The organism is Sphingomonas sp., assembly GCF_019635455.1.
In the GTDB taxonomy this organism is placed as follows: domain Bacteria; phylum Pseudomonadota; class Alphaproteobacteria; order Sphingomonadales; family Sphingomonadaceae; genus Sphingomonas.
The window spans coordinates 1-57,116 of sequence record NZ_JAHBZJ010000012.1 but is presented as its reverse complement, the minus strand read 5'-3'; the positions used below and the strand labels follow the sequence as shown (position 1 = coordinate 57,116).

Annotated in this window: 52 protein-coding genes; 24 read left to right on the top strand and 28 right to left on the bottom strand. The window is 67.8% G+C overall.

The features are described from left to right. Positions 1–11: 11 nt before the first annotated feature. The 3 genes from KF783_RS14145 to KF783_RS14135 all read right to left on the bottom strand — a co-directional run bounded on the left by KF783_RS14145 (position 12) and on the right by KF783_RS14135 (position 3,586). Positions 12–179: a hypothetical protein gene (locus tag KF783_RS14145; RefSeq protein WP_294080440.1), complete on the bottom strand. Its 168-nt coding sequence runs from the start codon at positions 177–179 to the stop codon at positions 12–14. A 65-nt stretch (positions 180–244) separates the two neighbouring features. Further along, positions 245–1,240, bottom strand: a complete 996-nt coding sequence (locus KF783_RS14140) for an LLM class flavin-dependent oxidoreductase (RefSeq protein ID WP_294080439.1) — start codon at positions 1,238–1,240, stop codon at positions 245–247. 24 nt (positions 1,241–1,264) lie between these two features. After that, positions 1,265–3,586, bottom strand: a complete 2,322-nt coding sequence (locus tag KF783_RS14135) for a S8 family peptidase (RefSeq protein ID WP_294080438.1) — start codon at positions 3,584–3,586, stop codon at positions 1,265–1,267. Between the two features lie 117 nt (positions 3,587–3,703). On the opposite strand from KF783_RS14135, the gene KF783_RS14130 reads away from it, so the two are divergent. Continuing rightward, entirely contained in the window at positions 3,704–4,369 is a 666-nt protein-coding gene (locus KF783_RS14130; RefSeq protein WP_294080434.1) for a pyrimidine 5'-nucleotidase, read from the top strand. Next, a complete protein-coding gene (gene dapD, locus KF783_RS14125; protein WP_294080432.1) occupies positions 4,366–5,169 on the top strand; it encodes a 2,3,4,5-tetrahydropyridine-2,6-dicarboxylate N-succinyltransferase in 804 nt (267 codons plus the stop codon). Before KF783_RS14130 ends, dapD begins: the two co-directional genes overlap by 4 nt. A 26-nt stretch (positions 5,170–5,195) precedes the next feature. Here the strand turns inward: dapD and KF783_RS14120 are convergent, their stop codons facing one another. Both KF783_RS14120 and KF783_RS14115 read right to left on the bottom strand, forming a co-directional pair. Beyond that, a complete protein-coding gene (locus KF783_RS14120; RefSeq protein WP_294080431.1) occupies positions 5,196–6,995 on the bottom strand; it encodes an SLC13 family permease in 1,800 nt (599 codons plus the stop codon). A gap of 87 nt (positions 6,996–7,082) precedes the next feature. Further along, positions 7,083–7,889, bottom strand: a complete 807-nt coding sequence (locus KF783_RS14115; protein WP_294080430.1) for a hypothetical protein — start codon at positions 7,887–7,889, stop codon at positions 7,083–7,085. Between the two features lie 147 nt (positions 7,890–8,036). On the opposite strand from KF783_RS14115, the gene KF783_RS14110 reads away from it, so the two are divergent. After that, positions 8,037–8,801, top strand: coding sequence for a tryptophan 2,3-dioxygenase (locus tag KF783_RS14110; RefSeq protein ID WP_294080428.1), 765 nt, complete (start codon positions 8,037–8,039; stop codon positions 8,799–8,801). Positions 8,802–8,889: 88 nt separating this feature from the next. Further along, complete coding sequence (locus KF783_RS14105) at positions 8,890–10,041, top strand: aminotransferase class V-fold PLP-dependent enzyme (RefSeq protein ID WP_294080425.1); 1,152 nt, start codon at positions 8,890–8,892, stop codon at positions 10,039–10,041. Here the strand turns inward: KF783_RS14105 and KF783_RS14100 are convergent. After that, positions 10,006–10,446: a CoA-binding protein gene (locus KF783_RS14100; RefSeq protein WP_294080423.1), complete on the bottom strand. Its 441-nt coding sequence runs from the start codon at positions 10,444–10,446 to the stop codon at positions 10,006–10,008. The two genes, KF783_RS14105 and KF783_RS14100, sit on opposite strands and share 36 nt — an antisense overlap. A gap of 4 nt (positions 10,447–10,450) precedes the next feature. Next, complete coding sequence (locus tag KF783_RS14095; RefSeq protein WP_294080420.1) at positions 10,451–11,416, bottom strand: Mrp/NBP35 family ATP-binding protein; 966 nt, start codon at positions 11,414–11,416, stop codon at positions 10,451–10,453. A 71-nt stretch (positions 11,417–11,487) separates the two neighbouring features. Between KF783_RS14095 and hflK the strand changes: the two genes are divergently transcribed. From hflK to KF783_RS14075, 4 genes are all read left to right on the top strand, one after another. Beyond that, positions 11,488–12,621, top strand: coding sequence for an FtsH protease activity modulator HflK (hflK, locus tag KF783_RS14090; RefSeq protein ID WP_294080418.1), 1,134 nt, complete (start codon positions 11,488–11,490; stop codon positions 12,619–12,621). Further along, positions 12,618–13,481, top strand: coding sequence for a protease modulator HflC (locus tag KF783_RS14085; protein WP_294080416.1), 864 nt, complete (start codon positions 12,618–12,620; stop codon positions 13,479–13,481). Before hflK ends, KF783_RS14085 begins: the two co-directional genes overlap by 4 nt. Before the next feature lie 129 nt (positions 13,482–13,610). Continuing rightward, complete coding sequence (locus tag KF783_RS14080; protein ID WP_294080414.1) at positions 13,611–15,131, top strand: Do family serine endopeptidase; 1,521 nt, start codon at positions 13,611–13,613, stop codon at positions 15,129–15,131. Between the two features lie 90 nt (positions 15,132–15,221). Beyond that, positions 15,222–16,883, top strand: a complete 1,662-nt coding sequence (locus tag KF783_RS14075; protein ID WP_294080412.1) for a helicase HerA-like domain-containing protein — start codon at positions 15,222–15,224, stop codon at positions 16,881–16,883. A gap of 39 nt (positions 16,884–16,922) precedes the next feature. Here KF783_RS14075 and KF783_RS14070 read toward each other — a convergent pair whose 3' ends face one another. From KF783_RS14070 to queF, 4 genes are all read right to left on the bottom strand, one after another. Next, positions 16,923–18,020: a serine hydrolase domain-containing protein gene (locus KF783_RS14070; RefSeq protein ID WP_294080410.1), complete on the bottom strand. Its 1,098-nt coding sequence runs from the start codon at positions 18,018–18,020 to the stop codon at positions 16,923–16,925. A 164-nt stretch (positions 18,021–18,184) separates the two neighbouring features. Beyond that, on the bottom strand, positions 18,185–19,465 hold the full coding sequence (locus tag KF783_RS14065; protein ID WP_294080408.1) for a glycoside hydrolase family 130 protein: 1,281 nt from the start codon (positions 19,463–19,465) through the stop codon (positions 18,185–18,187). Positions 19,466–19,513: 48 nt separating this feature from the next. Further along, the gene (locus tag KF783_RS14060) at positions 19,514–21,790 is read right to left on the bottom strand and encodes a glycosyltransferase (protein WP_294080406.1); all 2,277 of its coding nucleotides are present in this window, start codon (positions 21,788–21,790) and stop codon (positions 19,514–19,516) included. A 472-nt stretch (positions 21,791–22,262) separates the two neighbouring features. Then, entirely contained in the window at positions 22,263–22,709 is a 447-nt protein-coding gene (queF, locus tag KF783_RS14055) for a preQ(1) synthase (RefSeq protein ID WP_294080404.1), read from the bottom strand. Between the two features lie 72 nt (positions 22,710–22,781). Here queF and KF783_RS14050 point away from each other — a divergent pair, with 72 nt between their 5' ends. The 4 genes from KF783_RS14050 (at position 22,782) to KF783_RS14035 (ending at position 27,362) form a co-directional block, all read left to right on the top strand. Then, positions 22,782–23,618, top strand: a complete 837-nt coding sequence (locus KF783_RS14050) for a sulfurtransferase (protein WP_294080402.1) — start codon at positions 22,782–22,784, stop codon at positions 23,616–23,618. Next, positions 23,615–24,808 (top strand): cystathionine beta-lyase, encoded by a 1,194-nt coding sequence (metC, locus tag KF783_RS14045; protein WP_294080400.1) that lies wholly within the window; start codon positions 23,615–23,617, stop codon positions 24,806–24,808. The genes KF783_RS14050 and metC overlap by 4 nt, the downstream gene beginning before the upstream one ends. Continuing rightward, entirely contained in the window at positions 24,805–26,145 is a 1,341-nt protein-coding gene (locus KF783_RS14040; protein WP_294080398.1) for a mechanosensitive ion channel domain-containing protein, read from the top strand. The genes metC and KF783_RS14040 overlap by 4 nt, the downstream gene beginning before the upstream one ends. Before the next feature lie 80 nt (positions 26,146–26,225). Beyond that, positions 26,226–27,362, top strand: coding sequence for a GNAT family N-acetyltransferase (locus KF783_RS14035; RefSeq protein ID WP_294080396.1), 1,137 nt, complete (start codon positions 26,226–26,228; stop codon positions 27,360–27,362). A 37-nt stretch (positions 27,363–27,399) separates the two neighbouring features. Here the strand turns inward: KF783_RS14035 and KF783_RS14030 are convergent, their stop codons facing one another. From KF783_RS14030 to KF783_RS14020, 3 genes are all read right to left on the bottom strand, one after another. Further along, the gene (locus KF783_RS14030; RefSeq protein WP_294080394.1) at positions 27,400–29,106 is read right to left on the bottom strand and encodes a hypothetical protein; all 1,707 of its coding nucleotides are present in this window, start codon (positions 29,104–29,106) and stop codon (positions 27,400–27,402) included. A gap of 68 nt (positions 29,107–29,174) precedes the next feature. Beyond that, positions 29,175–30,947 (bottom strand): hypothetical protein, encoded by a 1,773-nt coding sequence (locus KF783_RS14025; RefSeq protein ID WP_294080392.1) that lies wholly within the window; start codon positions 30,945–30,947, stop codon positions 29,175–29,177. Between the two features lie 2 nt (positions 30,948–30,949). Then, positions 30,950–31,546, bottom strand: a complete 597-nt coding sequence (locus KF783_RS14020) for a methyltransferase domain-containing protein (RefSeq protein ID WP_294080390.1) — start codon at positions 31,544–31,546, stop codon at positions 30,950–30,952. Positions 31,547–31,717: 171 nt separating this feature from the next. Between KF783_RS14020 and KF783_RS14015 the strand changes: the two genes are divergently transcribed. Continuing rightward, positions 31,718–32,929 (top strand): glycosyltransferase family 2 protein, encoded by a 1,212-nt coding sequence (locus tag KF783_RS14015; RefSeq protein WP_294080388.1) that lies wholly within the window; start codon positions 31,718–31,720, stop codon positions 32,927–32,929. A gap of 26 nt (positions 32,930–32,955) precedes the next feature. Here KF783_RS14015 and KF783_RS14010 read toward each other — a convergent pair whose 3' ends face one another. The 4 genes from KF783_RS14010 to KF783_RS13995 are packed head-to-tail and all read right to left on the bottom strand — an operon-like array spanning position 32,956 to position 37,223. After that, positions 32,956–33,621 (bottom strand): hypothetical protein, encoded by a 666-nt coding sequence (locus KF783_RS14010; protein ID WP_294080386.1) that lies wholly within the window; start codon positions 33,619–33,621, stop codon positions 32,956–32,958. A 36-nt stretch (positions 33,622–33,657) separates the two neighbouring features. Continuing rightward, a complete protein-coding gene (locus tag KF783_RS14005) occupies positions 33,658–34,647 on the bottom strand; it encodes a DUF4268 domain-containing protein (protein WP_294080384.1) in 990 nt (329 codons plus the stop codon). After that, positions 34,644–35,861, bottom strand: coding sequence for an argininosuccinate synthase (locus KF783_RS14000; RefSeq protein WP_294080382.1), 1,218 nt, complete (start codon positions 35,859–35,861; stop codon positions 34,644–34,646). The genes KF783_RS14005 and KF783_RS14000 overlap by 4 nt, the downstream gene beginning before the upstream one ends. A 33-nt stretch (positions 35,862–35,894) precedes the next feature. Further along, positions 35,895–37,223 carry an MATE family efflux transporter gene (locus tag KF783_RS13995; RefSeq protein WP_294080380.1) on the bottom strand — a complete coding sequence of 443 codons (1,329 nt, stop codon included), beginning with the start codon at positions 37,221–37,223 and terminating at the stop codon, positions 35,895–35,897. 46 nt (positions 37,224–37,269) lie between these two features. Here KF783_RS13995 and KF783_RS13990 point away from each other — a divergent pair, with 46 nt between their 5' ends. Further along, positions 37,270–37,692, top strand: coding sequence for a DUF1801 domain-containing protein (locus KF783_RS13990; RefSeq protein ID WP_294080378.1), 423 nt, complete (start codon positions 37,270–37,272; stop codon positions 37,690–37,692). Positions 37,693–37,735: 43 nt separating this feature from the next. Continuing rightward, a complete protein-coding gene (locus tag KF783_RS13985) occupies positions 37,736–38,113 on the top strand; it encodes an EF-hand domain-containing protein (RefSeq protein ID WP_294080376.1) in 378 nt (125 codons plus the stop codon). A gap of 3 nt (positions 38,114–38,116) precedes the next feature. On the opposite strand, the gene KF783_RS13980 is transcribed toward KF783_RS13985, so the two are convergent. The 4 genes from KF783_RS13980 to KF783_RS13965 form a co-directional block, all read right to left on the bottom strand. Continuing rightward, positions 38,117–39,343, bottom strand: coding sequence for a cyclopropane-fatty-acyl-phospholipid synthase family protein (locus tag KF783_RS13980; RefSeq protein ID WP_294080375.1), 1,227 nt, complete (start codon positions 39,341–39,343; stop codon positions 38,117–38,119). A 52-nt stretch (positions 39,344–39,395) separates the two neighbouring features. Continuing rightward, positions 39,396–40,145: a molybdopterin-binding protein gene (locus KF783_RS13975; RefSeq protein WP_294080373.1), complete on the bottom strand. Its 750-nt coding sequence runs from the start codon at positions 40,143–40,145 to the stop codon at positions 39,396–39,398. Further along, on the bottom strand, positions 40,142–40,882 hold the full coding sequence (locus tag KF783_RS13970; protein ID WP_294080371.1) for a cytochrome b/b6 domain-containing protein: 741 nt from the start codon (positions 40,880–40,882) through the stop codon (positions 40,142–40,144). The genes KF783_RS13975 and KF783_RS13970 overlap by 4 nt, the downstream gene beginning before the upstream one ends. A 64-nt stretch (positions 40,883–40,946) precedes the next feature. Next, positions 40,947–41,732: a sulfite exporter TauE/SafE family protein gene (locus KF783_RS13965; RefSeq protein WP_294080370.1), complete on the bottom strand. Its 786-nt coding sequence runs from the start codon at positions 41,730–41,732 to the stop codon at positions 40,947–40,949. A gap of 35 nt (positions 41,733–41,767) precedes the next feature. On the opposite strand from KF783_RS13965, the gene KF783_RS13960 reads away from it, so the two are divergent. Continuing rightward, positions 41,768–42,604, top strand: coding sequence for a PhzF family phenazine biosynthesis protein (locus tag KF783_RS13960; protein ID WP_294080368.1), 837 nt, complete (start codon positions 41,768–41,770; stop codon positions 42,602–42,604). 21 nt (positions 42,605–42,625) lie between these two features. Here KF783_RS13960 and KF783_RS13955 read toward each other — a convergent pair whose 3' ends face one another. Continuing rightward, complete coding sequence (locus KF783_RS13955; RefSeq protein WP_294080365.1) at positions 42,626–43,516, bottom strand: alpha/beta fold hydrolase; 891 nt, start codon at positions 43,514–43,516, stop codon at positions 42,626–42,628. 35 nt (positions 43,517–43,551) lie between these two features. Beyond that, entirely contained in the window at positions 43,552–44,736 is a 1,185-nt protein-coding gene (gene rlmN / locus KF783_RS13950; protein WP_366511751.1) for a 23S rRNA (adenine(2503)-C(2))-methyltransferase RlmN, read from the bottom strand. A 188-nt stretch (positions 44,737–44,924) separates the two neighbouring features. Between rlmN and KF783_RS13945 the strand changes: the two genes are divergently transcribed. Then, on the top strand, positions 44,925–45,395 hold the full coding sequence (locus KF783_RS13945) for a DUF4168 domain-containing protein (protein WP_294080359.1): 471 nt from the start codon (positions 44,925–44,927) through the stop codon (positions 45,393–45,395). Between the two features lie 15 nt (positions 45,396–45,410). On the opposite strand, the gene KF783_RS13940 is transcribed toward KF783_RS13945, so the two are convergent. Both KF783_RS13940 and KF783_RS13935 read right to left on the bottom strand, forming a co-directional pair. After that, the gene (locus KF783_RS13940) at positions 45,411–45,881 is read right to left on the bottom strand and encodes a hypothetical protein (RefSeq protein ID WP_294080357.1); all 471 of its coding nucleotides are present in this window, start codon (positions 45,879–45,881) and stop codon (positions 45,411–45,413) included. Continuing rightward, on the bottom strand, positions 45,878–46,507 hold the full coding sequence (locus tag KF783_RS13935; protein ID WP_294080355.1) for a histidine phosphatase family protein: 630 nt from the start codon (positions 46,505–46,507) through the stop codon (positions 45,878–45,880). Before KF783_RS13935 ends, KF783_RS13940 begins: the two co-directional genes overlap by 4 nt. 134 nt (positions 46,508–46,641) lie before the next feature. On the opposite strand from KF783_RS13935, the gene KF783_RS13930 reads away from it, so the two are divergent. The 6 genes from KF783_RS13930 (at position 46,642) to gyrB (ending at position 54,741) form a co-directional block, all read left to right on the top strand. Then, on the top strand, positions 46,642–47,241 hold the full coding sequence (locus KF783_RS13930) for an outer membrane beta-barrel protein (RefSeq protein WP_294080353.1): 600 nt from the start codon (positions 46,642–46,644) through the stop codon (positions 47,239–47,241). Between the two features lie 145 nt (positions 47,242–47,386). Then, positions 47,387–48,490 (top strand): DNA polymerase III subunit beta, encoded by a 1,104-nt coding sequence (dnaN, locus tag KF783_RS13925; RefSeq protein ID WP_294080351.1) that lies wholly within the window; start codon positions 47,387–47,389, stop codon positions 48,488–48,490. A 68-nt stretch (positions 48,491–48,558) separates the two neighbouring features. Beyond that, positions 48,559–49,308: a Coq4 family protein gene (locus tag KF783_RS13920; protein WP_294080349.1), complete on the top strand. Its 750-nt coding sequence runs from the start codon at positions 48,559–48,561 to the stop codon at positions 49,306–49,308. Between the two features lie 47 nt (positions 49,309–49,355). Further along, positions 49,356–50,423 carry a DNA replication/repair protein RecF gene (gene recF, locus KF783_RS13915; RefSeq protein ID WP_294080347.1) on the top strand — a complete coding sequence of 356 codons (1,068 nt, stop codon included), beginning with the start codon at positions 49,356–49,358 and terminating at the stop codon, positions 50,421–50,423. A gap of 123 nt (positions 50,424–50,546) precedes the next feature. Continuing rightward, complete coding sequence (locus KF783_RS13910; protein WP_294080345.1) at positions 50,547–52,154, top strand: bifunctional GNAT family N-acetyltransferase/carbon-nitrogen hydrolase family protein; 1,608 nt, start codon at positions 50,547–50,549, stop codon at positions 52,152–52,154. 61 nt (positions 52,155–52,215) lie between these two features. After that, the gene (gyrB, locus tag KF783_RS13905; RefSeq protein WP_294080344.1) at positions 52,216–54,741 is read left to right on the top strand and encodes a DNA topoisomerase (ATP-hydrolyzing) subunit B; all 2,526 of its coding nucleotides are present in this window, start codon (positions 52,216–52,218) and stop codon (positions 54,739–54,741) included. Between the two features lie 312 nt (positions 54,742–55,053). Here the strand turns inward: gyrB and KF783_RS13900 are convergent, their stop codons facing one another. Beyond that, positions 55,054–55,500 carry a hypothetical protein gene (locus tag KF783_RS13900; protein ID WP_294080342.1) on the bottom strand — a complete coding sequence of 149 codons (447 nt, stop codon included), beginning with the start codon at positions 55,498–55,500 and terminating at the stop codon, positions 55,054–55,056. Positions 55,501–55,997: 497 nt separating this feature from the next. Continuing rightward, on the bottom strand, positions 55,998–56,123 hold the full coding sequence (locus KF783_RS13895; protein WP_294080340.1) for a hypothetical protein: 126 nt from the start codon (positions 56,121–56,123) through the stop codon (positions 55,998–56,000). Positions 56,124–56,355: 232 nt separating this feature from the next. On the opposite strand from KF783_RS13895, the gene KF783_RS13890 reads away from it, so the two are divergent. Continuing rightward, a partial coding sequence (locus tag KF783_RS13890) for a DUF262 domain-containing protein (protein WP_294080338.1) occupies positions 56,356–57,116 on the top strand: 761 nt, incomplete at its 3' end.

Sequence of the window (57,116 nt, the reverse complement as noted above, 5' to 3'; positions counted from 1 at the left end):
CAGACGCGCGATCAGCCCATGACGCCGGAGAAGCGCCATCGGCCGGTCACGCCGCTGTGGATCAGGTCGCATCCGCAATCGCGGCAGACTTCCCGGCGTTCGCCGGGCTTGAGCCGGTCGCGCCGGCGGGGGCGGTGAATGCCCTCGTGGCAGCGCGCGGCAGGGTTTGGCGGTGGCATCGCCGTCTCCTTTCGCTTCGGTCCCCTGCTGCGACGGCAATGTTGCGCGCGGATTTCGGCAGGTTTCAGGCAGCGAGACGGCGCATTGCGGCGGCGGCGATCGACAGGCTCTCGCGGCGCGCCTGATGGTCGAAGATCGAGCTGGTCAGCATCACCTCGTCCACCCCGGTGCGCGCGATGAATGCGCGCAACCCCGCCTCGACCGTGGCCGGGCCGCCGATCGCCGTGCATTCGAGGACATGGTCCAGCATCGCCCGCGCCTGGGGCGGCAGCGTTTCGAGATAGCCGGGCAAGGGCGGCGGCATACGGATGCCGGTGCCGGTCGTGCGCAGCGCGACGAACGTCTGCTGCATCGACGTCGCCAGGACCGCCGCCTGCGCATCGTCCGCCGCCGCAAAGACGTTGAAGCCCGCCATCGCATAGGGGCGATCGAGGCTGGCCGACGGCCGGAACTGGCGGCGATACAGGTCCAGCGCCTCGTCCAGCGCCGCCGGCGCGAAATGCGAGGCAAAGGCATAAGGCAGGCCCAGCGCGGCGGCGAGCTGTGCGCCATAGAGGCTCGATCCCAGGATCCACAGCTCCGGCCGCGCGCCGCCGCCCGGAACGGCGCGGATGCCGGTCTGTCCGTCGTCGGCGAAATAGCTTTGCAGCTCGATCACGTCCTGGGGAAAGGCGTCGGCGCCGCCCTCAAGCGTGCGGCGCAGCGCGCGGGCGACCTTCATGTCGCTGCCCGGCGCGCGCCCCAGGCCCAGGTCGATGCGCCCGGGAAACAGCGCGTCGAGCGTGCCGAACTGTTCGGCGATCACCAGTGGCGCGTGGTTGGGCAGCATGATGCCCCCCGCCCCCACCCGGATGGTACGCGTCGCCGCGCCGGCATGGGCGATCACCACCGCCGTCGCCGCGCTGGCGATTCCCGCCATGCCATGATGTTCGGCCACCCAGTAGCGCGCGAACCCCTCCGCCTCGGCATGCGCAGCCAGATCGGCGGCGTTGGCGAGCGAACGGGCGACGGACCCGCCCTCCACGATGGGGACAAGGTCGAGCAGGCTGTAGGCGGTCATGCTCCGCCAGATGGGGTGCGCCGCCTAGAAACCAAGCGTGTAGCGCAGCGCGACGCCGACATCGTCGGGCAGCTGCGCATAATTGCCGGGGTCGCGACGCAGGAACAGGTTGGTACTGAAATCGCCGACCTTCAGGCGGCGGACATAGGCCAGTTCCATGTCCACTTCCCGCCCGGTCGGGGCGAGGTTCAGCCGCCGCATCGTCCATTCATCGACCCGCGCGCCATCATAGGTGTAGCTGGTCGGCAGCAGCAGATCGAGCCCGCCGCCACCAACGCGCAGCGGTTGGGAGACGCGCAATCCGAAGCGGTCGCGGCGATCGAATATTCCGGCCTTCGTCACGTCGAACGCAAGACCGCTGGTGCGGATCAGGCCACCGCCGTCGATGCCGCCGTGCAGCCGCGCCCGGGTCCAGCCCCGCCGCATCGACGCCGCCAGCTGCCAGCCATCGCCCAGTGCCAGCGTCCCGCCGCCATCGACGAACCAGGTCGCCGCATCCGCCGCACCCAGCGCGCCGCCAAAGCGCGCGCCGAGCACCGTGTTCTGTTCGGCAAGCCGCGTCACGGCGAGCTGCATGCCCAGCGGACCGAAGCGGCGATCGGCGGCGAGCGTCAGCCGGCCATAGCCGAACCGTTCGGTGCGCCCCTGCAACGCGGCGAAGCGCGCTTCGGGCAGGCGGGTCAGCACCGCGCCGCTTTCCGCCGCGACGGTGATGCCCCAGGCGCCAACCTGCCGCCGCAGCGCGACCGCGCCCTGCGCCTCGCTGTCGAATCCCGCCGACACGGTGGGGTCCGGTGCGACGAGGAAGGCCGTCGATGCGCGCGCCTGTCCCGCGATCCGCGCGGCGAGCGCGGTGCCGCTTTCCGACGCACCGATCGCGAAGCGCATCCGGCTGCCCAGGCTGCCCATCACATTGCCGGCGACCGCGCGGGCGCGTTCGGCCTCGCCGATCGGCAGGTACAACCGTTCGATCCGCGTCGCGTCGCGCCCCGGCACGATGGTGACCGCGACGGTCATGTCGCGCACCCCGGCGGCATAGCTGCGCTGGCGCGCCCGCAGCGCGCTGTCGAGCCGGCCTTGCGGCGCGGCAGTGCGAATGGTGCGCGCGAGATCGAGCGCATAGGCCCGGTCGAACCCGTCGAGCACGACCGCGCCCATCGTCGCGGTGGCGGCATCGCCCATCGGCGTCGAGAGCGATCCGTTCACCTGGGTCGAGGCGGGCGCGCGCGAGCCGGCGAGCGACAGGCTGCCGACCGGCTGGAACGCACGCGCGAGATCGAGCACACCGCGGCCATAGACATTGTCGATCCCCGCCGTGCCGGCATCGCGGGCGGTCTGATAGAGGAGGCTGACGATCTGACTGCCGGTCATATTGGGAAAGGCCGAGGCGATCAGCGCCACCGCGCCGGCGATCTGGGGCGCGGAAAACGAGGTGCCGGACCACAGATAGACGGTGCCGGTTTCGTCCGGCGCGCGCACGCGCTCGCCGACGGCGGTCAGATAATAGTTGGCACTGCTCCCCGCACGGTTGGAAAAGGTCGAGATGACGTCGGAGGTGTTGACCGAGCCGGCGATAATCACCAGCCCGCGCGCCACCGACGGATCGGTCGCGCCCGAGGCGAAGCCGTCGGGCTGGGCATTGCCGTCATTGCCGGCGCTGATGACGACGATCACCCCCGCCTGGGTCGCGCGGTTGATCGCCGCGAGCAGCGTGGAGCCGGGCGAACTGCCGCCCCCCAGCGAGATGTTGACCACCTTCGCGCCATTCTGGGTCGCCACGTCCAGCGCCGTCGCGATCGCGGTGTTGGAAAAGGCGCACTCGTCGGCGCTCGCACAGCTGCCGGGCGTATCGGTGCGCAGCACGATCAGCGTGGAATCGAACGCCACCCCCTGCGATCCGGTGCCGTTGCGCCGGCCGGCGATGGTGAAGGCGACGGCAGTGCCGTGTCCATCCTCGTCGTCATAGGTGCCGTTGCCGGCGGTCGAACGGGAGGCGGGATCGATCCGGCCGGTAAATTCCGGGCTGTCGATGTCGATGCCGCTGTCGATTACCCCGACCTTCACATTCTGGCCACGACCGCCCGCATTATAGGCGGTCAGCGCGTTCATCGACACCGCGCCGTCGGTCGCGCGATATTCGGCGGTGTCGTAATTGACCGACGGGGTCGGGGTCGGACTGGGCGTGGGAACCGGCGTCGGCGTCGGGCTGGGTGCCGGGCTGACGATCGGGGTCGGGGTTGAGATGCCGCCACCCCCGCCGCCGCCGCTGCACGCCGCGACGCTCATCGCCACCAGAACCGCACCCGACGGCGCGATCCGCCGCAACGCCGCTTTCGCCTTTGCCATCACGTCACCTCTGTTGCCCCGCTCGGAATAACTTTCGCTTGCTTTCCCGTATGTTAATCGCCGCCCACAATTGCCACGCTTGCAGCCGCGTCCGCCGGTGCCTAGAGCGCGCGGCGCATGCTTGCGCCACTCGCCCATATCCGCAACTGGATTTTCGATCTCGACAACACGCTGTATTCAGCGCGGATCGACCTGTTCACGCAGATCGATGCGCGGATCGGCGCCTATGTCGCGCGCCGCCTGGGCCTTGACCCGGCCGACGCGCATCGCGTGCAAAAAGGCTATTTCATCTCGCACGGCACGACGCTGGCGGGATTGATGGCCGAACATGACGTCGAGCCGCACGAATATCTGGCGGACGTCCACGATATCGAGATGGACGTGCTGGAGCATGACGCGCCACTTGCCGCCGCGATCGCGAAGCTGCCGGGGCGCAAGCTGGTCTTCACCAACGCCGACGCCCCCTATGCGAGCAAGGTGCTGGGCCGGCTGGGCCTGAGCGACCATTTCGAGGCGATCCACGACGTCCACGCCACCAGCTACGCGCCCAAGCCGCACCCGGACGCGTATCACAGCCTGTGCGAGGCGCATGGCATCGATCCGCGCGCGGCGCTGTTCATCGACGACATGGCGCGCAACCTCGCGCCGGCAAAGGCGATCGGCATGACCACCGTCTGGGTCGATAATGGATCCGAACAGGCGCCCGATGCCGATCGGAGCCATATCGATTACACCACCCACGACATCCGCCACTGGCTGGAAACCATATTGGAGCCCGCATGACCGACCTTGCCGCCACGATCGACGCCGCCTGGGAAGACCGCGCCGCTGTTTCGACCGCGACCACCGGCGCGGTGCGCGAGGCGGTTGCGGAGGCGCTGAACCTGCTCGACAGCGGCGCGGCGCGGGTCGCCGAACCGGTCGAAAGCGGCTGGCAGGTCAATCAATGGCTGAAAAAGGCGGTGCTGCTGTCCTTTCGCCTGAACGACAATGCGGTGATGACCGGCGGCTTTGACAAGGTGCCGCTCAAGACCGCGCAATGGGATGATGCCGCGTTCCGTGCCGCCGGGTTCCGCCAGGTGCCGGGCAGCGTCGTGCGCCACGGCGCGCATATCGGCCGCAACGTGGTGCTGATGCCCAGCTTCGTGAATATCGGCGCCTATGTGGGCGAGGGAACGATGGTCGATACCTGGGCGACCGTCGGCAGCTGTGCGCAGATCGGGCGCAACGTCCACCTGTCGGGCGGGGTCGGCATCGGCGGGGTGCTTGAGCCGTTGCAGGCCGACCCGGTCATCATCGGCGACGGCGCGTTCATCGGCGCGCGGGCCGAAGTGGCGGAGGGCGTGCGCGTGGGCGAAGGCGCAGTGCTGTCGATGGGCGTCTATCTGGGCGCGAGCACCAAGATCGTCGATCGCGCCACCGGCGAAGTGCATCGCGGCGTCGTGCCGCCCTATGCCGTGGTCGTCCCCGGAACGCTGCCCGGCAAGGATGGCGGCCCGGGCCTGTATTGCGCGGTGATCGTCAAGACGGTGGACGCGCAGACCCGCAGCAAGACCGGGATCAACGAACTGCTGCGCGACTGAACCGTCGCGCGGCGCGGATCGCGGGTTCAGAACATCAGGCTGATCGCGGCGCACACCGCGATGCCGACGACGATGTTCATCGGCAGGCCGATGCGCAGGAAATCGGCGAACCGGTAATTGGCGGCGCCATAGACCAGCGTGTTCGTCTGATACCCGATCGGCGTCGCGAAGCTGGCGCTGGCGCCGAACATCACCGCGACGATCAGCCCGCGCGGATCGGTTCCGATCGCCTGTCCCAGCGCGATGACGATCGGGGTCATGATGACCGCGACGGCATTGTTGGTCACGGTTTCGGTGAGGATGCTGGTAATCGCATAGATGCCGATCAGCAGCATCAGCGGCGATGCCACCGCCAGCCAGGGGCGGACCACACCGACGATCAGATCGACGGTTCCCGCATTTTGCAGCCCCAGGCCGAACGCCAGCATGCCAAAGATCAGCATCAGCGTATTGCCGTCGATCGCGCTCCACGCCTCTTCGGGTTCGATGCAGCGGGTGAGCAGCACCACCGCGACGCCACCGATCGCCAGCGCCTCGATCGGCAGGCCGAACAGCGCCGCGCCCAGAATGACGGCGGCCAGCGTCGCGACGACGATCGGCGCCTTTGCCCGCTTGAACGCACGCGTCGGCGCTTCGGTCACCTGAGCCAGGTTCAGGTTCGCCTCCAGCCCGGCGGCGGCGTCGCGGTCGGCCGCGATCAGCAGCCGGTCGCCGGCGCGCACGCGCACATTCGCCAGATCGGGTCCCGCCAGATGGCGCGGACGCATGAGGCCCAGCACGCGCAGGCGCAGGCGCGAAAGCAGCGGGATGTCCGCCAGCCGCCGACCGATCACGGGATGGGTCGCCGACACCACCGCCTCCAGCAGCCGCAGGTCGCGCGGGCGATCGGGACCCCGCATCGACAGGCCGCCGCCCAGACCGGTCAGGCCGACGCGAAAATCCGCGCCCTCCGCGATCGACGCCAGTTCGGCGGGGCTCGCCGCAGCGACGAGCTGATCCCCGGCCTCGAACGCCATGGCGTCCAGATCCTTGCGATGGACCTGCCGCCCGCGGCGCAGCGCGACGATGCGGACGCCCTGGCGCCGCCCGATCGCGCTCGACCCGATCCGCTGCCCGATCAGCTCGCTGTCGGGCGCGACGACGAGATGCGAGAGGTAGCGCTCGCTCTCGCCCCGCGTGCCGACGCCATGCTCGGGCCGGCGCGGCAGCAGCCACGGGCCGGAAAGGGCCAGGAAGGCGACGCCCGCCACCGCGGCGACCAGGCCGACGCCGGTGATCTCGAAAATGCCGAACGGCGCCTGGCCGCCCTCCTGCGCGACGCCATCGACCAGCAGGTTGGTCGATGTCCCGATCAGGGTGAGCGTGCCGCCCAGGATCGACAGATAGGATAGCGGGATCAGCAGGCGCGTCGCCGCCTGTCCCAGCTGCGCTGCCAGCCGCTTCATGATCGGGATCAGCACGATGACCACCGGCGTGTTGTTCATGAAGGCGGAGGCGAGCACCGTACCGGCACCGATTTCCGCCACCGCCAGCCGGGGACGCTGCTGCGTGCGGCGCATGACCCAGCCCGACACCTCTTCGAGCACGCCGGTGCGCAGCAACGCGCCGGACAGGATGAACATCGCGCCGATCGTGATCGGTGCCGGATTTCCGAACACGCCGAGCAGCGCGGCGGGCTTGATATATCCGAACGCCATCATCGCGACGCCGCCGGTGATCGCCAGCACCACCGGCGGCAGGCGCTCGGTCGCAAAGGCGATGAAGAGGGCGACCAGAAGGACGAGGCCGATCACATCACCATGGGCAGCAAGCAGTTCGAACGTCATCGCGATCCTGAACGGGGGAGCCAAAGGTCGTCCGCCCCTTATGGGTCGGCGCGTGGCCCGGCGCCACCCCGCGACGATCGATCCGCGCTATCCGCCCTTGCCGCGCCGGAACGAGGTGCGGTGGTCAAAGCCGGCCTTTTCGAGCTTCACCCGGTTGTCGGTGACGTCCACCGTTCCGGGCGCCGGCGCCGGCAGCACGCCGCCGACCCACATCGCGATTTCCTGATATGCGGTGAAGGGATCGACCGCCCTGGCGAAATCCATCGCGCCAAGGGTGGGCTGATCGACCGCCCAGGGCAATTGCGCATATTCCGGGCCGAGCGGAACTTTCGCGTCAGGATCGCGGCTGGCGATGGTGATGCCGGCGCGAACCACCGCCTCGCGCGCGCGGCCGGCCAGCGACAGGGGATCGAACCAGTCGCGCAGCGGCAGTTCGACGGTCGGATATTCCACCACCTGCCGGCGGACGTTGCTCGTCTCCCGCGCGGTGCCGGCATACGCTTCGCCCTCATGCAGCGCGAGGCCGTGCTGCCCGGCGAACGCCGCCAGGGCCGCGTGGGTCCAGAACCAGCGCGGCGCTCCCCCGCCCTCGCGCGCGAGCCGCAGGCCGCGATAGAGCGTCCCGCAGAACAGCACCTGCCCCGCCTTCTGGCCATAGGCGACGCCGTCGATCGCGAGATCGCGCAACGGACGATAGCGGCCGCTCGCCGGTCGCGCGCCATAGGCATCGCGCGCGACGAGCCCGCCGGCACAGCTTGTGCTGGGCAGGCCGATCTCGACGAACATGTCGATATCGGACAGCGCACGCGCGCCATTGCGCAGAAACACGATGCTCTCGTCCTGCCCCCAGGCCGCGCCCGCGTCGTAATAATCCCTGCCGCCGATCATTCGCATCGCGCGACAGTGACGTGCGCGCGGGAGAGGTCAACCGCCAAGTCCTGACGCTTTCCCTCATGCGCCGGCGGGCGTAGAGGCGATCGGCATCAGGCAGTCGCGGCCCGCGCCGGCGACGCCCCCACAGGACGGACCCAGGAAGCCCGTATGACCGAACCGATGACCTATGGCCGCTATCTGGCGCTGGACCAGCTGCTGTCGGCGCAGCATCCGATTTCGGACGAGCATGACGAACTGTTGTTCATCGTCATCCACCAGACCAAGGAATTGTGGTTGAAGCAGACGATCGCGGAGCTGGAGGCCGCATTGGCGCTGGTCCGCACCGATCAGCTGGTCGAGGCGTATAAGGGTCTGGCGCGGGTCAGCCGCATCCAGGCGGTAATGACGCTCAGCTGGGACATTCTGACGACGATGACGCCCAGCGACTATAGCCGGTTCCGTGACGTGCTCGGCTCCAGCAGCGGGTTCCAGTCGGACCAGTTCCGCGCGGTCGAGACGCTGCTGGGCCTGCGCGGCGGCGGCGTGCCGGGGCCGCTGACCGACGGCTATTCCGCCCGACCCAGCCTGTGGGACGAGGCAAATCTGGCGCTGGCCCGCGCGGGATTCGACCTGCCCGAGGCGGCGACGCAGCGCGACTGGGCCTCCCCCTATCGGCCCAGCGCGGAGGTCGAGGCGGCCTGGGCGCGCGTCTATCGCGACCCGCATCGCTGGTGGGAACTCTACCAGCTCGCGGAAAAGCTGGTTGATATCGACGACGCGCTCGCGACCTGGCGGCACAAGCATGTGCTGACGGTCAGCCGCGTCATCGGGATGAAGCCCGGCACCGGCGGCACGCCAGGCGTCCCCTATCTGGAAAAGACGCTGGCCAAGCGCGCCTTTCCCGAACTCTGGACGCTGCGGACGCTCCTTTGACCGGTTCCCGTCCCGGCCCGCTCGCCTGCCCGTCCGCCCATGAAGAGCGGCGCCGGGTGGCGGGTGCCGATCTTGCGAAAGCGACCCCATGACCAGCTACAAACATCTGTTCCAGCGATCGCTCGCCGCCGCACCGGACCGGCTGCACTTCGCCGCGCACAGCCACCATCTGTGGCCCGACGCATCGTGGATCGGCCACCAGGCGGCGTGGGACGATGCGGCACGCCTGGCGGACCGAAAATGGGACCGGGTGATGGGCGAGATCTGGCCCGCCGCGCAACGCCATGTCGCCGCCGAACTGCACCTGCCCGATCCGGCCAGCATCGTCTTCGCCGGCAACACCCATGACCTGATCGTCCGGCTCGTCTCGGCGCGCGCGGAGCGGCCGTTGCGCGTCCTGGCGAGCAGCGGCGAGTTCCACAGCTTTCGCCGGCAGGCGCAGCGGTGGATCGAATCGGGCCGCATCACGCTCGACGCGGTCCCGACCGGTCCCGATTTCGACGCACGGTTCATCGAAGCGGCGCGGCGCGGCGATCATGACCTGATCTTCGTCAGCCAGGTTATGTTCGAGACCGGGGCAGTCTTCACCGGCCTCGCCGAGCTGGCCGCGCTCGCGCGCCCGGACGGGCCATGGGTGGTGATCGATGGCTATCACGGGTTCATGGCGATCGAGAGCGACCTGTCGGCGGTCGCCGATCGCGTCTTCTACACCGCCGGCGGATATAAATATGCGATGGCGGGAGAGGGCGTCGCCTTCCTCCACTGCCCGCCCGGATTTGGCCCCCGTCCCGAATTCACCGGCTGGTACGCCGAGTTCGAGGGGCTGGAGGCGCCGCCGGGCCGGATCGGCTATGCCGATGACGCGCGGCGCTTCATGGGATCGACGTTCGACCCGTCGGGGCTGTACCGCTTCGTCGCGGTGCGCGACATGCTCGCCGATACGGGGCTGAGCACCGGCGCGATCAACGCCCATGTCGCGCCGCTGCGCGCGCGCCTGATCGCAGCGCTGGACGAAACCGAACTGGCCGGCGCGACCCTCCTCAATCCGGGCGGGGCGCCGCATGCGCGGTTTCTCGCGCTGCGTTCGCCCGACGCCCCGGCGTGGAAATCACGGCTGATGGCGCAGGATATCGTCACCGACGTGCGCGGCGACGTGCTGCGCATCGGCATCGGCCTCTATCACGATCCGCGCGATGTCGAGCGGCTACGCCTCGCCCTGGGGAATCGGGGCGACGCCTAGCCGGGGGATGTCGATCGCGGGGCAACGATCCATGACGACCTTCAGCCCCGCCGCCTCCGCACGCGCGGCCGCGGCCTCGTTGACCACGCCCAGCTGCATCCACACCGCCTTCGCCCCGGCGGCGATCGCCGCATCGACCGCCTCGCCCGCCGCCTGGGGCCGGCGAAAGATATCGACGATGTCGATCGGCTCGCCGATCTGCGCCAGTTCGCGAAACACATATTCGCCATGGACATGTTCGCCGGTGATCTGGGGATTGACCGGGATCACCCGATAACCGTGATCCTGAAGCCGCTTCATCACACCATAGCTGGGTCGATCGGGCCGGTCGGATGCGCCGATCATCGCGATGGTGCGCGCGCCCTCCAGCAGCGCCTTGATCTCGTCGTCGCGGGTCAGCGGCATCGCCTCAGCCTCCTTGCGTTCTGAGCCAGTTATCGACCAGTTCGGCCACCGGAGCAAACGCGGCGCCCTCCGGCCCGTTCCCGGCGGCCGGTGGCGCGCCGGCATCGGACGCGGTGCGGATCGCGATGTCGAGCGGGATGCGGCCGAGGAACGGGATGCCCAGCCGCGCCGCCGCCGCCTCTGCCCCGCCCTGGCCGAACGGGTCCGACACCTCGCCGCAATGGGGACAGGCATAGCCGGCCATGTTTTCGACCAGCCCGATGATCGGCACCCCCGCCTTGCGGAACAGGTCGATCGCGCGGGCGGCGTCGATCAGCGCCAGATCCTGCGGGGTCGAGACGATCACCGCGCCGTCGGGCCGGTGTTTTTGGATCATCGTCAGCTGAACATCGCCGGTTCCGGGGGGCAGGTCGAGCACCAGCGTGTCGGCCGCGCCCCAGTTCGCATCGACCAGCTGGGTCAGCGCGCCGGCGGCCATCGGGCCGCGCCAGGCAATCGCCTGGCCGTCCGCGACCAGCCCGCCCATCGACAGGAGCGGCACGCCATGGCGCGTCGCGAGCGGCACCAGCTTCTGGTCGTGCGCCTCGGGCTTGCGCCCCTCAATCCCCATCAGCCGCGGCTGGGACGGGCCGTAGATATCGGCATCGACCAGCCCCACCTTGCGCCCCGCACGGGCGAGCGCGATCGCCAGGTTGGCGGACAGGGTCGATTTCCCCACCCCGCCCTTGCCGCTCGCGACCGCGATCAGCCGGCGGGCGACCCGCTGGGCGGTGCGCGCAACGCGCACCTCGCCAATGCCGGCCACGCCCCGCGCGGCGGCGCGCACATCGGCCTCCAGCGCGTCCTGCGCAGCCGGCGGCAGGCCGGTCACGTCGAGGATGATGCTCGCCCGCTCCCCCTCCACGCGGGTCGTCGCACGACCGGCGGCGATCGGGGCAAGCAGGGCGTCGAGTTCGGCTTTGTCGGTCATGGACGCGCACATAGGCAGGGTTTCGCGCGCTGCCACTGTAAATCCGCGCAACCGTCCCTATAAAGACGTGCATGGTGAACCTGACCGGGTGGATCGCACGCGCTGGCGTGCTGTGGAATGAGAATAAGGGGCCGAAGAACCCATGGGGAGGCGGCGGCAACGACGGTGACGGCGGCGGCGGCGATGGCGGCGGCCCGCGCAACCCCTGGGCGTTCCCGCCCGAGGGCAGGCGCCCGGGCAAGGGCGGCGTCACCAGCCTCGACGATTTCCTGAAGCGCGCGCGCAAGGGCGGCGGCGGTGGCGGCGGCTTTCCGGGCGGCATGCCGTCGCGCACGCTGGTGCTGATCGGCGTCGGCGTGCTGGCACTGCTGTGGGTCGCGTTCACCAGCTTTCACGTCATCACGCCCGAACAGCGCGGCGTGGTCGCGTTCCTGGGCAAATACAGCCGGACGCTCGAACCCGGCATCGCGATGACGCTTCCCGCGCCGCTGGAAAGCGTGCGCAAGATCAACGTGCAACAGATCCGGAACGAGGATTTTCCGGCGGCATCGGGCGAGAATCTGATGCTGACCCAGGATCAGAACATCGTCGATCTGGCCTATTCGGTCCGCTGGGACATCTCCAATCCCGAGGATTATGTCTTCCAGATCGCCAAGCCCGAGGAAACGGTGCGCGCCACGGCGGAAAGCGCGATGCGCGCGGCGCTGGCGGGGGTGACGCTCAACGACGCGATCGGCCCGGGCCGCACGGTCATCGAGGCGCGGGTACAGCAGTCGATGCAGCAGATCCTGGACGAATATAATGCCGGCGTGCGCGTGCAGGGCGTATCGATCAAGAACGCCACCGCCCCCGCCGCGGTGGACGAGGCGTTCAAGCAGGTCACCGCCGCCCAGCAGGAGGCCGAGGCCGCCCGCAACCAGGCGCGCGCCTATGCCCAGCAGATCATCGCGCTGGCGCAGGGTGAGGCCGCGCAGTTCGACAAGATCTATGAGCAGTACAAGCTCGCCCCGGAGGTCACCCGCCGCCGCATCTATTATGAAACGATGGAGGCGGTGCTGGCCAAATCGAACAAGACGATCATCGAGGCGCCGGGCGTGACCCCCTATATCCCGCTGCCCGCCGCGCGCGGCACCACCGTCAACCCGTCGGTCCAGCAGGGACAGCAACAGGCCCAGCCGGCCCAGCAACAGGGAGGCGGCCAGTGAGCGGCGCTGTTTCCCGCCCCGTCATCCTGGTCGGGGTCGTGCTGGTGGCGCTGTTCGTGCTGCTGAGCACCGCGTTCATCGTGCCGGAAACCAAGCAGGCGGTGATCCTCCAGCTCGAAAAGCCGGTCCGCACGATCAACGCGTACAAGCCGGGCGAACAGTTCGGCCGCACCACCGATGCGGGGCTGAAGTTCAAGGTGCCGTTCCTCCAGCGTGTCGTGTGGGTGGACAAGCGCGTGCTCGACATCGACCTGGAAAACCAGCCGGTGCTCTCGACCGATCAGCTGCGGCTTGAGGTCGATGCCTTCGCCCGCTTCCGCGTCGTCGATCCGTTGAAGATGGTGGTGACCGCGGGCAGCGAGGCGCGGGTCGCGTCGCAGCTTGGCCCGCTGTTCGGATCCGCGCTGCGTGCCGAACTGGGCAAACGGCCGTTCGCCGCGCTGCTCAGTCCGGAACGGACCCAGGTGATGGACAATATCCAGGCCGGGCTTCAGCGCTATGCCAGCCAATATGGCGTGCAGATCGTCGATGTGCGGATCAAGCATGCCGACCTGCCGAGCGGCAGCCCGCTCGAATCGGCGCTGAACCGCATGGCCACCGCGCGGCAGCAGGAGGCGACGACGATCCGCGCCAACGGCCAGAAGGATGCGCAGATCATCCGCGCCGATGCCGATGCGAAGGCCGCCGAAATCTATGCGGCCTCGTTCAACAAGGATCCGCAATTCTATGATTTCTGGCGGGCGATGCAGTCGTATCGCGCGACGTTCCTGGGCAATGGGCGCGACGCGAATGGCGAAACGTCGATCATCCTGTCGCCCGAGAACGACTATCTTCGCGAATTCAGGGGACGGAGCCGTTAGAACCGGACAGGATCGCAAAGCCTGTCGGTTCGTTCATATTCAATCGCCGTTCAGCTTGTTTACGCGAGTAAACGCAGCCTGATCGACCTCCTGCCAAGCAAAGGCCTTATGACCAAAGGAAAGAAACCCGTGCGCTACGCCTATGCGATCACTTCGGCTCTCCTCGTCGGCGGCGCCAGCGCGGCGCTGGTGATGCAGAACCCTGCCGGCGCGCAGACCGCCCAGAACGAACCCGGCGCCGTTTCGGCCACCGCGCCGCGCGCGGGCGCGCCGATGAGCTTTGCGGACATGGTCGCCCGGCTCCAGCCGGCGGTCGTCAACATCTCGACCACCCAGCGCGTCCAGGTGCAGACTAATCCCTTCGCCGGCACGCCGTTCGGCGAAATGTTCGGCGGACAGCAGGGCGGCGGCCGCCCGGTCACCCGCCAGGCCGAATCGCTCGGATCGGGATTCATCATTTCGGCCGACGGCTATGTCGTCACCAACAACCATGTGATTTCCGCGGGCCAGCGCGGCGCGGTGGTCGAATCGATCAAGGTCACGCTCGCCGATCGCCGCGAATATACCGCAAAGCTGATCGGCCGCGATCCCGATTCGGACCTCGCGGTGCTGAAGATCGAGGGCAAGGGCCTGCCGTTCGTGAAGTTCGGCGATTCCGACCGCTCGCGCGTCGGCGACTGGGTGATCGCGATCGGCAACCCCTTTGGCCTCGGCGGATCGGTCACCGCCGGCATCATCTCGGCGATGCACCGCGTCACCGGCCAGGGCGGTCCGCTCGATCGCTTCATCCAGACCGACGCGTCGATCAACCGGGGCAATTCGGGCGGCCCGATGTTCGACATGAACGGCAACGTCATCGGCATCAACTCGCAGATCCTCTCGCCCACCGGCGGCAATGTCGGCATCGGCTTCGCGATCCCCGCGACCGAGGCGAAGCCGATCATCGACACGCTGATGAAGGGCGACAAGGTCGAGCGCGGCTATCTGGGCGTCGGCATCCAGCCGCTGACCGATGATCTCGCCAAGTCGTTCGGCGTTCCCAAGGGCAAGGGCGAACTGATCGCCCGCGTCGAACCTGGCGAGGCCGCGGCCAAGGCCGGGATCAAGCAGGGCGACGTGATCGTGAAGGTGGACGGCAAGGACGTCACCCCCGACACCACCTTGTCCTACCTGGCCGGCAGCCTGCGCCCCGGCACCACCGTGCCGATCGAGCTGATTCGCGACGGCAAGTCGATGACCGTCCGCCTGACCGTCGGCACGCGTCCCCCGCCCGAACAGCTCGCCGGGTTCGATCCCGACGCCGATGAAGGCGTGCAGGGCAGCGACGAGCAGCAGGGCGCCCAGAGCGCCGCCGCGTCGATCGGCATCAGCGTCGCGGCGCTGACGCCCCAGATCGCCCGCACCGTCGGCGTCGATCCATCGACCAAGGGCGTGGTCGTCGTCGGCGTCGATCCGTCGAGCGATGCCGGGCAGAAACAGGTCGCGCGCGGCCTCGTCATCACCTCGGTCAACCGCGCGCCGGTCGAGACGCCCCAGGCGTTCAACAGCGCCGTCGCGGCGGCCAAGAAGTCGGGCGCGCAGCAGGTGCTGCTCTATGTGATGCGCCGGGGTGGCGTCGGCGGCTATCTGACCGTCGATCTCGCCGAATAACCACCGCGCCACTTCCGGTTTCAGCCGATTTCGGCTGACCGCGCCGCGCTTTCCACCTAATGTCGCGCTCCTCAACCAGGAGCGCGACAAATGGGCGAAGGCGAGCTTTTCATCGGACTTGGCGGCGACGGCCAGCGACAGGCGCTGGTGCTCAAGCGCGCCAATCGCCACGGGCTGATCGCGGGCGCGACCGGCACCGGCAAGACGGTGACGCTCCAGGGCCTGGCCGAAAGTTTCAGCCGCGCCGGCGTGCCGGTCTTTGCCGCCGATGTGAAGGGCGACCTGTCGGGCCTGGGCATGGCCGGATCGCCGACCGCCAAGACCCACGAACCCTTTGCCAAACGCGCCGCCGAAATCGGCGAGACCGACTGGGCCTATGCCGCCTCCCCGGTGCAGTTCTGGGACCTGTTCGGCGAACAGGGCCATCCGATTCGCACCACCGTTTCGGAAATGGGGCCATTGCTGCTTGCCCGCCTGCTCAGCCTCAACGAGACTCAGGAGGGCGTGCTCGCGATCGCCTTTCAGGTCGCGGACGATGACGGGCTGTTGCTGCTCGACCTCGACGATCTTCAGGCGATGCTGGTCCATGTGAGTGAGCGGGCCGACGAACTGACCGCCAAATATGGCAATGTCGCCAAGACCAGCGTCGGCGCGATCCAGCGCCAGCTGCTCCAGCTTCGCGCGCAGGGCGGCGCGCATTTCTTTGGCGAACCGGCGCTGAGCATCCAGGATTTCATCAAGCTGGACGACAGCGGCGCCGGCGTCATCAACATCCTGGCCGCCGACAAGCTGATGGCGTCGCCGCGCCTTTACGCCACCTTCCTGCTGTGGCTGCTGTCCGACCTGTTCGAATCGTTGCCGGAAGTGGGGGATCCCGACAAGCCCAAGCTCGTCTTCTTCTTTGACGAGGCGCACCTGCTGTTCGACGAGGCCCCCAAGGCGCTGCTCGACAAGGTCGAGCAGGTCGTCCGCCTGATCCGGTCCAAGGGCGTCGGCGTCTATTTCGTGACGCAAAACCCCATCGACATTCCCGAAGATGTCGCCGGACAGCTGGGCAATCGCGTCCAGCACGCGCTGCGCGCCTTCACCCCCCGCGACCAGAAGGCGATCAAGGCGGCGGCGGACACGTTTCGCGCCAACCCCGATCTGAATGTCGAAACCGCGATCATCGAATTGAAGGTCGGCGAGGCGCTGGTGTCGCTGCTGATGGCCGACGGCGCACCCTCCCCGGTCCAGCGCACGCTGATCAAGCCGCCGCGCAGCCGCGTCGGACCGGTAACGCCGGAGGAGCGCAAGATACTGATCGATACCGATCTGGTGGGCGGCAAATATGATGTCCCGGTCGATCGCGAATCGGCGGAGGAACTGCTCAACGCCAAGGCGACCGAGGCGGCCGCTGCGGCTGCGGAGGCAAAGGCGCAGGACGAGGCGGAGAAGGCCGCCGCGGCCCAGGCCAAGGAGGATGCGCGCGCCGCCAAGGAGGCCGAGCGCACCCGCCTCGCCGCGCAGCGCGACGCCGACCGCCAGGCGCGGCTGGACGCGCAGGCGCAGCGCCAGGCCGAGCGCGAGGCCGCGAACAGCCCGTGGAACCGCGCGATCCGGTCCGCCACCCAGTCCGCGTCGAGCGCCGCCGGCCGTGCGGTTGCGGGCGAGGTATCCAAGGCGATCTTCGGCAAGAAATCCGGCGCGGGGGCCAGCATCGTCGGCGGCATCGTGCGCGGCGTGCTGGGCGGACTGTTCAAGGGGCGGTGAGCGCGTTCCGCGATCGGGCGTAGCCGCGCCGGTCGATGGTCAGGCGCCGACCCAGCGCGCGACCACGGCCTTGCGAATCCCGCTGAACGGAACGCCCGGGCCGACATCGACATTGCACAGGCTCGCAAAGGTCACACGCGGACCGATCCAGGTCTGAAGCACCGCGCTGAACCCGTTGATGAAGCCATAGTGCAAGATGTTCGGGTGCGGCTGGCTGGGTCCGGACACCAGCAGGCCGCACGCATATTCGGTGTCGCCATAGTCGCCATAATTGGCGTCCTGCGGCGGAAAGCGGTTGGCGCTCGACAGGCGCCCGTCGCGCAGCCGCCCGGGTGTCAGCATCAGCCGGGTATGCGTACGATCGAGCAACCGGTCACCGAGCAACAGGTCGTGCCATTTACACAGATCGCCCACGGTCGATCGCATCGCGCCCGCACCCCCGGTTTGCGAGGGATCCAGCCACGCGGCGTTGGCGAAGGGCGGGACACCGGTTTGCGTGGCCGAATAGCCCGAAGCCCGGCCGGGGACGACTTCCTCCGCATTATCGAACGCCGTGTGGCGCAGCCCCAGCGGTTCGAAAACGAGCCGTTCCATCGCCGTCGCCAGCGGCATCGCCATAACCTGTTCGATGACCGCACCGAGCACGATATAATTGGCATTGCTGTACAGCCATGCGGTGCCGGGCGGGAAATCGAACGGCTTGGCCTGACCGGCAATCTCTGCGGCGAGCGCAAGCTGGGTCCTGGCGGGCGCCGGCGCCGCGATCGCCTCCTCGCTCTCGTCGCTGTGCAGGCCGGCGGTCTGGTGCATCGCCTCCAACAGGCTGAACGGCGGCAGCTTCGAAAAGGCGGGCAGGTAGCGCGACACCGGCGCGCTCAGGTCGAGCTTCCCCAGCATGGCCAGACGGATTACGGCCGCCGCGACGAATTGTTTGGTCAGCGAGCCGATGCGCAGGATAGCGTCCGGCGACATCGAGGTTCCGGTTTCGAGATTGGCGCGCCCGGCGCTACGCGCATACAGCTGAACGCCAGCCTTCATCACCGCCGTGGCGACGCCAGGAATCGCGTTCCGGCGGACCGCGTCGTCGATCAGCGGGCCGATATCGTCGCCGGGAAGCGACGCGATTGGCCGCGCCACAGCAGGTCGCGCCAGTTCGAACGCACCCGCGGCGCCGGCTGTTAGCGCCATCATTTCTCGTCTTGAGATCACCAGTCCCCCCCTCCCGGCAGATATTGCGAATTTCCATCTGCAATCGGCGCAGGCCGAAGCGCCCGCGCGCCATCAGGCGCCCGCCTTTTCCGTCACATCACGCCCAATAGCGATTCGATCGTCACGAATGCAAAGGCCACCGAGCTGTCGGCGACGCCATAGGGGATGAAGATCGACCGGCCGTGGCGAAGCGCGCCGCACGAATAGACGACGTTGGGGACATAGCCCTCACGGTCCTCATGCGCCGCCGCCAGGATCGGCTCGCGGGTACGGCCCAGCACCTTCGACGGGTCGTCCTTGTCCAGCAGCACCGCGCCGATCGAATATTTGCGCATCGCGCCGACGCCATGGGTCAGCATCAGCCACCCTTCGTCCAGCTCGATCGGCGGCCCGCAATTGCCCATCTGGACCAGTTCCCACGGATATTCGGGAGTGATCAGCTTCACCCCCTCATCCCAATGGGTCAGGCGATCGGAACTGATCAGGAAGATATTCTCTCCGTCCTGCCGGCCGATCATCATGTACTTGCCGTCCACCTTGCGCGGGAACAGGCCCATGCCCTTGTTGCGGGCGGCGCTGCCGGTCATCGGCACCAGATCAAAGCTGCGCCAGTCGCGCGTGCGCAGCATCTCCGACTGGATCTGCGAGCCGTTATAGGCGGTGTAGGTCCCCAGCCACTCCTCGCTGCCGTCGTCGTGCCGGAAATGGGTGAGCCGCATGTCCTCAAGCCCGTTGGACTGCGCCGCCGTGATCGGGAACAACAGGGTGCCGGACAGCGTCGAATCGCGGTGGCGATAGACGGTCACTTCCCCTTCCGGCACCACCAGTTCGTCGCCGATCGCGTCGGCGGCGGTGGCGAAGGGCGGCTCGGGCGCCAGCTTCAGCTGGTTCTGCTCGGTGATGATCCCCTCGCGAAACGCGACCGAGGAAATATGCCCCTCACCCACCGCGCGCAGGCTCATCAGGATGCGCAGGCTGCCCTTTGGCATGCCGGTCTGGTCGTAATGCGGCACCGCGCTGGGGTTCATCAGCGCGGCGGCGGCATAGCTGTATTCGTGACAGAAATAGGCCCCGATCAGCTGGCGCTTCTCATCCCCGATGGCGGCGCCATCCAGGCCCAGCTGCGCCTCGATCTCGTCATAGCGGGTCATGAAGACGCGCCGCGTCTGCCAGTGCCGCGCCTCGAAATCCTTGAGCACCGTTTCGAGCTGGGTCCGCGCCTCGCCCGGCGACATGTCGAGCACCGCGCGAACCAGCCGTTCGGTCCGGCTGGGCGTTCCATTCACCGATTGCCATGCGATGTGAAAGGGACGGACCACGACACGCGACGGATCGGCATGCAGCCGCAACGGGTGGTGGTACAGATCGAGCATGCGTCCCCCCGGAACCGGTAACCGTGCCGCCGCGTGCGCCAACCGGCGCTACGCCACGGCCTGCGTCGGTCCTGCCACGATTTGCGCGCGCTTTGAAAGGGCCGAAATCGCGCAATTGGCGAGTTGCAGCGCCAGGATCGACTCGGCGCCCTGATTGCGGTTCAGGCCGCCCGGCGTCAGGCCGTCGAAACAGCCCCCGTCCTGCGTGCTGGCGAGCGGCAGGTCGAGATCGTTCTGCCCGAGATACCAGCGATAGGCGCGCATCGCCTCCTCCGCCCATCGTGCCTCGCCGGTCGCGTCGAACGCCGCGATACAGGCATCGATCGTCGCCTGCGCCTCCAGCGGCTGCTGATCGAACGGCAGCGGATCGGCATATTCGCGCCCGAAACTGTCGGTGCCGACCGCGCGGAACCGCCCCTCTGGCGAGGTCTGGCGGGCGATGATCCAGTTGAGCGTCGCGATGCCCGATCGCACCAGTTCCGGCCGGCCGAGCGCATCCCCGGCGCGGATCAGCGCCTCGGGCAGCCGGGCATTGTCATAGGCCAGGACGATTTCGAACCACTCCCATTCGGGGCGGCGCGATTCCTCGAGCAGGGCCATCAGGTCCCCGCCGAAACGGTCGAGAATCCGGGCGGACACCGCATGCCCCGGATGTGCGCCGATCATCGCCGCAGCACCCAGCATGGCGAAGGCCATCGCGCGCGGGCTGCCGAATTCAAAGCTGATCGTGGCGGTCTCGTCAAACAGGATGCGCGCCCAGTCGCGATATTTCTGCTCGCGCGCTTCCGCCGCAGTCACGCCCAGCGCCCAGAGCGCGCGGCCGTTGGAATCCTCCGACCCGGCATCCTCGCACCACTGACGGTCGAATGCCATGAAGTTGCGGAACCGGCGCGCATCGGCATTCCACGCGAACTGGACGAAGGCAGCATAGATGCTGGCCCAGCGATCGCGTTCGCCGCGCGAGAGCGGATCGATACGATGGACCAGGATCAGCGCACGGGCATTGTCGTCGATGCAATAGCCGTGGCGACGGTCCGGCACCGCATAGATCGAATGCTGAAGCATCCCGGTCGCATCGCTCATCCGCTCGACCGCGGCGAAATCGGGAGTCAGCGGCTCGACCATGGCGACGCGCGGGCTCGCGATCCGCGCGGGCCGCGCGGCGCGCGCGCCGGCGAGTTCCGCAACCACCGCCTCTGCCACCTTCGGCCAGATCATCGTGCGCCCGCGCGCATGGGCGCGTTCGGCCAGGCGCGCGCAGGCGTCACGGTCATCAAGCAGGCCCGAAATCTCACGCGCGAACGCGGCGCTGTCGCCGAAATCGACCAGGATGCCATGCCCATCGGCGAGAATTTCGGTCGCATGGATATAGGGGGTCGAAACGACCGGCTTGCCCATCGCGACGGCGTAGGACAGCGTGCCGGAGGTGATCTGCGCCGGATTGGGGTAGGGCGTGGCATAGATATCCGCCGCCTGGAGGTAATCCAGCAGATCGTCCTGTTCGACAAAGGCATCGATAAAGGCGACGTTCCGATCGATCCCGAGCTGTGCGACCAGCGCCTTCAGCCGGTCGCGATACGCCTCCCCCTCATGCGCCACCAGATTGGGGTGGGTCGCGCCCAGAATGACGTAGAGCGCGTCGGGGTGGCGGGTGACGACGGCGGGCATCGCCTCGATCACCGTTTCGATCCCCTTGCTGGGCGCGAGGAGGCCGAAGGTCAGGATGACGTCGCGCCCGTCCCATCCGAAGCGGGGCTTGAACTCGCGCGTCTGCGCGAGCGCGCGATCGGGGACGCCGTGCGGGATCATCACGATCCGGCGCGGATCGACGCCATGAACACGGGTCAGGATTTCGCGCCCCTTTTCCGCCATCACGATCACGCGCGCGCATCGCGCGAGCAGCCGGTCCATCACCCGCCGCTCGTCCGCGTTCGGATGTTCGAGAACGGTGTGCAGCGTGGCGATCACCGGCAGGTCGGTACGGTCCAGCAGCGCCAGCAGATGTTCGCCCGCCGGCCCGCCATAGATGCCATATTCGTGCTGGACCCAGATCGCCTGCGCCCCCGACGCGACGATCCGCTGGGCGGTGTCGAGATAGGCGGCGCGATCGTGCTGCGCGATCGATCCGGTCACTTCGGACGGATAGGCATAGCCCTCCGCGCGATCGTCCATCGCATAGACATCGACGCGAAGGTCCGGAAAGCGCTCGCGCAGCGCGTTGAAGCTGTGGGTGGTAAAAGTGGCGAGGCCGCATTTGCGTGGAAGGAAATTGCCAATCAGCGCGATGTGCTCGGGCTGAGCCACCTGGGTCGCGCTATGGGCCATCGCCGTCTCCTTCCGCAAAGCAACATGGATCAAGGCGGACTCCCGCCTCTCAACCTCCGTAACGTAACTGTTTCAGAATGGTTGCACGCATTGTGCGGCGCAGCAAGGCGATTCGGCGACAAGACGCATCAACTCGGCGCGCCGCCCCGCGCCAGCGCCGCAATTCACCCGTGCTTCAGCGCGGTTTCACGAGCGTCCGGTCCGCCGGCAAGTGATCGAAATACGCGTCGTCATGGCTGGGGACGATCACCAGTTCCGCGTTCTCGCGGCGCAGATCGTGCAGCGCCCGAACCGCCAGCGATTCGCATCGTCGGCCTGATCGGCGTCCGGCTGATCGCCCGATGCGCGTGCGAGCGCGGCCACTTGCTGCCCCGGCACGTCATCCGCCCCGAAATCGTCGCGGAAGCAGCCGATGAGGAGCGCGCGATCGCGCCGGCCAAGGCCGGCTGATCGCCACCCGGGCGCCCCTTCTTCAGCCGCGCCCGCGATAGCCCGGCACATCCTGTGCCGGCACCCAGATGCCAGCCGGCGGCGCGCCGGACTGCCAGAACACGTCGATCGGAATGCCGCCGCGCGGATACCAATAGCCGCCGATGCGCAGCCATTTGGGCTGCATCTCGTCAAACAGGCGCTGACCGATGCCAACCGTGCAATCCTCATGAAAGGCGCCGTGATTGCGAAAGCTGCCCAGAAACAGCTTGAGCGATTTCGACTCCACGATCGTTTCGCCCGGCACGTAATCGATGACCAGATGCGCGAAATCGGGCGCGCCGGTGATCGGGCAGAGCGAGGTGAATTCAGGCACAGCAAAGCGGACCAGATAGTCGGTCCCCGCCCGGGGGTTGGGGACGTAATCGATCGTCGCCGCTTCGGGCGTCGCCGGCAGGGCGCTGTGCTGGCCAAGATGCTTGGGTGTCATGCGCGGCTATTTAGGCGCTCGCACGCGATCTGAAAACTCGACGCGGCAAATGCGCGCGGTTAGGGTCGGAGGATGGATCCGCTCGTCACGCCGGCATGGCTCGCCAACGAAATCGGTGCGCCCGACCTGCGGGTGCTGGATGCGACCTGGTTCCTGCCCGACGCCGGTCGCGATCCCCGCGCCGAATTTGAGGGCGCACACCTGCCGGGCGCGCAATTTTTCGACATCGCCGCGCTGTCCGATCCGGACAGTCCGTTCCCGACCATGCTGCCCGATCCGGCGCGGTTCGCGGCGGCGATGTCGGCGCTGGGCATCGACGGATCGACGCGCGTCATCCTCTATGATCGCGCGCCGCATCACACGAGCACGCGGGCGTGGTGGATGTTTCGCGCGTTCGGGTTCGACCGGGTCGCGATCCTCGACGGCACGGTGGAGGCGGTGGCATCGCTCGGCCATCCGCTGACGACGGCAGCCGCGGCATTCCCGCCCACGCGGTTCGCGGCACAGCCCGACCCGACCCGCGTCCGCTCCATCGACCAGATGAAGGCGAATCTGACGTCGAACGCCGAACAGGTGACCGATGCGCGTTCGCGCGCGCGATTTACCGGGCAGGAGGCGGAAACCCGGCCCGGGCTTGCCGGCGGGCATATCCCGAACAGCTTCAACACGCCCTATTCCGCCTTTTTCGGGGCGGACGGGCGCTGGAAGGATGCGGCGCAGATCCGAAGTCTCCTCGAAGCGGAGGGGATCGACACGGACCGGCCGATCGTCGCCACCTGTGGATCGGGCATCAGCGCGGCGGTGATCGTCTTCGCGCTTCACCTGCTCGGCCGGGATGCCGCGCTGTACGACGGCAGCTGGACCGAATGGGGCAGCGATCCCTCGACCCCGAAGGCGTGCGGAGCATGAGCGGATCGCGCGAGCGACAGGGCGACGGCACCCGCGTCGTCGGTGCGGGCCGGCGGCCGGAATGGACGCAGGGCATCGTCAACCCGCCGGTGTGGCGTGCATCGACCATCCTTTACGACAGTGTCGGCGACCTGCGCGCGGCGGGAGGGCGGGACACCCATCATCGCCTCTTCTACGGCCGGCGCGGCACGCCGACCCAGTGGAGCCTCGCCGACGCGCTGACCCAGCTGGAGCCGGGTGCGGAGGCGACCTTCCTCTACCCCTCCGGCGTCGCCGCGGTTTCCGCCGCGCTATTGTCCGTCCTGTCGCCGGGCGACGAACTGCTGCTCGCGGACAATGTCTACGATCCCACGCGCAGCTTCGCGACCGGGTTCCTGAAGCGGTTCGGCGTCTCCACGCGCTTCTACGATCCGATGATCGGCGCGGGAATCGCGGAACTGATCGGCGAGAATACGCGCGCGATCTTCCTCGAAAGCCCGGGCAGCCTGACGTTCGAGGTGCAGGATCTCCCCGCGATCACCGCCGCCGCACGGGCGCGCGGGGTGACGACATTGCTCGACAATACCTGGGCGACGCCATTGCTGTTCCCCGCGCTCGAAAAGGGCATCGACCTCTCGATCCTCGCCTGCACCAAATATGTCGTCGGGCATTCGGATGTGATGCTGGGCAGCGTCACCGCGACCCCCTCGCATTGGGAGAAGCTGCGCGACACCAGCTTCGCGCTGGGCCAGACCGCCAGCCCCGACGACGCGTGGCTGGGATCGCGCGGCCTGCGCACGATGGCGGTGCGCCTGCGCCAGCACGGAAGTTCGGCACTAAAGATCGCGCGCTGGCTGGAAACCCGGCCAGAGGTGGCGCGGGTGATGCACCCCGCCCTGCCCGGCTGTCCCGGCCACGACAATTTCCTGCGCGATTTCAAGGGGCCGGCGGGACTGTTCGCGTTCATCCTGAACGGTGGGGGCGAGGCGGCACGCGCGGCGCTGATCGACGGGCTGGAACTGTTCGGCATCGGCTATAGCTGGGGCGGGTTCGAGAGCCTGGCGATCCCGATCGACCCCGAGCGGATCCGCACCGCGACGCGCTGGCGGGCGGAGGGGCCGGCGATCCGGTTGCAGATCGGGCTGGAGGATCCGGACGACCTGATCGCCGACCTGGCGGCGGGGCTGGACCGCTTTGGAGCGGCGCGATGATTCCCGCGCAGGTCGCCCAATGGCTGCACGCCAACGGGGCGCATATCCCCGACACCACCGAACTGGCTGAAGCGGCCGTCGCGGGGACGCTGACGATCCTGGCGCTTGCCGCGGGCTGGTTCATGGGCCGGCGGTTCGGGCCGCAACTGGCGCAATTGTGGCAGGCGCGCGTGGGGTCGCAGGTCGAGGGGCTGGCGGCGCGGATGCACAACCTCGTCCGGCATGGCGGCGCGGCGCTGTTGCTGGCGATCATTGCTGCGGCATGGCCGTGGCAGCCGCTCGGCGCACTGCTGATCGGCATCGCGCTGGCCGCGGCGTCGGCGATGACGATGCTGGTGCTGATGCGCGGGCTTCAGATGCCGCGATGGAGCGCATGGCTGGCCGCGTTCGTGGTGTTCGTCGCGATCCTGAGCAATGCGATCGGCGGGTTCAACGTCATCACCGCGACGCTCGACCGGATCGGATTCGACGTCGGCGCGCGGCGCTTTTCGCTGCTCGCGCTGGCGACGATCCTGGTGACGATCGTCGCGCTCTATGCGGGCGTCCGGCTGGCCAACCGTATCATCGGCCATTCGATCGCGCAGGCACGCGGGTTCGACGCGACGCAGAAGCTGTTGTTCCAGAAGCTGGCGGGGATCGCGGTGATCATCGCCGCCTTCTTTTTCGGGATCGATCTGCTCGGCCTCGACCTGACCAGCTTCGCGGTCTTCTCCGGCGCGCTGGGCCTCGCGGTCGGCTTTGGCCTGCAAAAGACGATCGGCAACCTGATCGCCGGAATCATCCTGCTGATGGACCGCTCGATCAAGCCCGGCGACGTGATCGTCGTCGGCGACAGCTTTGGCTGGGTGAACAAGATCGGCGTGCGCGCGGTCAGCGTCATCACCCGCGACGGCAAGGAGCATCTGATTCCGAACGAGAATCTGATGACGCAGGAGGTCGAGAACTGGTCCTTTTCCGATCGCAACGTGCGCGTTCGCATTCCGGTCGGCATCGCCTATGAATCCGACGTGCCGCTTGCCCAGCGGCTGATGCTGGAGGCGGCGCAGGAAAGCCCCCGCGTGCTCGATTCGCCCAAGCCCAATGTCTGGCTCGCTTCGTTCGGCGACTATGCGCTGGAGCATGAGATTCTCGCCTGGATCAGCGATCCGGAGGGCGGAGTCGGCAATGTCCGGTCCGACGTGCTCAACCGGCTCTGGGTGAAATTCCAGGAACACGGGATCGAGATTCCCTTCCCGCAACAGGTGCTGCATTTCCGCAGCGGCCGCGGCGCGCGGATCGGCAGCATCGCCGGCGCGCGCGGGGACGAAGCGCCCGGCGAGCGGCCCGCCCGTCCCTGACGGGCCGAATCGGAAAGCACCCGCCGCCATGCGGCCGCCCGGGCGTTGCCGTTCATCGGCCCACCCCCTAGATCACAGGCGTGTCGATCCCGATCACCGCCCGTATCGCAGATGGCGTGTGCGCCATTCCCGCCGCGCAGTGGGATGCGTGCGCGGGCGCCGACAATCCGTTTCTGAGCCACGCATTCCTGTCGGCGCTGGAGCGCTCCGGCTCGGCGACCGCGCAGACCGGGTGGCAGCCGCTGCCGATCGTCATCGACGGCATGGACGGCGCTCCCGCGGCAATCGCCCCGGCCTATGCCAAGAGCCACAGCCAGGGCGAATATGTGTTCGACCATGGCTGGGCCGACGCGTGGGAGCGGGCGGGCGGGCGCTATTATCCCAAATTGCAGGTGGCGGTGCCGTTCACCCCGGTGCCGGGGCCGCGCCTCTTGCTGCGCGATGGCGCGCTCGCCCCGGCACTGATCGCGGGGCTGGAAGCGGTGGCGGACCAGAACCGGCTGTCGTCGGTCCATGCGACGTTCGTCGCGGACGATCAGGTGCCGCTGTTCGAGCAGGCGGGGTGGCTGATCCGGGCCGGCACCCAGTTCCACTGGCGCAATGAAGGCTATGCCAGCTTCGAGGCGTTCCTGTCCGTGCTCTCGTCACGCAAGCGAAAGGCGATCCGCAAGGAGCGCGAACGCGCGCTGGACGGCCTGACCGTCCGGCACCTGACCGGCGCGGACATCATGGAGGCGCATTGGGACGCGTTCTGGGGGTTCTATCAGGATACGGGCAGCCGCAAATGGGGCCATCCCTATCTGACGCGGCCGTTCTTTTCGATACTGGGCGAGACACTGGGCGACCGGGTGCTGCTGATGCTCGCCGAACGCGACGGGCGGCCGATCGCGGGGGCTCTCAACCTGATCGGGGCGGACGCGTTGTACGGCCGCTATTGGGGATGCGTGGAGGACGTGCCGTTCCTCCATTTCGAGCTGTGCTATTATCAGGCGATCGAGGCGGCGATCGCGCGCGGCCTGGCGCGGGTCGAGGCCGGCGCCCAGGGCGAGCACAAGCTGGCGCGCGGCTATGTTCCCGTCACGACATGGTCGGCCCATTACCTGCCCGATCCCAATTTTCGCCGCGCGGTCGCCGACTATCTTGCCCAGGAGCGCGCGGCGGTGGCGCAGGAGCAGGAGTATCTGGGCGAGCTGACCCCGTTCCGGCGCGCCGGCTGAAGTCCGGCAAACCGGCGACCGGCATGCTCCAACCGCGCTAGACGTCCTTGTCCTTGCCCGCAGTCGCGTCCTTCAGCTGCTTTCGCCGTTCACGCTCAAGGAAGTCGCGAACCTGGTCGATATAGCCGCGATAGGGACCCAGATCCTCGGGGTTCAGCGTCGCCGCCGGGGCGTCGTGATCGATCTTGAACAGCGCGCTGCGCCCGTCGCGCCAGATCGGCGTCAGCCCCGCCTCCAGCCGCTTGTCATAGGGCGGCGGGCTGATCACCCAGAGGTAGTCATAGGCCTGGCGCGGGAAGCGGGCGAGGCTCACCGCCACCGGCCGCCACCATTCGCGCGGGCATTTGGTGTCGGTGACGATCTGTGACGGGTCGTGGCTGAACCCCCGCGCGCCGGGGTAACGCACCGTCAGCAACTGCGCGCCGGCCATCGACCATTGGTCGTTGGTATAGGCCAGGCGCCGGACCATCGCGATTCCCGGCAGATGTTGCAGCCGGGTCATCGTCCATTCGTTGTAGCACGTCTCTCCGACGAAGCTGAGCAGGCGCGCGCCCTCAGGCACATGGTCGAGTGCGGCCAGTTCGCGGTCATAGGATTTGTCGTAGAGCGCATAGCTCCACGTCGTCGCGCCGATGCGGACCAGGAAAAAGGCGAGGCCCGCGATCGCCAGCGCCTTCGCCCCCCGGATCGAAAGCCCGGGCCGTGGCCGCAGCGCGATCACCGCGATCGCCAGCATATAGGGGGCCAGCCGCATATCGGCATAGGCCGATCCGAAGACGATGCGCGGAAGCAGGATGAACACCGCGATCAGGAACAGCGCCGAAATGCCGAGATGGCGCGAATATTCGATGTTCGGATCGCGAATCCCGCGAAAGATGATGAGGTAGAGCACGCCCAGACAGGCGATGTCGAACAGCTGCCACCGGTCGCGCAGCACCATCAGCACCCACCAGATCTTTGCCTGCCAGTTGAACCAGTCCCCGGTCTGGCCGCTGACATGATCGGCGCCGCGCCACGCCAGCATCAGCAGCGCGGGGGGAGCGAGCACCAGGCACTGGATACCTGCGCGGATCCACGGCACGATCCAGCTGCGCACGAAATCGGCGTGCCATGGCGCACCGTCCACCCGCGCGCGCCTGTCATGCTGGCGGATCAGTTCCGACGCGAACGCCATCACCCCCAGCATGCCCCAGCCATAGGTATGGACGATCCAGATGATCATCCCGATCGGCACGAACAGCACGCTGCGCAGCACGAACCTGCCCAGCCGGGCGAGCCGCAGCCACAGCGCGAACGCGTTGAGCGCCAGCGCCATCGCAAGCGCGAAATTCACGAAGCCGAAATTGAACGCGTAATTATAGGCGAGCGGCAGGGCGAAGAGCGCCGTCGCCGGGATGCGGCCATGCACTTCCCGCGAGATCCACAACAGACCGGTCACGGTGAGCACGGGGATCGCGATCACCAGCAGCTTGACCGTCAGTTCCAGCCCGAAAATCGGTTCGAGCGGGATGATGAGCAGGTCGAAGCCCAGATTGCCGATCAGGCTCCAGCGGAAATTATACCATTCGTTGAGCCACGGCACCTCGCCATGGCTCAACTGCACGCGATAGCGCGCCATATGGCCCGGCAGATCGACCAGCGGCGGAATGTCGGGCCACAACAGCGGCACCGCCGCGGCCACCGCCGCGAACAGCACGAACCAGCGCGTCTGCCACCAGCGCGGCGCCTCATGTCCCCCTTGCATCGGCCGCACTTACTGTGTCGCGGGGGCGGTCCGCAAGTCGCTTGGCGCGCGGTTCGGCGCAACCGGGGTCATCGCACGCGATAGAAGCGCAGGCCGGTGTCGCGCAGCGGCAGCGGTTCGAGCCACGCCGGCGCCGCTCCGCGCAGCAGGTGCGCGCCCAGGCTGTCGGGATAGGCGGTCGCGATCTCGATCTCCGCAAAGTCACCGGGGCAGATCGCGACATAGCGCACCTTCCACCGCGCGCCGATCGTCCGGGCGGCATCGGGCGGCGACAGGAAAAAGTCGTACATCGCCCGATTGCCGCGATTGCTGCGGTGATAGCCCGCCCCGACCGACGCATGGTGCGAACCGCCGACGATATAGGCGGCGCGATCCATCGGCGCCATCACGACGCCGGCAGGATAGCGGTCCAGCTGGTGCCAGGTGTCGCCGCCATTGCAGGATTTGTGAACCATCAGCGAGGCATGGACCTGCGGCGCCAGCAGCCGGTCGATCCGTTCCGGCACCATCAGATAAAGCATTCCGGCCGAGGCGATCCAGGCGCCCGCTACCGCAGCCCCGCGCGCGCGACCGGCGCCCCGCGCGGCGACGATCAGCTGGGCCAGGAACGGCGCGGCCACCGCGCTGCCGAGATAGGCGCCACGGACCTGAAAGATCGTGATGACCGCGCCGGTCGCGAGCAGCGCGACGAGCGGCAGCGCGAGGTCGCGGCGCAACGGGCGGCGCCACAGGAACCAGATCGCGGTGCAGACCGCCGCGAAGATCAGCCCGGCCGAGGGGATCCCCATGCTGAGCGCGCGATGATCGAACAGCCCCTGCGCCTCGACGATATGGTCGAGAAAGGCGGTCTTGAGAAACGGGTCCATCGGCCCATAAGGGCCGGCAAGGCAGGCGGGATAGCGCAGCAGGGCGAACGCCGCGACCGCGCCGCCCGCAACCGCACCCGCAGCCGTGCGCGCGCGCCAGTCGGGCAGTCGCGCGGTGAGCAGCGCCAGTGCGATCCAGCCGCCCGCCGCCGCCAGCGTCACGCTGGTCGAGGCGGGGGTGAAGCTGTCGCACCACCTGTCGCTCCACAATGTCGGCCGGGCGACCGCGAGCAGCAGCAGCGTGACGCCGCCCATCGCCACCCCCGCCGCGGCAAGCCGCCCCGCCTCCGCGCGCCCGTCGCGGATCCACCGGACGCCCAGTACCAGCACCAGCGCGGCGACGTGCGGCGCGGTCTCCAGGCCGATCCCCAGGCTGAGCGCCGCCGCGACGCCGAATATCCCACCGCCGCGCGCGTCCGGACGGCGCATCAGTGCAAGCGCCGCGACCAGCGTCAGGACGATCTGGAGCGCGTGATGGTCGATCCGTCCGGGCAGGAACAACGAATTCGCCGGATAGGCCAGCGCGGCGACGATCGCCGCCACCGGCCCCGCCGCGTCGCCGCCCAGCCGCCGGGCGATCCGCGCGGAAAGGAACAGATAGGCCGCAAACAGCATCGCCGGATAGGCGATCACGGCGGCCAGTTCCGCACCATATGCCCCGACGAGCGGGCGCAGCGCCACGATGATCGCGGCGATGCCGACATCGTTGATCCGCGACCAGTGCATCGGCCCGCCAGCCGGCGGCGCGACGCGATATTGCGTCCAGTCGTTGAACGCCTGCCCCGCGATCCAGTCACGCACCTGGGCAAGGCGCATCATATCGTCATTGTCGGGCAGGTTGAGCCAGGCCAGCTGCGCCCAGTCGCGCACCGCCCAGCATGCGGTCAGGATCACCGCCAGAACGACCGCGACAATCAGATCGGCGCGCACCGTGCGACTGCGCAGCCCGCTGGCCAGGGACGGCGGCTCGCGCATCCTTATGCCTGGCGGGACAGGGTCGCGACGAAATGCAGACCGCGATCGAACAGCCATCCGAACGGGCGCGGATACAGCGCCAGCCGCGTGGTCATCGACCCGGCACCCAGCGCCAGCCGGTCCCAGATCCGCTGCCACTCGCGGCGCGACAGATAGTTGTAGGGGAGCCGTACCCCATGCGCGGCGTTGCCGACCCAGTCCATGAAGCGCAGCGTCGGTCCGGCGGCGACCCCGTTCCGCAAATGATCCTTGACGATCACCTGTGGCGCGACCCGCGCGATTTCCGCGAGCACGGCGCCGGGATCGTCGGTGTGATGCAGCACGTCGATCACCATCGCCGCGTCGAAGCTGTCATCTGCGAACGGAATGGCGGCGCCGTCATAGGCATGGACCGGAATCGCGGTCTGCGGGCGAACCAGCACGTCGATCCCCTCGATCCGCACGTCGGGACGCAGTTGCATCACCAGCGCCGCCACGTCGCCGCTGCCGCACCCGACATCGAGCACCCGCGCGCCCTGCGGCAACCGTTCGGCCACCGCCGCCGCCAGCCGCCGGATCCGGCGGCCGAACACCAGCCTGTTATGCGCGGTTTCGAGCATGTCGCGTCCCCCGAACGACCGCCCACGCGGCCCCTTGTCCCGTGCGCTACCCGGCGGAGGGATAGAAAATGGTTAACGCCGGCGCATCGGCGACCCGCCCCGCCGACCCGATCAAGCCGGTTAACCAAAATTTGGCAGGTCGCCATCCAGTGTCGCCGGCGAGGAGATCCGATGTCCGCCGCTCTCGCCCCGACCCTAGCATTCGATGCGCCGATCCCGCCCGCCGAACGCGCGGACATGGTCGAACTGTCGATCGTGATGCCGTGCCTCAACGAGGCGGAGACGCTCGCCCGCTGTATCAAGGCGGCACGGGCGTTTCTCGACGCGAACGGCGTCATCGGCGAGATCGTCATCGCCGACAACGGATCGACCGATGGATCGCAACAGATCGCCAACGCGATGGGCGCGCGCATCGTCCCCGTCGCGGCACGCGGCTATGGCGCCGCGCTGATCGGCGGAATCGCGGCGGCGCGGGGCCGTTTCGTCGCGATGGGCGATGCCGACGACAGCTATGATTTCGGCGGACTGATGCCGTTCGTCACCGCGCTTCGCGAGGGCGCGGATCTGGTGATGGGAAACCGGTTCGCGGGTGGAATCGCGCAAGGGGCGATGCCGCCGCTCCATCGCTATCTCGGCAATCCGGTGCTCAGCTTTCTCGGCCGGACCTTTTTCGGCACGCCGATCGGCGACTTCCATTGCGGCCTGCGCGCGTTTCGCCGCGACCGCATCCAGGCGCTGGGCCTCACCTCGCCCGGCATGGAGTTCGCCAGCGAGATGGTGGTCAAGGCGGCGATCGAGCGGCTCGACATTCGCGAAGTGCCGACGACGTTGCGCCCCGACGGTCGCAGCCGGCCCCCGCATTTGCGCACCTGGCGCGACGGGTGGCGGCATCTGCGCTTCCTGTTGATCTATGCGCCGCGCTTCCTGTTCCTCTACCCCGGGCTTGCGCTGGCGCTGGCCGGAACGGTGGGCATCGTCGGCCTGGTCCCCGGCGACCTGCGCATCGGCGGCATCGAACTGGGCGTCCACACGATGATCTTCGCGGCGATGGCGGTGCTGATCGGATCGCAGTTGATCGGGCTTTCGGTGCTGGCGCGTCGCTATGGCGTGATCGCGGGCATGTGGCCCGAAAGCGGATTGATGCGCCGGCTACGCGGGGCATTCACGGTCGAACGCGCCTGTATTGCCGGCGGCCTGATGCTGGTACTCGGCCTTGCCGGCGCCACCGGCGCGACGCTGCGATGGGCGGAAACCGGATTTGGCGGGATGAACCCCGCCGCGTTGATGCGGCTCACCATCCCGTCGATGCTGCTGTGCTGTCTGGGCGTGCAGACCGCCATCACCGCCTTTTTCGCGGGACTGCTGGACCAGCCGCGCCGCTGAGCGCCGGGCCGGAACGCGATTCCCTCCTAAGCCGGCGGCAACAGCCGCAACCCGTCGAGCAGCACCTCCAGATGCGCGCGGCTGATCCGGCTCCAGACATTATAGGTGCAGGTCTGGCCGTGAATGCGGACATAGGCGAGCGAATGGTCGCCCTCCCCGCCCGGATTGTCGGCGCGATAGGGCTTCGCGCCCACCAGCCCATAGCCGGCAAAGGACGGCGCCTGGAGCGCGTCCAGTTCGCGGAACGCGGGCCATTGCCGCATCAGGCGCCGGGTCTGGCGATAGGGTGGCTGGTCGTCGATCGGGATCAGCCCCGGCCCGGCGACACCATAGGCGCTGCGCACACCCGGCAGGTCGAACGCGACCGCCCATCCGCCCGCAAAATCCGCACGGCGCGGCACTCCCTTCGCGCCGCCGTCATCGGTGAAGGCGATCGGCGCGCATTGCCGGCGATTATCGGCGCGCGCCCATTGGCGCCGGACCAGATCGGCGGCGATGAAGGTCGGCGCGGCGGTCGCGGACGGATCACCGGCATGCGGCGGGGGCGGCGTGGCGGCGGCGACGGGGGTCGTGATCGGGGCGGGACTCCCCGACGCCGACGGGGCCGGCGACGTCGCCCCGCCGCACGCCGCCAGCAACGCGAGGGGCAGGGCCGAAGTCAGATACAGTGAAGTCAGATACAGTTTTGCCATGCCGGAACGACGCCCCGCGCGCCGAAGCGTTCCACGCTATTCCGCTGAGCGTGGCACCGACTCAACATCAAGTTGGCGCACGCGGGTACCGAAAACCCGATGAAAATCGTTCAGCCTTGCAGCGAGCCACGCGTGCTGACGTTCCCAGTCATCCCGATCCTCCGCGTCGGCGTCGGCAAGATAGGTGGCGATCCGCGTGTCCCGCCCTGCCGGCAGTTCCTCCCACGCTAGCGGATAGCCCAGTTCCTGCTCGACAGTTTCGGCCTGCGCGCGAAGCAGCGCAAAAAATATCTTGGCATGTTCGTTTGAGATGTACAGTTCCGCGCGAACTTGCCGCTTGGGGCGAAGCATACCCGCCGATAATGAAAAGCCGGTCCGTCCGATCGGGTAATTCATCCACGATTGCGGCTGCGGTTTCCGCGTTCCCGAAACCGGACCGCGCGCACGCTCCAGTGCCAGATTGAGTTCGGCCCAATAGTCCCGCTGTAACAAGCGTGTTTCCGACAGTTCGCTTTCGTCTATCGCACGCGCCGCCTGCGCGACCGATCGCGACCAGTTATTCGGCTTGGACACCATGTTGAACTTGGGCGCGGCAGCGGAATCGCCGATTTTCCACAACTCCACTTCCAGGCCGAAGAAGCGGAAGGAATCGTCGGTTATTCGGTTCAACCAGTCGAGCGTCGAGCGATGCTCCTCGGTAAACCGCGCCGCGATCCAAACGATCGTCACCGCCTCCAGCCCCGACGCATAGGTCAGCAGCTGGCCGAGATGGGAGTGATCGGTGCGCTCAAGCTGATTCTCGATCAACACCCAAGCGCCCGAACCGATATCCTTGCACAGGATATCGGCGCGAAACGGCCCAACCGCCTTTTCCTGCGCCTCCAGTTCCAGTTCGAGGCCAAGCGTTTCGGCGAGGATCGCAAGATTCTCTTCGCGCGCCAGCCACGGGGTGAAGTCCGCTGACTCGCTTATCCATATGTCGCGCAGTTCGACGCGGATCAGGCGCCCCAGTGCGCGCTCGCTCACTCCCCGCGTCGTCCCAGCAAGCGGAGCCGCAGTGCGTTGAGCTTGATGAAGCCCGCCGCGTCGCGCTGGTCATAGGCGCCCTGATCGTCCTCGAACGTCACCACCTTTTCGCTGTAGAGCGAATTGGGCGACTTGCGGCCGACAACGCTGGCGCTGCCCTTGTAGAGCTTCAGGCGGACGGTGCCTGAGACATTCTGCTGGCTGTGGTCGATCGCCGCCTGGAGCATCTCGCGCTCGGGCGCGAACCAGAAGCCGTTGTAGATCAGCTCCGCATAGCGCGGTGCGAGTTCGTCCTTCAGGTGCGCCGCGCCGCGATCGAGGGTGATCGATTCGATGCCGCGATGGGCGATATGATAGATGGTGCCGCCCGGCGTTTCGTACATGCCGCGCGATTTCATGCCGACGAACCGGTTTTCGACCAGGTCGAGCCGGCCGATGCCATGTTTGCGACCAAGATCGTTGAGCGCGGCGAGCAGGGTGGCGGGCGACATCGCCGTGCCGTTCAGCGCGACGCCGTCGCCCTGTTCGAAATCGATGGTGATATATTCGGGCGTGTCGGGCGCGTCCTCCGGGTTCACCGTGCGCGAATAGACATAGTCGGGAACCTCTTCCCACGGATCCTCGAGCACCTTGCCCTCTGACGAGGTGTGGAGAAGGTTGGCATCGGTCGAAAACGGGGCTTCGCCGCGCTTGTCCTTGGCGACCATGATCTGGTGCTGTTCGGCGAATTCGATCAGGCGGGTGCGGCTGGTCAGGTCCCATTCGCGCCACGGCGCGATCACCTTGATATCGGGGTTGAGCGCATAGGCCGACAGTTCGAACCGGACCTGGTCATTGCCCTTGCCGGTCGCACCATGCGCCACCGCGTCGGCATCGACCTCCTTCGCGATCTCGATCAGCCGCTTCGAAATCAGCGGCCGCGCGATCGACGTGCCGAGCAGATACACCCCCTCGTACAGCGCGTTGGCGCGCATCATCGGGAAAACGAAGTCGCGGACGAACTCCTCACGCAGGTCGTCGATGAAGATATGCTCGGGCTTCACCCCGGCGTTCAGCGCCTTTTGCCGGGCCGGCTCCAGCTCCTCGCCCTGGCCCAGATCGGCGGTGAAGGTCACCACCTCGCAACCATATTCCTGTTGCAGCCATTTCAGGATCACGCTGGTGTCGAGTCCGCCCGAATAGGCGAGGACTACCCGATTGATCTTGTCGGCCATGTCGTCTGCTCCAGTCAAAAGTCGGTGCGGCCTCTAGGACCGCGCGGGCGCTTCGGCAACCGTGGCGAACAGTCGCGGCAGATGGAGTGCCAGCAGGCCCGCCCGATAGACATAGCTGGCGAGCAGCGCGATCCACAGGCCGGCCGCGCCGAACGGGCGCAGCGACAGATCGGTGAGGATGTAGAGCGCGGTCGCCAGCATCGCCGCGTTGCGCAGCGCCCGCCCCTGCGTCGCGCCGATGAACACGCCGTCCAGCAGCCAGGCGGGAACCCCGACCGTGGCCGCCAGCGCCGCGAGCGGCAGCACCGTCCGCGCCGCCGCCCGGACCGCTTCGTTCGCGCTCAGCAGATCGATCAACGTGCCGCCCAGCCAGAACGAGGCGAGCGTCGCGAGCAGCCCGAAGCCCAGCGAGAATTCGCCGGTGAGCCGGATCGCCCGGCGCAGATCGGCACGCGATCCGCCCCCGATCGCGAGTCCGACCCGCGATTCGGCGGTGAAGGCGAATCCGTCGAGCACGAACGCAAAGATGCTGACCAGCTGCATCAGCACATGATTCGCGGCGAGCTGGACCGCGCCGAGTCGCGCGCCGGCATTGGCGAGCCACAGGAACAGCGTGAGCAGCGCGACGGTGCGCATCATGATGTCGGCGTTGACCGCGAACAGCCTGGCCCAGGCATCCCGCACGAACAGGCCGCCGCGCTGATGCAGCAGCGCGTCGATCCCCGCGATGCGGGCGACCATCGCGATGCCCAGCAGCAGCGCGATCCATTCGGCGATCGCGGTGCCGAGGCCAACGCCGCGCGCGCCCATTCCCATCCCGTGGACGAACCAGATGTCGAGCGCCGCATTGGCCAGGTTCATCGCGATCTGAAGCATCAGCGTCGCGCGCGTGCGGCCCAGGCCGAGCAGCCACCCGTTGATCGCGTAGAAGCCGAGCGCCGCCGGCGCGCCCAGAAACCGCGCGCGCACGAAATCCTCCGCCGCCGCGTCCAGGCTGCCGCCCCCGGCGAGCAGGCCGAGCGCCAGCGGGACGAGCACGATCTGCGCCACGACGAGCGCCGATCCGATCGCGATGCCGGCCACCAGGCCACGCACCAGCAGCGCATCGACCTCACCCCGCTCACCGCGTCCCTGCGCCTGGGCGGTCAGGCCGGTCATGCCCATGCGCAGGAACCCGAACGCCCAGAAGATGAAGCCGATCACCGCGGCGCCCAGCGCGACGCCGGCCAGCGCGGCGGCATCGCCGGTCCATCCGATGACGGCGGTATCGACCAGCCCGACCAGCGGCACGGTCGTCTGGCCGAGCATGATCGGCCAAGCCTGGGCGAAGACCGACCGGCGGGTGAGGAGCGGGCGTTGCACGCGGCGCTCCTGCGGCTAATCTGGGTGAAAATCCAGCGGGGCGGCATTGACGCAGAACAAGGCTGCACAGAACAAGGCGGCGCAGAACAAGACCGGCGCGACCGAGGTGAGCGTCAGCGCGTTCGTCGATGCGGTGCCTGACGCGGTCCGCCGTGAGGACGCAAGGGCGATCTGTGCGATGATGGCCGAGGTGAGCGGCGAGGCGCCGCGCATGTGGGGGCCGAGCATCATCGGGTTCGGCGTCCACCGCTATCGCTATGAAAGCGGACGCGAGGGCGAAATCTGTCGCATCGGCTTTTCCCCGCGCAAGGCGGAGCAGGTGCTGTACGGCCTGGCGCTTGATGAGGCGCTGGAACGGCTGGGCAGGCACCGGACGGGCAAGGGGTGCCTCTATGTCAGGAGGCTGGCGGATGTGGACGTCGGCGTGCTGCGGTCGATGATCGCCGACGCCTGGGCGCGGCGCGGCTGATCGGTTCAATTGCCAGTCAGCTGTGCGGAGCTATGCTGAGGATATGATTCTGTTGCTGACACTCGCCCTTCAGGCCCAGCCCGCGCTGGGCGTCGCGCCCGGCCCCCTCCCCCAGGCCGAAGCGGAGCGCCGTGCCGCCGAGCGGTTTGCCGACCTCGACCTGAACGAGGACGGGACGGTGGAGCGCGACGAGGTTCGCGCCCGTTTCGATTTCGAGGCGAGCGCCGACGCCACCTACGCCGCCTCGCGGCAGGCGAAAAAGGCGGGCGACCCGCGCCCCGAGGTGCGGTCGCCGCAACGCGACTGGGCAAAGGCCGACGCGTGGTTCGCCGCGGTGGACAAGGACGGCGACGGCAGGATCACTAAGGCTGAACTCGCCGCCTGGCTCGCCGCGGACCGGGTGCAGACGCCGGCGCAATAGGCGTCAGCCGCGCAGCTTCGCCTCCGCCCGCGCCATATAGTCGCGAGTGATCGGCAATGCGGTGCGCGAACGTGAATATTGCAGCTGGTAATTGACCAGACCGCCATTGCGGAAGCTGACCAGCGATCCGGCGAGATAATAGGTCCACATCCGGTAGAAGCGATCGTCGTACAGCGCGACGACCTGGTCCCTCGCCGCGACCACGCGGTCGTACCATGCCTGGAGCGTATAGGCATAATGGAGCCGCAGCACCTCGACATCGGTGAGGAAGAAGCGCAGCCCTTCATGCGCGCGCAGGATTTCCGACAGGGCGGGGATGTAGCCGCCGGGAAAGATATATTTCGCGGTGAACGCGTCGGTGACACCCGGCGCGCCCGCGCGGCCGATCGTGTGCAGCAGCATCACGCCGTCGTCGGTCATCAGTTCGCGGCACTTGCGGAAGAAGGTGCGGTAATGCGCGGTGCCGACATGCTCGAACATGCCGACCGACACGATCCGGTCGAACTGGCCGGTGACATGGCGATAGTCGATCAGTTCGAACCTCACCTTGTCGGCGACCCCCGCCGCGTCCGCGCGGCGGCGGGCGACCTTCAGCTGCTCCTCCGACAGGGTGATGCCCAGCACCTCCGCGCCGGTCTTTTCGTGGAGGTACAGCGCCATGCCACCCCATCCGCAGCCGATATCGATCACCTTCATCCCCGGCGCGAGCGCGAGCTTGGCCGCGATATGCGCCTTCTTGTCGAGCTGCGCCTGTTCCAGCGTGTTCGACGGATCGGTGAAATAGGCCATGGAATATTGGCGATCGGCGTCGAGAAACAGGTCGTAGAGCCGATCCGACAGGTCGTAATGGTGCGCGACGTTGCGCTTCGATCGCCGGGCCATGTTGATCCGGTCGAGCCGGAAGCGGACATTGTCGAAACTGCGCTTGAATGCGCCGGGGTTGAGGTTGCCGGTCGCGTCTTCCCATTTGTTGTTCGCGGTGACGAGGTGGAGCAGCGCCAGAATGTCGCCCCGTTCGATCACGATGCCGCCATCCATCCAGCCCTCCGCCGCGCCCAGTGCCGGATCGGTCAGGATGCGCCGCGCGACCGACGGTCGGGTGAAACGGATGGTGACCGGTGGAATGTCGGGGTCGGCGGCGCCGAAACTTCGCGCCGAACCGTCATGGTGGATCACGGTCAGCTCGCCACGCTTCACCGCCCGTGCGAAGAAATGATCGATCAGCGCCATCCGGTCGTTGCTAACGCCTCATGGTCGCTTCGCAAGCGCGGAATCGGTACCGTCAGATGCCGGCATACCATTCATATCCCGCGACGTCCTCCCAATAGCCGCCCTTGCCCCGGCCGATCGCGCCCAACGACGCCGCCGCCTCGATCCGCATGATGTACTTGGCCTGTTTATAGCCCAGATGCCGTTCCGCGCGCAGCCGCACCGGCGCACCGTTGGCGACCGGCAGGATGCGGTCGTTCATCGCCCAGGCGAGGATGGTCTGGGGATGCAGCGCATCGATCAGATCGATCGATTCATAATAGGCGCCGCCGCGCAGGCTGTCGGCGCAGTGGAACACCAGATAGCGCGCCGAATCGCGCATGCCGGCCGCGTCGAGCACGGTGGAGAGGCGCGGCCCCTGCCACTTGCCGATCGCGCTCCATCCCTCGACGCAATCGTGGCGGGTGATCTGCGCCCGCTGCGGCATGGCGCGCAGATCGGCGAGCGACAGGCGCAGCGGCCGGGCGACCAGCCCATCGACCACCAGCCGCCAGTCGGCGAACCGGTTCATCGCCAGCGCCCGATATTCGGGCGTGTCGGGATTGCGCGTGCCGTTGGAACGAAAGCGTGGCGACATGTCCGCCGCCGAAAATTCGCGGGCGAGCGCGTTGCGGTCCATGATCGCGCGCTGAAGGCTGCGATGCACCGCCTCCGCCTTGAACAGCCAGTCGCGCCCCGCCTCGCTGCTGCCGACGGCGTCGCACCCGGCGAGCAGGCCACCAGCGCCGGTGAGGAGCAGTCCGCGTCGGGTGATCAGGCTCATTCTGGGACCCTCCACCGGCCAGTGATCATCGATCGCACCTCGTTGACCGGGCCGGCCAGGATCACCAGCGCCAGATGCACGACGATGAACGCCGCCAGCGCCACCGCCGCGATGAAATGGAGCGAGCGCGCGCTCTGCCGCCCGCCGAACAGATCGAGCAGCCACGGCCAGGCCGCGTCCATCCCCGGCGACATGGTGAGCCCGGTCAGGATCACCAGCGGGATCAGGATGAAGATGACCGCGACATAGGCCAGTTTCTGAAAGACATTATAGGCGCGCGGATCGTTCGCATCGTGAAATTCGAACCGCGCATGCGCCTTTGCGTCGGCGATCAGATGCGCGGGTGCCAGTTCCTTTGCGCGGACGCGCAGATCGCGCTGGAAATGCCGGTTGATCAGGCTGATGACCATGAAGGCGAGCAGGCCAAATCCGAGCACCAGCGCGAAGCTGAGGTGCCAGCGGCGGGCCAGGGCGAGATTGTAATTGGACGGGATGGTCAGCCATCCCGGCACCCGCCCGCTGTCGAACAGCCAGATCAGCTTGAACCAGGGCCGGTCGAAATTCGCGCCATATTCGCCCCAATACAGCTGTCCGTGCGCGTTGAGGATCATCAGCCCGCTGCCCAGCAGGATGATCACGCAAAGCGCGTTCACCCAATGCCAGATGCGGGTCGGCAACGCGTGGCGATCGATCGTTTCGGGCGGCGCGCTATCGTCGCCATCGGCAGCTTCGGTCACTGGGAGCTCCTCCCGGGGTTCGCGGCCAGCCTAATGCGCGGATCGCGCGATGGATAGGGCGCGATCAGCCATAGGCGCGCAGGAAGAAGACCAGCGTGGTTCCCGCCGTCACCAGCAACGTCCAAGCCCGCACCAGCGCGGGCGACATGCGCTTTCCGACGATCGCGCCCGCCCAGCCGCCGATCGCCGCCCCGGCGAGCATCGGCAGACATGCGCGCCAATCGACCATCGCGAACGCGACGAACACGATCGCAGCGGCCAGATTGGCGATCGCCAGCATGAGCGTGCGGACGGCGAACAGCTCGCGCGGCTGGATGTTGGCCAGCAGCCCGTAGATCGCCGTGGTCATCAGCCCGACCCCGCCACCGAAATATCCGCCATAGACGCCGAGCAGCGACTGCGCCCCGATCAGCGAGCGGCGCCCGATCGTCACGCGCGCGTGCAGCCAGTCGGCGGCGCGCCTGCCGAACAGCATCACCGCGAGCGCGAACAGCAGCAGCCAGGGAATGATGACGTCGAACATGTCGCTGGGCGTCAGGACGAGCAGCATGCTGCCCGCCAGCCCGGCGACGAAGGTGATGCCCGCCAGCAACCAGACCGAAAGTCCTGCGACCGGCGCCAGTTCGTCGCGAAAGCCCCATGCGCTCGCCCCGGCGCCGGGCAGCAGCGCGAAGTTCGAGGTGGCGTTGGCGATGTTCGCCGGCAGGCCCAGCGCGATCAGCGCCGGCAGCGTCGCGAACGAACCGCCCCCCGCCAGCGCGTTCATCGTCCCGCCGACCAGGCCCGCGCCCGCGGCCAGAAGAAGCTGCCCCCAATCCATCCGCGCCTCTTGCGCCGGACGCACCGCCACGACAAGGCCGCTTCGTACAGCAGGGGAGGCGCGGCGTGAGGCTGGATCTGGTCGATGTGTTCGGGGCGACGGGCAATAGCGGCAATCCGCTGGCGGTCGTGCATGACGCCGGGGCGATGGACGCCGATGCGATGCTGGCGCTCACCCGCTGGATCGGTTTTTCAGAGACTACCTTTCTCGTCCCCGCCACCGATCCCGGGGCCGATTATCGCGTCCGCATCTTCTATCCGGCCGGCGAACTGCCCTTTGCCGGCCATCCCACGCTCGGCACCTGCCATGCCTGGCTCGCCGCCGGGGGCAGGCCCCGTGATCCCCGGCGGATCGTCCAGCAATGCGGCGCGGGACTGGTCGAACTGTCGCGCGCGGGCGACCGGCTCGCCTTTCGCGCCCCGCCGCTGGTGCGATCGGGCGCGTTGAGCACGGCGGAACGGGATGAGGCAGCGCGCCGCGTGGGAGTGCCGGTCGAGGCGATCGCCGATGCCGTCCATGCCGACAACGGCCCGGGGTGGCAGCTGCTGCGGCTGCATTCGGTGGAGGCGCTGATGGCGATCGATCCGCCCGCCCGCGCGCCGGCCGGCACGAATATCGGCCTGATCGCGCCCTGCCCCGCCGGCGGCGCGCTGGCGTTCGAACTGCGGGTGTTCTTCACCGACGATCGCGGACGCATGGTGGAGGATCCGGTGACCGGCAGCCTCAACGCCGCCGCCGCGCAATATCTGTTCGCCAGCGGCCTTGCGACGGGCGCCTATCGCGCTGCGCAGGGCCGTGCGACCGGCCACGACGGCCTGATCGATGCCCGCATCGACGCGAATGGCGATGTGTGGATCGGCGGCCGCACCGCGACGGTCGCGGCGGGTGCGCATCTGCGCTGATCCGGGCGTCGAGCCCCGCGATCAGCGCAGATGCGGCGCGATCCAGCGGGCGGCGTCCTGCAACACCGAATCCATATGCGCGCCGCCGGCGCGGTCGCACATGAAATGGTCGTAATCCGCATATTCGCGATAGTCGGTATCCGCCTTGCCAGCCGCCAGCAGCAGGTCCCGGCCGGCGCGCGCGGTGGCCACCGGCGAGGATTGATCGCGCGCGCCGTGGATCAACAGGACGGGCGCCGGTGACCGGGCCAGACTGCGCGCCGGCACCACGTCCATGGCGTCCGCCCACCATCGGTAGCTGAGGCCCGCCCAGCGTTCCTGACCGGTCGGTCGCGCCCGTGCGGCGGCGAAAATCGCGGGCGCCTGCGCCGCCATGTCCGGCGGCACCGCCGCGCGGATGAGGTCACCCACCGGCACGCCAGCGCCCGACGAGAGGATGACGACCGCCGCCGTTTCCGGGATCAGCGGCGCGACGAGCGCGGCGACGGCGCCCCCTTCCGACCCGCCAAAGATCACGATCCGGCCGTTCCACCACGCCTGTCGCCGCAGATCGGCAATCACTCGCAACACGTCCTCGACGCGCCCGCTCAGCGTATAGCGGTCCCAATAGGTCTGGGAGCACCCCTCGACGCGCGGGCCAGGGGTCGATGATTCCGCTCCGACCTTGTCGATCAGGATCGTCCGGGCGCCCGGGACGAGCAGCCGTCCGGCATGGGCGAGGTTGGGCTTTTCCGCCACCGGCTCGCACCCCGTCCCCTGCATCACCAGGATCGCCGGCGATCGCGCGGGCGCGCCATCGGCATTCTCGACCGACCAGTGGATAGCGGTGCCGTCCGGGCGCGGGGTATCGTGGCGCTCCGCCACGGGAACGGCGCCCGTGGTCAGCAGCAATGGCAGCAAAGCGAGGATCATGCCCCGACGCTAACTGGTGCGATCGACCGCCGCAATCAGCCCAGCGCCGCCTGTTTCTCTTCCGCCAGCCGGTCCAGTTCCGCGCGCGACTTCTTTTCGGACGCGGTTTTCAGCTGGCCGCACGCGGCGTCGATGTCGCGGCCGCGCGGGGTGCGTGCCGGGGCCGAGATGCCGGCGCCGAACACGATCTCCTGAAACCGTGCGATCCGCTCGGGCGTCGAACATTCATAGGGCGCGCCGGGCCAGGGGTTGAAGGGGATGAGGTTCACCTTCGCCGGCAGCTTGTATGCCTTGATCAGGCGGACCAGCTCGCGTGCGTCGTCGTCGCTGTCGTTCTTGTCGCGCAGCATCACATATTCAAAGGTGATGCGACGCGCATTGTTCGCGCCGGGATAGTCGGCGCATGCCTGAAGCAGTTCCTCAAGCCCGAACTTGCGGTTGAGCGGCACGATCTCGTCGCGCACCTCCTTGGTGACGGCGTGCAGCGACACGGCGAGGTTCACGCCGATCTCTTCGCCGGCGCGCGCCATCATCGGCACCACGCCGCTGGTCGACAGGGTGATCCGCCGCTTCGACAGGGCGAGGCCGTCGCCGTCCATCACGATCTTGAGCGAATCGCGGACATTGTCGAAATTATAGAGCGGTTCGCCCATCCCCATCATCACGATGTTGGTGAGCATCCGCCCCTCGGGCTGGCTGGGCCATTCGCCCAGCGCGTCGCGCGCGAGCATCACCTGACCGACAATCTCGCCCGGCTCCAGATTGCGGACGAGGCGCATCGTGCCGGTGTGGCAGAAGCGGCAGTTGAGCGTGCAGCCGACCTGGCTCGACACGCACAGCGTGCCGCGATCCGCGTCGGGAATGAACACCATCTCGTAATCCTGCCCGTCGTCCGACCGGAGCAGCCATTTGCGGGTGCCGTCGCGCGACACCTGTGCCTCGACCACCTGGGGGCGGGAGATGACGAACCGCTGCGCCAGCCAGGGCTGCATCGCCTTCGAGATGTCGGTCATCAGCGAAAAATCGGTGACACCGCGATTGTAGATCCAGTGCCACAGCTGCTTGGCGCGCAGCTTCGCCTGCTTCGGTTCGAGCTGGCTGGTCTCCAGCGCCATGCGCAGATCGTGCTTCGACAGGCCCAGCAGGTCGATCCGCCCGTCGGCGCGCGGCTTCAGGCTGCGCGGAACGGGGACGGGGTCGATATGCCCGGGAATGGGCATGCGTCCGATCTGCCCGTCACCGGGCGGGGGAGGCGCCGAAACTGTCTGCATCGCGCGCCTATAGTCGAAATCGCGGGGCAATTCCACTCCCCGCCCATCCCGGGGGAGCCACGGCCCGCCGCGCGCGGGTTGCGACCGCTGGGCATGGCTGAAACCTTGGGCCGCTTTTCGCAACTATCCGGAGCAACATGTTGATCAAGCTGACCCACGCGGCCCTGCTGGCCGGTGCCGTTCTCGTTTCCCCCGCCTTCGCTCAGACTGCCGCGCCCGCTGCGCCGGCGCCCGCCGCCACGCCCGCGAGCGTGAGCGACGCTGAAGTGAAGATGTTCGCGAAGGCCGCGATCGCCGCCGACAAGGTTCAGAAGGACGCGTCGATCGGCGCGGCGGACAAGCCGCAAAAGCTGGCCGATGCGGTCAAGGGCGCGGGCCTGGAACCCACCCGGTTCAACGAAATCGCCAACGCCTCCGATGCCGATCCCGCGCTGCGCACCAAGATCCGCGAAGCGCTCGTCGCCGAGCAGCAGGCGCAGATGAGCGCGGCGCCGGCGACTCCCGCCACGCCGGGCGCACCCGCCACCGCGACGACGCCGAAGGCGCCGGCCGAACCGGCCACTCCGGCCGCCCAGCCGACTCCGGCGCCGACACCCAAGGCCGGCTGACCGTTCCGGGCTGCGTCAGCCGCTGCGGCGGGCGCAGCCCATCGCCGCCGCGTCGATCGCGGTCGCCGCGCCCTTGAGCGCATAGGTATCGGCGAACGCGCCCCCGCCGCGCGCCAGGCTCTCCACGCTCATGCTGCGCCCGGAGCGCATCGCGGTCACGATCGCGATGTCGGTCCGCGCATCAGGCGCCCATGCGTCGCTCGGCCCGGCGATCAGTTCGAACCGGCGCTCGCCAATCGCCAGCGTTACCTTCGCACGCGGGTCGCGCGGGCGGCTGAGATGCACATATAGCTGATTGCGCGCGCCGCTGCGGGGCCAGTTGGCGACGCTGGCGAACGCCCCCCCCTCACCCCGCACCGGGCGGGCGATGGCAAAGCAGCGTGCCGGCGCAGCATCGCGGAACGCTCCCCAGCTGTCGAACACGCCAAGCGATTCGCGCCCCTGCGCCTGTGCCGCCAGCGCGATCGCGATCAACAGCGCGATCATGCCGGCGCCCGCCCGGTGCCGGTGTGGATCACGCACTCGCCCCGGTTTTCGATCATCACCACCGACCCCTGGGGCAGGCCGTCAGCGATCGGCGTGCCGAATTCGGGGTGGCTGTCCTGCCGCGTCATGATGCCGCGCAATACCCGGCTGGAGATGCCATGCATCACCACCAGACGGTCGCCCGGATCGTCGTCCGTGTCGGCCAGCCAGCCGGCGACGCGGGTCGCGATCTGGGCATAGGTTTCGCCGTCCGGCGCCGGACGCAGCAATCCGCCGGCGACGACCACCGGCCCGACCTCATCGACAAGGTCGGCATAATAGCGGCCGCCCCAGCCGCCCATGGCGATTTCGGTCAGCCGCCCGTCCCGCCGCGCGTCGTGCCAGTCGAGGTCCAGATGTTCCGCGATCACCGCCAGCGTCTGCAACGCGCGCTCGGTGTCCGACGCCCACAGCGTAAGCGCGGGCCGCGCGCCGAGCCGGTCGCGCAGCGCTCGCCCCATCTCATCCGCCTGGGCGAAGCCGGCACGCGTCAGGGGGGTATGGGCATGATCGCCCTGCAACCGCCGCGCGGCATTGAACACCGTTTCGCCGTGCCGGGCGATGAAGTCGCGACCCTTGCGTGCCATTCCCGACAGCTAGGGCCGGCTGTGGCGCAAAAGCAACGGTTTTCCGCGTTTATTTGGGGTTCATGCAACATCGGGCCGGCCGACGCATTGAGCTGGTCCCCGCCCGAAACGGCGGTTTTGTACAGGAGTAACCGATGCGTAATCTCATTCTCGCCGCGCTCGCCGCAGGCACTCTCGCCACCCCGGCTCTCGCCCAGGACGCGACCCCCTTTTCGGGTCCGCGCGGCGAAGGCGTGGTCGGCTGGGACCATCTGAGCGACGATAACGGCACCCCGTCCAGCTCGAGCAGCGGCGTCGTCTATGGCGGCGCGCTGGGCTATGACGTCCGTTCGGGCAACACGGTGTTCGGCCCGGAGGTCGAACTGACCGGCGCGAGCACCGATACCCGCACCCCCAGCCTGGCGGTCGCGGGCGACGAGTTCAAGCTAGACGCCGGCCGCGATCTCTATGCCGGCGTGCGCGCCGGCGTGGTGGTGGGCGATTCGACCCTGCTCTACGCAAAGGGCGGCTACACCAATGCCCGGGTCGACTATCGCTACACCAATGGCGCGGTGACCATCGCCGACGGCCGCAACATGGACGGCTGGCGCGTGGGCGCGGGCGTCGAGCAGCAGCTGGGCGGCAAGGTCTATCTGAAGGGCGAATACCGCTATTCGGACTATGGCAAGTTCAAGGGGTACAACGCCAGCGTCGACCGGAATCAGGTGGTCGCCGGGATCGGCGTGCGCTTCTGAAGTGGCCGCCATCCACAAATGATGCACATCGAAGGGCCGGAGCCGCTTGCTCCGGCCCTTTTTGACGTTAAGGATGACTCGAACTTCCGACGGCATTCCATCGCCGTCTGAATATGGGCGGCCGCCCGGGGGTTTGAAAAACGACATGAAAGCGACGATCGAACGCGCAACGCTGCTCAGGGGTCTCAGCCACGTCCAGTCCGTGGTCGAGCGGCGCAATACCATTCCCATCCTGTCCAACGTCCTGATCGACGCATCGGGCGATGGATCGATCCGCCTGATGGCGACCGATCTGGATCTCCAGATCGATGAGACCGTCGCCGCGGCGGTGGACCAGCCGGGTGCGACGACCGTCCCGGCCCACACGCTGTTCGACATCGCCCGCAAGCTGCCCGAGGGCGCGCAGGTCGAGCTGTCCGCTGCGGAAGGCAAGATCAAGATCGTCGCCGGGCGCGCGAAGTTCGAACTCGGCACGCTGCCGCGCGACGACTTTCCGGTGATCGCGGAGGGCGAACTGCCAACCGTGTTCGAGCTGCCCGCCGAAACGCTCAAGCAGATCATCGACAAGACGCGGTTCGCGATCTCGACCGAGGAAACGCGCTATTATCTGAACGGCATTTTCCTTCACGTCGCCGACGAGACGCTGAAGGCGGCGGCGACCGACGGCCATCGCCTGGCCCGCGTCACCGTCGCGCGGCCGGACGGCGCCGACGGCATGCCCGACGTGATCGTGCCGCGCAAATGCGTCGCGGAACTGCGCAAGCTGCTCGACGAGGTGGACGGATCGGTCGGCGTTTCGCTGTCGGGTTCGAAAATCCGCTTCGACCTGGGCGCGGCGATCCTGACGTCGAAGCTGATCGATGGCACCTTCCCCGACTATAGCCGCGTCATCCCGACCGGGAACGACAAGATCCTGAAGATCGATCCCAAGAGCTTCATGGAGGGCGTCGATCGCGTTTCGACCATCGCGACCGAAAAGACGCGCGCGGTGAAGATGGCGCTCGATCGCGACCGGATCACCCTGTCGGTGACCAGCCCCGACAACGGCACTGCGGCCGAGGACGTGCCGGGCGATTATGCCGCCCAGCCGTTCGAAATCGGGTTCAACTCGCGCTACCTGATGGACATTCTGGGGCAGGTCGAGGGCGATCTGGTCGAGGTGCATCTGGCCGACGCCGCCGCGCCGACGCTGATCCGCGAGAATGACAAGTCGCCCGCGCTCTATGTGCTGATGCCGATGCGGGTCTAGGGGCGCCCCCCCTTGCGTCGGTCCGTGTAATCACTTATTTACACGACTGTCAGTAAGGAGGGTCGGATATGGCGACTCAAGCAATCGACTGGGGCAAGCCCCGCCGCCGCGAATGGGGGACGGCGCTGCGCGCGTTGCGCCGCCTGCTCGCCAATGGCGAGGATACGGTGCAGGTGTTCCGCATCATGCGCGCGCTCAACGGCGACATTGCCGGGCGCAACTACCGCAAGCTGCTGCTGACGCCTGAGGGCGGACGGCTCGCCTATCGGCGCATCGAACTCGCCGATCGGTTTTCGGACCGCGCCTGGATCGATTCGCTCCCCGACGGCAGCGTGGGCGCGGCATATCGCGCCTTTCTGGACCGCACCGGCTATTCGGCGCAGGGGCTGGCCGATGTGAGCTATGCCGATGGCGAGATCGAGCGTGGCGTCGAACATCCCCATGCATGGTTTGGCCGGCGCGAGCGGGACATCCACGATATCTGGCACGTCCTGACCGGCTATCAGGCCGACGAACCGCTGGGCGAAGCGTGCCTGGTCGCCTTTTCCTACGCGCAGACCGGCGGCCTTGGCTGGGCGTTCATCGCGGTCGGCGCCGCGCTGAAGAGCCTGAAGATCACCGGCCGGCGCACCTTCATGCGCGCGGTTCGCGAAGGCTATCGTCACGGCAAGCGCGCGGCATGGCTGTCCGGCGAGGATTATGAGCGGCTGATGACCGAACCGCTCGACGCCGCGCGCGCGCGCCTGGGGATCGCGGACCCGGTCGTCTATCGGCAGGCGCAGCGCGAGCTGACCGAAGCGGGGCTGATCGGCATCTGATCGCGGCGGCTTTCGCGCGAACGGCGCGCGCGATAGAGAGGCGGCGCATGGCCCTTACCCGCCTCGTCCTGACCGATTTCCGCAACCATGAAGACGCGGTGCTGGCGCCCGGCCCCGGCTTTGTCGTGCTGGCCGGCGACAATGGCGCGGGCAAGACCAACATCCTCGAGGCGGTGTCGCTGCTCAGCCCCGGTCGCGGCCTGCGCCGTGCGCCGCTGTCGGACATGGCGCGACAGGGCGGACCGGGGGGCTTTGCCGTTGCCGCGACCCTGGCCGCAGGCGTGGAGATCGGGACCGGCACCCAGGCCGAAGCGCCCGACCGCCGCATCGTCCGTGTCAACGGCGCGGCGGCGGCGGCGACGGCGCTGGCCGAATCGCTCACCGTGCTGTGGCTGACCCCGGCGATGGACCGGCTGTTCGTCGAACCGGCGGGGGAGCGCCGCCGTTTTCTCGATCGGCTCACGCTGGCGCTGGCACCCGGCCATGCCCACCACACCACCCGCTATGAAGCGGCGATGCGCGAGCGCAACCGGCTGCTCGGCGCCGAAATGCCCGCCGACCCCGACTGGCTCACCGCGCTGGAGGCGCGCATGGCCGACCATGGCGCGGCGATCGACGCGGCGCGGCGGGACGCGGTCGCGACGCTGGCCGCACGGCTGGCGGATCAGCCGGAGGGGCCGTTCGCGCGCGCCGGCCTGTCGCTGGCGGGCGAGGCGTGTGACGACCTGGCGGCGCAGCTGCGCGCCGGCCGGTCGCGCGACGCGGCGGCGGGCCGAACGCTGAGCGGCCCGCACCGGCAGGACCTGTCGGTGGTTCATCTCGAAAAGCGCCAGCCGGCGCATCTGTGCTCCACCGGCGAGCAAAAGGCACTGCTGCTCGGCATCGTCCTCGCCCATGCCGAACTGGTCGCCGACCGGGTCGGCCGGCACCCCATTCTGCTGCTGGACGAAGTTGCCGCGCATCTCGACCCGAGCCGCCGCGCGGCGCTGTTCGAGCGGCTGGCCGGCCGGGGGCAGACATGGATGACCGGAACCGAGGCGGCGCTGTTCGACGCGGTCCCCGCGCCGGCGACCCGGTTCCGCGTCGCCGGCGGCGCGCTGTTTCGGGAGGCCTGAGCGCCCGCCCTGCATCGCCCGACCGTCATCACCACGGGGGTGACGATCGGTCGGTCGAACCGTCCGGGTTGAACTTTGCGGCCCGGGGTGCGTAGTCGGGGCAGACGCAGATCCGGAGCATCGATGACCAGAGCCACGCCCGCCAAGCTCGAAATCCGCAACGCCACGACCGCCGATATCCCCGGCATTCTGGCGCTGACCCGCAAGACGTATCGCAATGTCGAGAATTACACCTCCGGCATGATCCGGGGGCATATCAACAACTATCCCGATGGCGTGTTCGTCGCGCTCTATGAGGGCGAGGTGGTCGGCTATTGCGCGGCCAGCCGCATCGACGAAGAGGTCGCGCTTGCCCCGCACGACTGGGAATCGATCACCGGCAACGGGTTCGGCAGCCGCCACGATCCGACCGGAGACTGGCTCTATGGCTATGAGATGGTGGTCGCGTCGAAACAGCGCGGCCTGCGCATCGGCAAGCGGCTGTACGATGCGCGGCGGATGCTGGTCGAGCGGCTCGACCTGAAGGGTATCGTGTTCGGCGCACGCATGCCCAATTTCCGCCGCTCGATCGCCCGGGTGTCGGGGCCTGCCGACTATGTCGAGAAAGTGGTCGAGGGCGAGCTGCGCGATCCGACCATCGGGTTCCAGATCGCCAACGGCTTTCGCCCGATCGGCGTGCTCCCCGACTATCTGCCGGAGGACAAGCCGTCGGGCGGGCATGCCGCACACATGGTCTGGCGCAACCCCTATGTCGATCCGGACGAGCCGCCGACACACCGGGTGCCGCGCGACATCGAAAGCGTCCGGCTGGCCACCGTCCAGCTTCAGGCACGCGCGGTCGCCGACTTCGAGGAGTTCATGCGCAATGTCGAATATTTCGTCGATGTCGCGTCGAACTATCGCGCCGATTTCGTCGTGTTCCCCGAACTTTTCACCCTGTCGCTGCTGTCGTTCGAACCGCACGACCTGACCCCGGCCCAGGCGCTGGACAAGCTGACCGGGTGGCGCAAGCCGCTGGTCGATCGGCTGTCGGACATGGCGCTGTCCTACAACGTCAACATCATCGGCGGGTCGCATCCCACCTATACCGACGATGGCGAGATCCAGAACGTCGCCTATGTCTGCCTGCGCGACGGATCGGTACATGCACAGGAAAAGATCCATCCGACCCCGGACGAAGCCTATTGGTGGAAGATCAAGGGCGGCGACGGCGTCGATGTGATCCAGACCGATTGCGGGCCGATCGGCGTGCTGATCTGTTACGACAGCGAATTTCCCGAACTCGCCCGCCGGCTGGTGGACGAGGGCGCGCGGATGATCTTCATTCCCTTCTGCACCGACAGCCGTCAGGGCTATATGCGCGTGCGCTATTGCGCCCAGGCGCGGGCGATCGAAAACCAGTGTTTCGTGGTGATGAGCGGCAATGTCGGCAACCTGCCCGGCGTCGAGAATATGGACATCCAATACGCGCAGAGCTGCATCCTCACCCCGTGCGACTTCCCGTTCGCGCGCGACGGCATCGCGGCCGAGGCGAGTGAGAATATCGAGACGCTGACGATCGCCGACGTGAACCTGGCCGACCTCACATGGGCGCGGGCGGAAGGCACCGTGCGCAACCTCAACGATCGCCGGTTCGACCTCTACCGGATCGACTGGACGCAAAGCCCGCGCGGCGAGCAGCAGATGCCGATCGGCCACGGCCATGAAAAGAAGGGGCCGGGCGGCGGCTGAACGGGCGGCTTTAAGGCGTATTTCGCTTCCGTTACAGGGCCGACGACCCTATATGCTGGGCATGGCTTCCGACGACACGAACACGCCCTCCGGCACCCCCGCTCCCCGCTCCAATCAGAACAGCTACGGCGCCGAGAGCATCAAGGTTCTCAAGGGCCTGGATGCGGTGCGCAAGCGGCCGGGCATGTATATCGGCGACACCGACGACGGGTCGGGCCTGCACCATATGGTGTTCGAGGTGAGCGACAATGCGATCGACGAGGCGCTGGCCGGCCATTGCGACCGCATCATCATCCAGCTGAACGCCGACGGATCGGTCAGCGTCGAGGATAATGGCCGCGGTATTCCGACCGGCATCCACCCGGAAGAAGGGGTGAGCGCGGCCGAGGTCATCATGACCCAGCTGCACGCCGGCGGAAAGTTCGAGAATACGTCCGACGACAATGCGTACAAGGTGTCGGGCGGCCTGCACGGGGTCGGCGTTTCGGTCGTCAACGCGCTTTCCGAATGGCTGGACCTCAACATCTGGCGCGACGGTGAGGAGCATTATATGCGCTTCCGCCATGGCGACGCCGAAGCGCCGCTCAAGGTGATCGGCCCCGCCGACGGCAAGAAGGGAACGCGCGTCACCTTCCTCGCCAGCCCGGCGACGTTCAAGATCACCGAATATGATTTCGAGAAGCTGGAGCACCGCTACCGCGAGCTCGCCTTTCTGAACTCCGGCGTGCGCCTGTTCCTGCGCGACGCACGGCATGAGGAGGTGAAGGAGGTCGAGCTGTTCTACGAGGGCGGGATCGCCGCCTTCGTCAAATGGCTCGATCGCAACAAGACCGCGCTGATGCCCGATCCGATCGCCATCACCGGCACCCGCGACGACGTCACCATCGACGTCGCGCTGGAGTGGAACGACAGCTATTATGAAAACGTCCTCTGCTTCACCAACAACATTCCACAGCGCGATGGCGGCACCCATCTCGCCGCGTTCCGCGCGGCGCTGACCCGCACGCTCAACAACTATGCCGACAAGTCCGGACTATTGAAGAAGGAGAAGGTCTCCCTCACCGGCGACGACATGCGCGAGGGGCTGACCGCGATCGTCAGCGTCAAGCTGCCCGATCCGAAATTCTCGTCGCAGACCAAGGACAAGCTGGTCAGCAGCGAGGTGCGCCAGCCGCTCGAAAGCCTGATGGCCGACAAGCTGGCCGAATGGCTGGAAGAAAATCCCGGCCCGGCCAAGACGATCGTCCAGAAGATCATCGACGCCGCCGCCGCCCGCGAAGCCGCGCGCAAGGCGCGCGAGCTGACCCGGCGCAAGGGCGTGATGGACATCGCCTCGCTGCCCGGCAAGCTCGCCGATTGTCAGGAGCGCGATCCCGCCAAGTCGGAACTGTTCCTGGTCGAGGGTGACTCGGCCGGTGGTTCGGCCAAGCAGGGCCGCGACCGGCATTTCCAGGCGATCCTGCCGCTGCGCGGCAAGATCCTGAACGTCGAGCGTGCGCGGTTCGACCGGATGCTGTCCAGCCGGGAGATCGGCACGCTGATCCAGGCGATGGGGACGGGTATCGGCCGCGACGACTTCAACCTGGAAAAGCTGCGCTATCACAAGATCGTCATCATGACCGACGCCGATGTCGACGGCGCGCATATCCGCACGCTGCTGCTGACCTTCTTCTATCGCCAGGTACCCGAGATCATCGAGGCGGGGCATCTCTTCATCGCCCAGCCCCCGCTGTACAAGGCGACGCGGGGCCGGTCCGAAGTCTATCTGAAGGACGATGGCGCGCTCGACGACTATCTGGTCGAGGCCGGGGTCGCCGCGAACCGGCTGGAAACGGCGGAGGGGCCGCGCTTCGGCGAGGATCTGACCGCGCTTGTCGAACATGCCCGGCGCATGAAGACACTGATGCGCTACGTCCCACGCCGCTATGATCCCGCGATCATCGAGGCGCTGGCGCTGGGCGGCGCGCTCGACCCGACGGCGACGCGCGAGCAGCGCGCGGAGCGGCTTGCGGCGGTGACGAAGCGGCTCGACATGACCGATGCCGACGCCCGCTGGACCGCCCGCGTGACCGAGGAGGGCGGCTTTCATTTCGAGCGGCTGTGGCGCGGCGTGACCGACCATCACATCATCGAGGCCGCGTTCCTCGCCTCGGCCGAGGGGCGCAAGCTCCATACGCTCGCCGCCGAACAGGCCGTCAGCTACGCGCAGATCGCCAGGCTGGTCTCGATCAAGGCGGCGCAGGCGGAAGAAACCACCCCGGCGCCCGCCGAAGGGGAGGAGGATGTTCCCGCGCCGGTCGCAAAGGGCGAAACGCTGGTCGCGCGACCGTCCGAACTGCTCGATGCGATCCTGGCCTCCGGCCGCAAGGGACTGTCGATCCAGCGCTACAAGGGGCTGGGCGAAATGAACGCCGAGCAATTGTGGGAAACCACGCTCGATCCGCAGAACCGGTCGATGCTTCAGGTCGCGATCGACCAGGCCGACGTCGCCGACGAGATCTTCACGCGCCTGATGGGCGATGTCGTCGAACCGCGCCGCGAGTTCATTCAGGAAAATGCGCTGAGCGTCGCCAATCTCGACGTCTGATCGCGGATTCTGAAATAAACCGATTGCGTGTCTACAGTAAGTGATTGCGTGTCTAAAAACGGCAATTGCGTGGATATCTTTTGACGGACTGTAGTCGGCGACAACGACATTGTGGGCACCGTCGCCCGCGTAGGCTGGGGTCATGACGCGCGCTCGTGGAGGTCTCGAGGTGAAGCTGTCTCTTCACCGTTGGCCTAATCCCTTCGGACAGGTGGCCCTTCACCTTCCGTTCCGTCGGCCGAGGCACTTTTGGAGCCGAAGGGCGTTCGCTCGGATTGGGCGCCCGCGCTGTTAGAGGCAGGCGCCTGAGGCTCAGCCAGCGGCAGCTACCGGCTCCTCCAGGTCGTTTGCGGCGAGCCGGCGTAGCAACTCCGCGCCGCGCGCGAGGCCCTTGGCCACGTTCGTCTTCGGTCGGCCCGGCCGGTAGTCCATCCCGTCCGGATCGAAACTCGTCAGCCCCATCTCGCTAACCTGGCGCGCGAGCAGGAACGGTCGGCGGCGTGGATCGGCCCAGACCGAGCAGTCGGTCTTGACGTGGACGATCCGGTCGCGGTGCATCCCCACGAGGATCCGCTTGGGGCCTTCCGCCTCGCGTCCGGGCTCGAACACCAGGTGGACGTGGTCGGCGTCGAACTGGTCGGAGGCAGCCTTCGCGATCGAACCGAGCTTCAGCAGGTTGACCGAGGCGCCGCCGGTGATCACCACCGGCGCCGTCTGCTGGGTCATCATCGCCCGGAGGGGGTCGGCGATGGCGCGCATGGCTGCGATAACGCCTGAATCTGACGCTTGCCGTTGTCATCGAACATTCGTTATCTCCTTCGTCCGCACATCAGCGGAGCGCTTTTCCCCTCCCGTCGAGAGCGCACTGAAGGCGTCAAGCACGGTGTATGTGCACTGCCCCCTGCCCGAGGGACGATGGTTCGGCGACACGGCGTGCCGTGCGGCGATCAGGTTAGCGGGCAGCGCGAGCCCAACTGCGCCCGTTGGGACGCGGCGTCGGCGATCAGGCGGCCGCCGCATCGAGGGTGTGCACCTCGATGCAGCTGCCGGCCGTGGCCTTCCTCGCGGCGGCGACGAATCTCCGCATCGCGCGGATGGTGCCGGCTGCCAGATCCGCCGGGCGGCCGTGCCGCCGCTCGAGGCCGTCCGGCCCGATGGCGAAGTGAAAGGTTGCCGCTACGGCGCCGCGGTGCCAGGACGTAGCGGCCGTCGGCGTCGGTAGCAAGCGCACAGTCGTGCGTGATTTCCGCGCCGCCCTACCCGTCCGCGACCGAAACGGAGAAGCTGAGCGGCCCCATCGACTTAGACGACTTGCCGAATTCGAGCGAGACCAGGCTCCAGCCCTGCTCAAGCGCCGCGGCCAGCGCGCAGGCCTCGACCATCGATGACGGCAGTGCAACCAACGGGAGCGAAGTATCTCGCGATGGCCTGTGTGTTCTCGAACACCGTGTCCAACCGGCGCGGTGTTCAAGACGTCGGTTGCGGCTTCGGTCCGATAACTGTTCGCTCGATGGCTGCGAAGCGGATCAAAACAATCTTGCTCGCCGCTCCCCCTGCCGCATAAGTCGATGATCGGCCCTGCAGATCGATTGCATGTGTCGGTGGGGGGAACATATGCAGCCGACCTACATGCCGATCGCTCAGATCTTCGGCGCTCAGACCAGGCATACAGTGCCGCTGTTCCAGCGCCCCTATGTCTGGTCCAAAGAGGAGCAATGGGAGCCGCTGTGGGAAGATGTGATCGGCCTTCTCGACCGGCTTGAGGCACGTCAAGGTGATGAAGCGGTCGCAAGCCACTTCCTGGGGACAATCGTTCTCGAGCAGACGCCCAACGCGACGGGCAGTCTGCCTCGGCGTGAGGTGATCGACGGGCAGCAACGTCTGACGACACTGCAGATCCTGCTGAAGGCGTCCGAGCACGCTCTCGCCGAAGTTGAGGCGGGCATCGATGGCGATGACGCTGGTATGGTCGCCTTCGCGAAGCAGCGGTTGGGCATGCTGACTGCCAACACCGCCTATGAACCCCAGGAGAGATATAAGGTCTGGCCGACCAACGAAGACCGGGATCCCTTCCGCGCCGTTCTCGACAGCGACGCGGCGTCCGGCCCGACGGGTCAGACGACCAGAATGGCGGAAGCCTATCGGTTCTTCCGCTCGGCGGCGCTGGCTTATCTCCGGCCTGACACGGACGTTGCTAGGGCCGGGCATCGTGCTCAGCGGTTTGCCGCCGCGCTGGCGGACTATCTCAAGCTCATCGTCCTGGATCTTGACCCCAGCGACGAGCCGCAAGCGATCTTCGAAACGTTGAACGCGCACGGCACCCCACTCCTGCCGGCTGACCTGATCAAGAACTGGCTGCTCTGGGAAGCGTCGCG

Coding starts and splice junctions, on each gene's coding strand:
- KF783_RS14095 (WP_294080420.1), bottom strand. CDS start 11,416: ATGACCGACAAAGCCGAACTCGACGCCCTGCTTGCCCCGATCGCCGCC.
- recF (WP_294080347.1), top strand. CDS start 49,356: ATGGCCCTTACCCGCCTCGTCCTGACCGATTTCCGCAACCATGAAGAC.
- KF783_RS14030 (WP_294080394.1), bottom strand. CDS start 29,106: ATGCAAGGGGGACATGAGGCGCCGCGCTGGTGGCAGACGCGCTGGTTC.
- KF783_RS13900 (WP_294080342.1), bottom strand. CDS start 55,500: ATGCGCGCCATCGCCGACCCCCTCCGGGCGATGATGACCCAGCAGACG.
- KF783_RS14000 (WP_294080382.1), bottom strand. CDS start 35,861: ATGGCCGACAAGATCAATCGGGTAGTCCTCGCCTATTCGGGCGGACTC.
- KF783_RS13895 (WP_294080340.1), bottom strand. CDS start 56,123: ATGGTCGAGGCCTGCGCGCTGGCCGCGGCGCTTGAGCAGGGCTGGAGC.
- KF783_RS14040 (WP_294080398.1), top strand. CDS start 24,805: ATGATTCCCGCGCAGGTCGCCCAATGGCTGCACGCCAACGGGGCGCAT.
- KF783_RS14050 (WP_294080402.1), top strand. CDS start 22,782: ATGGATCCGCTCGTCACGCCGGCATGGCTCGCCAACGAAATCGGTGCG.
- KF783_RS13975 (WP_294080373.1), bottom strand. CDS start 40,145: ATGAGCCTGATCACCCGACGCGGACTGCTCCTCACCGGCGCTGGTGGC.
- KF783_RS14105 (WP_294080425.1), top strand. CDS start 8,890: ATGACCAGCTACAAACATCTGTTCCAGCGATCGCTCGCCGCCGCACCG.
- KF783_RS14025 (WP_294080392.1), bottom strand. CDS start 30,947: ATGCGCGAGCCGCCGTCCCTGGCCAGCGGGCTGCGCAGTCGCACGGTG.
- KF783_RS14115 (WP_294080430.1), bottom strand. CDS start 7,889: ATGCGAATGATCGGCGGCAGGGATTATTACGACGCGGGCGCGGCCTGG.
- KF783_RS14140 (WP_294080439.1), bottom strand. CDS start 1,240: ATGACCGCCTACAGCCTGCTCGACCTTGTCCCCATCGTGGAGGGCGGG.
- KF783_RS13955 (WP_294080365.1), bottom strand. CDS start 43,516: ATGATCCTCGCTTTGCTGCCATTGCTGCTGACCACGGGCGCCGTTCCC.
- gyrB (WP_294080344.1), top strand. CDS start 52,216: ATGGCTTCCGACGACACGAACACGCCCTCCGGCACCCCCGCTCCCCGC.
- KF783_RS14145 (WP_294080440.1), bottom strand. CDS start 179: ATGCCACCGCCAAACCCTGCCGCGCGCTGCCACGAGGGCATTCACCGC.
- KF783_RS14130 (WP_294080434.1), top strand. CDS start 3,704: ATGCTTGCGCCACTCGCCCATATCCGCAACTGGATTTTCGATCTCGAC.
- KF783_RS14075 (WP_294080412.1), top strand. CDS start 15,222: ATGGGCGAAGGCGAGCTTTTCATCGGACTTGGCGGCGACGGCCAGCGA.
- metC (WP_294080400.1), top strand. CDS start 23,615: ATGAGCGGATCGCGCGAGCGACAGGGCGACGGCACCCGCGTCGTCGGT.
- KF783_RS13940 (WP_294080357.1), bottom strand. CDS start 45,881: ATGATCGCGCTGTTGATCGCGATCGCGCTGGCGGCACAGGCGCAGGGG.
- KF783_RS14015 (WP_294080388.1), top strand. CDS start 31,718: ATGTCCGCCGCTCTCGCCCCGACCCTAGCATTCGATGCGCCGATCCCG.
- dapD (WP_294080432.1), top strand. CDS start 4,366: ATGACCGACCTTGCCGCCACGATCGACGCCGCCTGGGAAGACCGCGCC.
- KF783_RS13985 (WP_294080376.1), top strand. CDS start 37,736: ATGATTCTGTTGCTGACACTCGCCCTTCAGGCCCAGCCCGCGCTGGGC.
- KF783_RS14060 (WP_294080406.1), bottom strand. CDS start 21,790: ATGGCCCATAGCGCGACCCAGGTGGCTCAGCCCGAGCACATCGCGCTG.
- KF783_RS14110 (WP_294080428.1), top strand. CDS start 8,037: ATGACCGAACCGATGACCTATGGCCGCTATCTGGCGCTGGACCAGCTG.
- rlmN (WP_366511751.1), bottom strand. CDS start 44,736: ATGCCCATTCCCGGGCATATCGACCCCGTCCCCGTTCCGCGCAGCCTG.
- KF783_RS13935 (WP_294080355.1), bottom strand. CDS start 46,507: ATGGCACGCAAGGGTCGCGACTTCATCGCCCGGCACGGCGAAACGGTG.
- KF783_RS14135 (WP_294080438.1), bottom strand. CDS start 3,586: ATGGCAAAGGCGAAAGCGGCGTTGCGGCGGATCGCGCCGTCGGGTGCG.
- KF783_RS14010 (WP_294080386.1), bottom strand. CDS start 33,621: ATGGCAAAACTGTATCTGACTTCACTGTATCTGACTTCGGCCCTGCCC.
- KF783_RS14100 (WP_294080423.1), bottom strand. CDS start 10,446: ATGCCGCTGACCCGCGACGACGAGATCAAGGCGCTGCTGGAGGGCGCG.
- KF783_RS13980 (WP_294080375.1), bottom strand. CDS start 39,343: ATGGCGCTGATCGATCATTTCTTCGCACGGGCGGTGAAGCGTGGCGAG.
- queF (WP_294080404.1), bottom strand. CDS start 22,709: ATGACACCCAAGCATCTTGGCCAGCACAGCGCCCTGCCGGCGACGCCC.
- hflK (WP_294080418.1), top strand. CDS start 11,488: ATGGTGAACCTGACCGGGTGGATCGCACGCGCTGGCGTGCTGTGGAAT.
- KF783_RS14065 (WP_294080408.1), bottom strand. CDS start 19,465: ATGCTCGATCTGTACCACCACCCGTTGCGGCTGCATGCCGATCCGTCG.
- KF783_RS13945 (WP_294080359.1), top strand. CDS start 44,925: ATGTTGATCAAGCTGACCCACGCGGCCCTGCTGGCCGGTGCCGTTCTC.
- KF783_RS13910 (WP_294080345.1), top strand. CDS start 50,547: ATGACCAGAGCCACGCCCGCCAAGCTCGAAATCCGCAACGCCACGACC.
- dnaN (WP_294080351.1), top strand. CDS start 47,387: ATGAAAGCGACGATCGAACGCGCAACGCTGCTCAGGGGTCTCAGCCAC.
- KF783_RS14020 (WP_294080390.1), bottom strand. CDS start 31,546: ATGCTCGAAACCGCGCATAACAGGCTGGTGTTCGGCCGCCGGATCCGG.
- KF783_RS13920 (WP_294080349.1), top strand. CDS start 48,559: ATGGCGACTCAAGCAATCGACTGGGGCAAGCCCCGCCGCCGCGAATGG.
- KF783_RS13930 (WP_294080353.1), top strand. CDS start 46,642: ATGCGTAATCTCATTCTCGCCGCGCTCGCCGCAGGCACTCTCGCCACC.
- KF783_RS14120 (WP_294080431.1), bottom strand. CDS start 6,995: ATGACGTTCGAACTGCTTGCTGCCCATGGTGATGTGATCGGCCTCGTC.